This is a genomic window from Chryseobacterium caseinilyticum (assembly GCF_014837145.1).
In the GTDB taxonomy this organism is placed as follows: Bacteria; Bacteroidota; Bacteroidia; order Flavobacteriales; family Weeksellaceae; genus Chryseobacterium; species Chryseobacterium caseinilyticum.
Genome location: NZ_JACYFS010000002.1, coordinates 340,531 through 398,201 on the forward strand (window position 1 = coordinate 340,531; position 57,671 = coordinate 398,201).

Sequence of the window (57,671 nt, forward strand, 5' to 3'; positions counted from 1 at the left end):
AGGTTCGGCAAGGTTTAATGCAATGGGAGGCTCAAACGGTGCTTTGGGTGGTGATGCAAACGCATTGCTTACCAACCCGGCAGGTTTAGGTGTTGCCATTTCCGGAGAAGTGTCGGGAACGCTTTCTGTGATGTCTAATAAAAATACATCAAATTATGCAGGATCATCTTTTGGATATAAAGTGAATAATGCAGATTTGGGAAATGTAGGTGGTGTGATGACTTTCCAGCTGATGACGGAGAGTGCATGGAAGTTTGTTAATATTGGTGTGAATTTTTCAAACCAATCCATTGATAATTACATTGAAACTCCCGGGAACAGTAATATCGTCTTTGATTTTGATGCTAATAACAGTTCTGCCTTGGCAAGACATGCTTATGACAGATATGGAACTTTGTCTAAAACCAGTTTTGGGGTCGGTGCCAATTATAATCATAATCTTTACATTGGTATGGGATTAAATTTTTCCAATGTATCTTTAGATCAATCCGATACCGCAGCGCTTCAGTCTTTACAGAATGGTAGTGTAGATTATTTAAGCAAGCAGAATACACCTTATTTTGAAAGATCTTCAGGCTTTTCAGCGTCAGTGGGTGTAATCGGAAAATTAGGTCGTAACTTTAGATTGGGAGCCGCAATTGAAACACCGACATTCTGGGATATTGACAGAAGCTACAACTTCTACAATGACCCCCAGTTTGGTGATGATTATGCTGTTGAAAACAGAAGGCTTACGTCTCCAATGAAAGCAACACTGAGTGCAGCATTTGTGGCCAACAAAAATTTTTCAATGAACCTTGATTATACATTAGGACTAACCAAGCCAAGTTACAAAGTATACGGTGGAGCTGAACGACAGCTAAATGATTTTTTTGATCAAAATCAGAGGAGTTTGTCTGAAGTGAAGTTGGGAGCTGAATACAGAGTGAAACAATTTAGATTAAGAGGAGGTTATTCTTATACAGCAAGTCCTTTTGATGCACTTACAGTGAGTAGATATGGCGCTAATGGTACCAGTGGAGATCCAGTTGATCAATCCTATAATAATATGATTTTAGGTGATAGAAACGCATTGTCATTTGGTTTAGGATACGATTTCAAATCTTTCTATATCGATGCGACCTTCCAAAATATAAGTTCAACATTTAATAATCCATTATTATTTGGTGTTATAGATCAGACTGAGGGTATTGAAGATGGATACTATTCTCCAAGTCGTTTAATTAGCAGCTCAGAATACGTTGTTTCTGACGTGAAGAACGTAATCAATAATTTTTACGTGACATTCGGCTGGAAGTTTTAAAAACCAATCAGTTGATGATATAAAAAGAGCTCTGCAGTATTATTGCAGAGCTCTTTGTTCTATTAATTTTAATCAAAATATTAATGATGGTGATCATGACTGTGAAATAAATGCATGATCAAAGCTAAAGAAACTCCTACGATCACGAGACCGATTTTAGACCAGTCGATATTGTGGTTTTTGTTGCTTTCAAATATAATGACTGATGAAATATGAAGGAAGATTCCGCCTACTATTGCTAAAAAGTAAGGCTGCCAGTTTGGATTAAAATAATTTCCTAAAAACATTCCGAATGGCGATGCCAAAGCAAATAAAGCCACAATCAGCATCGAGGGGTAAGACATTTTTGAACCTTTTCTGTTGAATAGAAATGCCCCCAGAATAAATGAAATCGGAAGATTGTGAAAAACAATTCCCATCAGATAAGGAGAAAACGGATTCGTTTCATTGGCCAAAGGAATTCCTTCAATAAAAGCGTGGATGAAAAGTCCGACCATCAAAGCCATCGGAAGAACCGTGCTGTCGTTGTGATGATGAAAGTGACCGTGCTCAAAACCTTTGGTTAAAGCCTCTAAAATCATTTGTAACAGAACACCGCCGATTACAAAGATCCCGAGATTAATTCCGGATTCATTGTGATGATGATAGACTTCAGGAAAGACTTCATTGAGGCAGATTGTAATCAGAAATCCTGCACTTAAAATAAGCAGATTTTTCGAGAACTTCTCTGTCTGTCCGAAATATTTACCCAGAAACACACCGGCAAGAACACTTAAAATAAGTAAAATGACAATCATATTAAATAAATAGGGGTGATAAACAATATAAAACTATGAGTAGATTTATACTTATTAAAATAAGATGTATTCTAAAAATTATTTTATTTTCAAACAATATTTTCCTGATAATAATTAAAAGTATTCCGGTTATTAACAGCAAACCAGAAATGACAAACGGCAACGGAGGAGTATGACTGTGAAAATATCCTGATTCAATTCCAGCGTATAATGAAAGTAAGGTTGCTATCGTAAATATAACAATGGTTTTCATTCCCGAACTTTTTACTTCTAATTACTTCTTTCGAAATAAATTAATACATCTCGGTGAAACTTCTGCGTCAAAATCATTCAGCTGATAATCGCCCCAGATTTTCACCCGCTCAAAACCATTATCCTCAGCGTATTTTTGTATTGAATCTGGTGTGTGCAGTTTTACTTTTTCGAAAAAATTAAAATCCTGCCCGTCAGCGGTAAATTTAATTTCTTTTACAATATGCTGATTTTCGATTTTCTTGGAAATTTTAAAATCAATTCCACCACGGTTAATTTCAGCTTCAGATACCATTTTATTTCTGACGTAATTTTCATTTAAATAATCTAAAACGAAATATCCGTCAGTTTTCAAAACATCAGAAACAGATTTAAATACTTTTCGGTCATCGTCTTCAGAATCAAAATAGCCAAAACTTGTAAACAGATTGAAAACAGCATCTACGGGCTGATGGTTTACTTTGTCACGCATATCGTGAACAGCGAACTGGAGGTTTTCATTCTCAAACTGCCTGTTGTGTGCAATACTTTTTTTAGAAAGATCAAGACCCAAAACTCTGTAACCCAATTTGTTCAAGAAAACAGAATGTCTTCCCTTTCCGCAGGCGAGATCAATAATTTCTGAATTTTTTGGGAGTTGCAGCTCGGCAGTCAGCTGAGTGATAAAATTTTCTGCTTCAGTATAATCTCTGTTGCTGTAGAGAATATGATAATAAGGTGTGTCAAACCAAGATTCAAACCATTCCATCGTGCAAAAATAAGGATTTTTGTTGGATGCGTGATGTAAGATGCCAGATGTTTATTTAACAGTATTAAAATTATAAATAATCTGTCGGTGATGAAATATGTTCTGAGATTACACATTTTTTATTTTCATCCCGCATCAAACATCCAACACCCAGTAAAAATTACCTATTTTTGCAAAATGAATACAGAAAATTTAAAAATACAGATAAAAACTTTTTTCGGACTTGAGCAGGTGCTTTTTGAGGAGATCAAAAAACTTGGCGGTGCCAATGTTGAGCTTAAAAACCGGGCTGTAAACTGCGAAGGAGATCTTGGATTTTTATATAAAATAAATTATTCTGCCCGTACAGCCCTGAAAATTCTGGTGCCGATTTATGAATTTAAAGCCTTTAATCAACATCAGTTTTATAACAAACTTTCGCAGTTTCCCTGGGAAGATTTCCTGGATGTAGACCAGACTTTTGCGATCGATTCCACTGTGAATTCTGAAACATTCAAACATTCTCAGTTCGTTACTCTGAAGATGAAGGATGCGATTGTAGATTATTTTCAGGAGAAATTTAAGAAAAGACCCAATATCGAAACCAGAAGTCCGGAAATCAAATTTCACCTGCACATCGACAGAGAACTGGTGACGATTTCTTTGGATTCTTCCGGTGATGCTCTGTTTAAAAGAGGTTACAGAAGAGAGCAGGGTGAAGCGCCCATCAATGAAGTTTTGGCAAGTGGAATGTTACAGTTGGCTGGCTGGGACGGAAAAGGAAATTTTCTAGACCCGATGTGTGGTTCGGGAACGATCCTGATTGAGGCTGCAATGATTGCACTTGATCTTCCGGCTCAGATTTTCAGAAAGAGATTTGCTTTCCAGAACTGGAATAATTATGATGCCGATTTGTTCGCAAAAATAAAAGAAGTCAGAATCAACCGTGTGAGAGAATTTACCGGAAAGATTGTTGGCTACGATTTAGACGGAAGAATGCTGAATGCCGCAAGTACAAACATAGAATCTGCCGAAATGGAAGATATCATTGATGTAAGAAGACAGGATTTCTTTGAGTCCAAGAAAGATTTATTCCCATTGCTGATGGTTTTCAATCCGCCTTATGATGAGAGAATTTCGATTAATGATGATGATTTCTATAAAAAAATTGGTGATACATTTAAAAGCAGCTATCCTAATACGCTAGCATGGCTGATCTCTTCAGATTTGGATGCTCCCAAGAAAATCGGATTAAGACCTTCAAGAAAAATCAAATTGTTCAACGGTAAACTGGAAACGAGATTTTTGCAGTACGAAATGTATGAAGGTACGAAGAAGGTGCATAAACTGGAGAATAGAGAAGAATAAATATGTCTTTTGATTTCTTTGATGGTTTAGATTTTCTTGCAGATTTATTGAGTGTAGATTTGTCTTTTAAATCATCTTCAAATACTAAATAGAGTAAATATTCAGAAAAATCAAAATATACTACAGAAATATGAAGTGGAAGCTTTCTTGTGATGGCTTCCGTTTTCTATTTTATTGTTTTTAAAAATCCTATGCCTGAAGAAAATAATTCACAGACGTTGATAATCTGTATTCTCGCTGGCTTTTTGCTTTCTTTTATTGTGTTTTTCTGCCTTTATCATCTTGGGCTTTTTTTATTTTAAGAATTTGTCTAAACTTTTATTATTCAGCATCTCTTTAATTTTACTTACGATCTCAATCGTTTTAATTGTTTATTTTAAACTTCTTCTATCTGACAATTAAAAACACAAATTATTCAAAAATACATTGAGATTTCTTTTCAAATTTTTAATTTTGAAAAATGTTCAGTCAAAAACCTACACTTTCTATTATTGTCGCTATTTTTAACCGAAAAGACGAACTTTTCGAGCTTCTCAATTCTTTAAATGCTCAGACTGATAAAGATTTTGAAGTCATTATCGTAGACGACGGTTCTTTGATTGATCTGAAACCGACAGTTCATCAGTTTGAAGATATTTTAACGGTGAAATATTTCAGAAAGGACAATTCGGGACCTGGGCTGTCGAGAAATTACGGCTCAAAAAGAGCTTCTAACGAATGGTTGGTTTTTGTAGACAGTGATGTGATTGTAGAATCAGATTACATTGAAAGTATTAAAAAGAGTATTGCAGAAATTCCGTGTGATGCTTTTGGTGGGGCAGACAAAGCGCATAAAGGTTTCAACCTTATGCAGAAAGCCATTTCGTATTCTATGACTTCCGTTTTTACGACAGGAGGAATCAGAGGAAATAAAAAAGCGGTTTCAAAGTTTCAACCCAGAAGTTTCAATATGGGTGTGAAGAAAGAAGTTTTCGAAAAGGTGGGCGGTTTTTCTGAAATGAGAATCGGTGAAGATCCGGACTTGTCGATGACGCTATGGGAAAATGGTCTTACCACTGCGTTTTTTGATAATATTGCTGTCTATCATAAAAGGAGAGTTGATTTTGGTAAATTCTCAAAACAGGTGTATCAGTTTGGTTGTGCGAGACCAATTCTTAATCAGAGACATCCAAAATATGTGAAAATATCGTTTGCATTTCCGACGTTGTTCTTTTTGGGATATATTTTAGGCGTTATAGAAAATTTTGTTTTGGGCAGAGGGATTATTCTTGCTTTCTATGGCATCTATACTTTTATGGTTTTAATTCATGCACTGATTGTCACAAAAAATATTGCTATCGCCGGAATGGCGGTTATTTCTACCTACATACAGATGTTCTCGTACGGTTACGGATTTTTAAAATCATGGATTTTACTTAATATTTTAAAGAAGAAACCTGAAGACGCTTTCCCGAAGCATTTCCATAAATAGTATTGATTAATCAGGTATTTAAAGTGAATTGAACTTGAGAATTTAGATTTCAATTTAAGTTTAACTAAAATATTAAATGTTTAAACTAAGTTGATTAAGACTTTTTTATTGAAGAGTCTTTATTTTTAAGCTAAAACTCCGTTTTTAGAAGCGATAGGCTCCGGAAGATCTTCATTTTCTCCGATTATTTGTAAAAGATCAATTTCAATTGTGCGACAAATAGATAACATGGGAATATCAAACATTAAACCTCCAAAAGGATTTTCAGAATAATCGCCTACCAATTCCATAATGATATAGATCCAGCCTACAATTACGCAAAATGGAATGCAAGTCCAGATTCCCCAATCGCCTAATTTGCTGAATTCACTTACCAGACCAAGTGGCAGCATAACGATGAAAATAACGATAAAAATAAATCCTGAATTGGCAAATTGTCTTGGTACCGGAAACTTTTTAATACGCTCTGCCTGACCTTGAAAATCATAAAAATCGTTCTGACAATTTTGTAATTGCATATGTTCGAAATCTGTAATAGCATCTGCATTTCTAAGTGATACAAGATCTTTTGCCTGTTTTGAAATGAGATGGGTTGCAAAGTTTTTATACTGTTCCTGAGTTTCAAATTCTTCATCACTCAGATATTTTTTCTGAAAAATAGGCGTTCTCAGATAATCGGGAAAACCCGCTTTAATCTGTCGGTGTCTTTTGAGATTAATACTCGGAAAGCTTCTTTCACGACTCATGTGCTCCCATTCTGTAGGAATCAACAGTTGATCCTTCAAGGTATAAAGCCATGCAATGTGACGGTATACAAGCTGTTTTTTCACTAATCCGATTTCTTCTGTTTCAGGCTTACGTGTGTGAAATGCGTTTACCATTGACGCAAACGACCGACTGGAATTTACAATCGCTCCCCAGATTTTTCTTGCTTCCCAAAGTCTGTCGTAGGCCTGATTATTTTTAAATCCGACAAAAAAAGCAACTGCAGTACCCACTAAAGTAAGCGGAACGAGAGGAATAGTCATCCATTGCCACTCAAAAAAGGAATAGATTGCTGCTACGAACGTGCTCCATGCAGTAAGCCAAATTAGATGCAGTCCGGCAAGATTTGCGATTTGTTTGTAATTAAAATATTTTGTTGTGATCATTTAAAATTATTCGTAAAACGAAGCTAACAAAAACCGTACAAAAAAACCTCTAAAAATAATTCAGAGGTTTTAATTTTTAATATTTCAACATTTCGTCGATTTTCTTGGTAAGCTTTTCAGCATTTGGAAGCATTTCTTTTTCTAAAATTAAATTAATCGGTACTGCCGGAGTATCGAGTGAACCCATCGTTTCTACAGGAGCGTCAAGATATTTGAAACAGTTCTTAGAAATACGGTGTGAAAAGGCTTCAGCAAATGAATTATTGAGTTGTTCTTCCGTTAAAACTATACATTTTCCATGTGCTTTAACTCTTTCAAAAACCAGTTCTTCATCCAGTGGAATGATGGATCTTAAATCGATTACTTCTACTTTTCCACCGAAGTTTTTCACGGCTTCTTTTGCCCAGTAAACTCCCATTCCGTAAGTAATTACGACAACAGTGTTTCCTTTTTTAATTTCATTTTCGTCAGCTTCGATAACGATTTTTCCTTTTCCGAAAGGTAAAATATAATCTTCAGCCGGCTCGATGGTTTTTGCGTCTTCAGTTCCGGGAACTTTGCTCCAATAAAGACCTTTATGTTCCAACATCACAACCGGATTTGGATCGTAATAAGCTGCTTTCAGTAAACCTTTAAAATCGGCTGCGTTGCTTGGATATGCGATTTTTATTCCTTTAATATTGGCTAAAATACTTTCAACACTTCCGCTGTGGTAAGGTCCGCCACCGCCGTAAGCTCCAATCGGAACTCTGATGATATTGCTGACAGGAAATTTCCCGTTGCTTAAATAATTTGATTTTGAAATCTCGGTAATCAACTGATTGATCCCCGGATAAATATAATCGGCAAACTGAACTTCAACAATTGGCTTTAAACCAACTGCACTCATTCCCGTCGTAGAACCGATGATATATGCTTCCTGAATAGCGGTATTGAAAACCCTTTTGCTTCCGAATTTCTTTCCCAAAGTCACCGTTTCACGGAAAACTCCACCAATTCGTTCCCCAACATCTTGACCATACAATAAAGCTTCCGGATGCTTCCACATAATCTCCTGAATTGCGTGGATTGCGGCGTCTACCATCACAATTTTGTCACCACCTGCAGGTTCACGGGTTCCCACTTCTTCCGTAATCGGAGTCGGTGCAAAAATATGCTGCATTACGGTTTCAGGCTTTGGATCTTCGGCTTTTTGAGCTCTTTCGAAGGCTTCCTCAGCTTCCAGTCTTGCCTTTTTTGTAATCTGCTTTAATAATTCTTCGTCTGTCCCAGATTCCAGCAACTGATTTCTCAGGATTTCTCCCGGATCTTTTGCTCGGTGTTTGGTCAAATCTTCCTCGTCTCTGTAAAATTCTCTTCTAACTCCGGAAGTATGGTGACCAATTAAAACGGTTTTTGCACAAACCACCAACGGTTTTCTCTCAGTTCTTACAAAGTCGACCGCTTTTTTCATCACTTCAAAACTTTGAGTAAAATCGGTTCCGTCAACTCTCATTCTTCCCAAACCTTCAAAACCTGCCACAAAATCGTAGGCATCTACAGTTCTCGCTTCTTCTTTGGTAACAGAAATTCCCCATTCGTTGTCCTGAACCAGGAAAATAATTGGAAGCTGGTGCAAAGCTGCAAACTGAAGTGCTTCACTCACTTCGCCTTCCGTCACAGAATTGTCTCCCAAACTGCAGACAACCACTGGATTGTTTTCAAATTCCTCAAGTTTAAAATCCTCAATATATTTGATTCCCTGCGCAACTCCGGTCGTCGGAATGGTCTGCATTCCGGTTGCTGAACTCTGGTGAATCATCTTCGGCATATTTTCGTTTCTGCTCGAAGGATGGGAATAATACGATCTTCCACCCGAAAAAGGGTCTTCGGCTTTTGCCAACAATTGAAGCATCAACTGATAAGGCTCAAAACCAATTCCCAACAAAATACTTTCGTCTCTATAGTATGGAGAAACCCAGTCTTCTTTTTTCAGCTGATAAGCCGTTGCCAATTGAATGGCTTCGTGACCTCTCGAAGTACTGTGTACGTATTTGCAAACATTTCTGTTTTCCTCATAGATGTCTGCCATTGCTTTGGCAAGCATCATGTGGTTGTAAGCTTTAAGTAAAATATCCTGTGAAACTTTTTCGTGAAGTGTATTTTCCATAGAAGACAAAGATAAACATATTTTGGATTTTTGAAAATTATTGCCTAACAATTGATAGGTTGGTTGTGTTAGAGCCTGTTTAAATTTGTTTTTTAATCATTTTTAAACAGGCTTTTATACTTTAAAAAGTGTTATTAATAGTTTGAATAAAAAATTGACAAAGTTCAAAAAATACAGTCAAATTTATCTATCTGTGATTTTGGCAGCGAATCGGGGATGTAAACCCTGCCAGCGTTCAAAAGCTGGCAGGGTTGGCTATCCAAAAAATAGATTCTTATATTTTCTAAATGTTTTCGAAGCAAATAAATTTAAACGATAATTTTTTTAGTATTTAAAATAAACAATTCTTAAGCTCTCAATGTTAGTAAATCACCGAAGATTCCCAAAACCGAAATTGTGAAAAAAACCAAAATTTACACTAACTTTACATTCTTTTTTAAATAAAAGTCAGACAGGATTTATGTATTTAGTTTTTGACACCGAAACCACAGGTTTACCAAAAAATTTCAACGCACCGCTTTCAGATTCAGACAACTGGCCAAGAATGGTTCAAATTGCATGGCAGTTGCATGATGATAACGGGCAGCTAATTGAAAACCAGGATTATATAATTAAACCGGAAGGTTACGATATACCATTTAATGCCGCAAGAATTCACGGAATTACAACGAAGATTGCCAATGAAGAAGGTCGTGATCTGCAGGAAATATTAGAGGAATTTTCTAAAGTTTTAGAAAGAGTACGGGTTGTATCCGGACACAATGTGGAATTTGATTACAACATTGTAGGCGCAGAATTTTTCAGAAAGAATATTCAGGATAATCTTCAGGAAAAACCAAAAGCAGATACCATGATTCTGGGAACAGATTATTGTCAGCTTGGCGGTGGCAAAGGTGGAAGGTATAAGTCTCCGAAACTGGAAGAGTTATATGAAAAGTTGTACGGTCATAAATTTGATGAAGCCCACAACGCTGCAGCCGACGTAAATGCTACAGCTCAGGTTTTCTTCGAAATGATGCGTATCGGAATTATCCCCGCTGAGGTTTTAAAAACTTCGGAAGATCAGTTAGCGTATTTTAAGACTTTGCATCCAAATCCGATCAAACCTTTTGGAATCATTATCAGAAGGCAGGTTGCAGATTTCAACAACAAGAAAAAGCAGTCTGATGTCGGAAGTATTGATGACATTGAATTAGGAAGGTATTTTAATTTCGATAACAAAAGTGTTTTCTCAACTTTGACGGCGACTTCCAGCATTAATGATTTAATTAAAAAAGCAACAGACGAAAATTTTCCTGCGGTCGGTATGGTCGATTTAGGAAATATGATGGGCGCTTTTAAATTTGTTTCAGCTGTTGAGTCTGCCAATTCAGACCGATCAAAAAAACATAAAGAATTTTTAGCCAAAAAGCAGGAAGCTGAAGAAAACGGAACAGAGTTTAATGAAACGGAACCGGGTTCAGAACCTTTAATTCCAGTTGTAGGTTGTGAATTTTATATTTCAGACCGCTACGAGCAAAAACAGTTTACCAAAGACGATCCGGACAGAAGAACGCAGGTGGTTTTGCTTGCGAAAGATTTTAACGGATATAAAAATTTAGCCAAACTTTCAAGTATTGGTTTCCTGAAAGGATTTTATTTTGGAGTTCCAAGAATCAGCCGTGAAGTGATTGCTGAATATAAAGAAGGGTTAATCGCTTTAACGTCAGGAATTAACGGAGATATTCCCGATGCAATTTTAAACACGGGTGAACAGAAAGGTGAGGAGCTTTTCAAGTGGTGGAAAGAAACTTTCGAAGATGACTTTTATGTTCAGATTCAGAATCATAAACTGCCTGAAGAAGAGCATTTGAATGATGTTTTACTGCATTTCGCAGATAAATATGACGTTAAGATCCTGGCACAAAATCAAACCTACTACACCAATAAAGACGACTCCAATATTCAGGATATTGTAAGCTGTATTAAAGACGGTGAAAAACTTACAACGCCTGTTGGGAAAGGTTTTGGGAAACGGAGAGGACTGGCTGCGGGAGAATATTATATTAAAAATGCCCACGAAATCAAGGAAGCTTTTCTGAACTATCCTGATGCGTTTGATGCGTACGAGGAATTTACAGGAAAATTCAGTCCTTATACCTTGAAAAGAGATGTGCTCTTGCCAAAATTTGATATTCCGGAGCAGTTTATTCATGCCGAAGATGAAATCGATGGCGGAAAACGCGGTGAAATGGCTTATCTTACTCACTTAACATATGAAGGAGCCAAAAAAAGATATGTAGAAACGGGAATTACTCCTGAAATCAAAGAACGCCTAGACTTCGAACTAGAAGTCGTTGCCAACACCGGTTATCCCGGTTACTTTTTGATTGTGCAGGATTTCTGCAACGAAGCCCGAAAAATGGGTGTTTGGGTTGGTCCAGGTCGTGGTTCTGCTGCGGGTTCTGCGGTTGCTTATTGTACAGGAATCACTAATGTAGATCCAATTAAATATGATCTTCTTTTCGAGCGTTTTCTAAATCCTGAGAGGGTTTCTATGCCCGATATTGATATCGATTTTGATGATGAAGGCCGTGATAAAATTATCAAATGGGTAGTCGAAAAATACGGTAAAAATCAGGTGGCGCAGATCATCACATATTCCGTTTTGGGTGGGAAATCGGCGATTAAAGACGCAGGAAGGGTTTTAGATTTACCGATTCCGGATACGAATAATATTGCAAAATTAATTCCTCCAAGTCCGGGGATGAATATTGCTAAAGCTCTATCGAAATATGATAAACTGAAGCCTGAAGATCAGCAGCTTGTTGATGAGATGAAATATGTTCTCAACACGCCTGATGATGCCCGCCACGATGTTTTGGCGAGTGCTAAAAAGATGGAAGGCTGTATCAGGAATACCGGAATTCACGCTTGTGGTGTAATTATTACGCCTGAAGATGTGAGTAATATTATTCCGGTGACGATTGCCGCAAAAGATGCCGATATTTTGGTGTCGCAATTTGATAACTCAGTGGCAGAAAGTGCAGGTCTTCTGAAAATGGACTTTTTAGGTCTGAGAACTTTAACAATTATAAAAGATGCTTTAAAAATAGTTAAAGCGAGACATGGGGTTGATATTGATCCGGATTTAATTCCTTTGGATGATGTTAAAACGTATCAGTTATTTAAAGAAGGTAGAACGGTTGGGATTTTCCAATATGAAAGTCCGGGAATGCAGAAATATATGCGTGAACTGAAGCCTACAGTTTTTGCCGATTTGATTGCCATGAACGCCCTGTACAGACCGGGACCGATTAAATATATTCCAAACTTTATCAACAGAAAACACGGAATCGAAGAAATTGTTTACGATTTACCAGAAACCGAAGAATATTTAAAGGAAACCTACGGAATTACCGTTTATCAGGAGCAGGTAATGCTTTTATCTCAAAAATTAGCCAATTTCACAAAAGGTGAAGCCGATACTTTGAGAAAAGCGATGGGTAAGAAGCAGATTGAAGTTCTGAATAAAATGTACCCGAAATTCATCGAAGGCGGACGGAAAAACAATCTTGATGAAGGTCCGCTGGAAAAAATCTGGAACGACTGGAAGGCATTTGCTGAATATGCTTTCAACAAATCTCACTCCACCTGTTATGCATTTATTGCGTATCAGACAGCGTATTTGAAAGCGAATTATCCCGCCGAATATATGGCAAGTGTGATGAGCAATAACATTAACAATACAGAATCTATCACAATGTTCATGGAAGACTGTAAAAGTATGGGTGTTGATGTTTTGGGGCCTGATGTAAATGAATCTCACTATAAATTTTCAGTAAACGAAAAAGGTCAGATCCGTTTCGGTCTTGGAGCTATTAAAGGAATAGGCGAGGGGCCAAGTGAAGGAATTACGAAGGAAAGAGCCAACGGAAGATTTAAAAATATTTACGATTTCTTCGAAAGAATTCTGCCTTCTCAAATGAATAAAAGGGTTGCAGAAAGTTTAGTTGTGGCAGGAGCTTTTGATGAACTGGATTCTTTCCACAGAGGTCAGTATTTTGACATTGATATGGCCGGAAGAACGAATCTTGAAAGGTTAATAAGATATGGACAAAGCTTTCAGGAAAGCAAAAACGAGATGGAAAACTCCCTGTTTGCAGATTTTGCTGAGGAAGTTCAGATCGAGCAGCCTAAGTTGGCGCCATGCGTGGAATGGCCGAATATGCATAAATTAAATAAGGAAAAAGAAACAATTGGATTTTATCTTTCTGCGCATCCGCTGGATGAGTTTAAATTTCAGTATCAGTTTATGCAGGGAAGTTTATCTAAAAAAGCTGTCCTGGAAAAAGACGAAGAAGCAAAAGTAGTTACTGATGAAGTTCCTATCCTCGAAAAAGATTCCGTGGATGAGGTGGCAGATTTAATTGAAATTGTATCTGACGATATTGTAGCCGGTGAAGAGGAAGAAATCATTGAGGAAGTAACCAAAAAAGCAGAGCCAAAAGGAGTTTTTGGATTTTTAAATCTGGATGAGGTGGATGCTTACAAAGAGATCGCTTTTGCCAATAAACAGGAAGAACTGTTTGAAGAAAAGAAAAAAGACTGGAAAACCATTCAGAAAGAACGGGAAAACGGTGGTGGCGGAAAAGAGTATACTGTTGCCGGTCTGATAACGGAGTATGTTGTAAAAGATGGTTTCCGAAGTGGTGAAAAAGTAGCCTTCCTTACTTTGGAAGATTATTCAGGATCTTACTCGTTCCGATTAGGCGACCGGGATTATATGAAACTGAAAGAGAAGCTTGAGGTACAGCGTTTTGTGATTTTAAAAATAAAATTTGCCCAGGTAAAAGACGGAAGAGTATTTGTAAATGTGAATGATGTAATTGAACTGCAGGAAGCATTTGAAAAGTTTGCCAAGAGCATTTCTCTGGTCATGGATGTGATGGATTTCCGGCCTGAGGATTTAAGTTTTTTCAGAAATATTCTTGAACGTAACCCAGGAAGTCAAAAATTAAAGTTTTATATTAAGGATGTGGATGATGATCTTCAGGTACAGCATATTGAAGTACAGTCGGCAAGACATCAGGTCAATTTAAACGGTGATTTAATAAAAAATATTCAACTTATGAATAAATATGAGTTTTATCTCAATTAATCAGGAGAAAATAATGATAATGGAGTGGCTTTCTGGCCACTTTTTTTTGCTCCTTAATTTTAATAGTTAGAAGAAATTTAATAATTTTTTAATGTAAGTTAAATTTATTTTTTTCAGGTAGAAAGTGTTTCGTAGCGTTTTAAACCCTGAAAATAATTAAATGTTTGTTTAATCATATTGAATCTTTTTAAGTGTTTTAAGGAAATTTATAATATATTTTTCCTTTGTATGTAAATCGTATGTTAATATTTATTAATTTAACCGACTAATTAAAATTTTGTTAAGTATGAAAAAAAACTACATTGGTTTGCTTCGTCGCAAAGAAACGAACTGCAATCCTAAGAAAAATGGATGGTTATTAGGGGTTTTTGCAGCTGCTACAGTACTCTTAGGGGGTAATAGTTTTGCGCAGACAAATATTGCAAACTATACTTTTGCTAAAGGTACAGGGGCTATCTATACGCCGATTACCGGGGGTACTAAACTGCTGCCTTCTGGAACGAACACAGCATATGACAGTGATATGTCTGCAGCAATAACATTACCAACTCCATTTCCTTTTGGCGGAGCTAATGTTACTACTGTGTATATAAGCAGTAATGGATTTATAACTTTTGGATCTGCTCTTCAGACTTATGATTATACTCCTCTTTCAACTTCTGGTGGAACGGGTGTAATTGCAGCTTTTGCTCAAGATGGGGCATCATCTACTGCTGCCGGAGCAAATTCCGAGGTTAGATATCAGGATCTTGGAACTGAATTTGTAATTCAATACACCGATCATGCAAATTATTATAATAGATCTACTGAAAAATTAAATTTTCAAATTCGTCTGGTTTATGCTACTGGCGAGATAAAGATTGTATATGGAAATTGCACTAATCCTGGTACTGATACGACAAATGGAATAACAGCTCAAGTTGGTATTAGAGGAAATAGCACTACCTATTCAACGAATGTAAGTCCACTAATGATTGGTAATGTACCAGCTGGTACAACTTGTGATTGGTCTAAAGCTGTTACAGGGAATGCTAATTCTAGTTCAATGCTTTTCTCTTCAACAAACTCAAATGTTAAAATTCCAAACGGGCTACAATATACTTGGGTACCTGGAACTCAGTTGCCGGTAAGGACTTTTGCAGCAACTACTGCTGTAACGAATGCTGGCGCAACTATAAATTGGACAGCTCCTGCCGGTGCAACAGCTTATAACGTTCAGTACAGAGCTTTGGGTAGTTGCGATTGGACTAGTTTTAGTGGAAATCCTCTTTCTACAGCTACTGCAACACTTGTTGGGTTAGCTCAAAATACAACTTATCAAGTACAAGTACAAGCGCTAAATGGTACTGCTCAAGCTGTATATTCTCATATTCCTAATCTAGCAGGTAGTGGTAACGGTTATGTTGCTGCAGGATCTTTTACAACTGTGGCTAATTGTGCCAGTACCGTGACAGGATTGGCATCATCTGCATTAACACCAGATACGGCTACCATCAGCTGGACCGCTTCTACCACTGTTCCGGGTAATGGTTACGAATATTATTACAGTACTTCCTCAACTGCTCCTATTTCATCAACAGTTCCTTCCGGTTCTGTCGGAGCTGGTATCACAACGACAAACTTATCGGGATTAACACCTTCCACACAATATTATTATTGGGTTAGAGGCAATTGTAACAGTACTGATAAAGGAGTTTGGTCTAGTTCTGCAAACTTCACAACATTAAGTCTTTGTGCTGCGGTAACTGCTCCGGTAGCTAATGCAACGGGAATCAGTACTACTCCGACGATTACATGGACGGCAGTGAATGGTGCTGCAGGTTACAAATTGAAAGTTGGTACAACTTCTGGCGGAAATAATATTGTAGATACAGATATTTCTGGAGGTAGCTCTGTAAGTTATCCTATCACTACAGCATTAAGTAATTCCACAACTTATTACTATTCTGTGACAGCTTACACAGCTACAACAGCTGCTCCGGCAACGCCGTGTGCTGTAAGAAACTTCACTACAGCATGTGTTGCCTCAAATGTTCCGTATACAGAAAATTTTGATACTACAGTCGTAGGATCACTCTCAAATACAAATGCACCAACCTGTTGGAAATATTTAGAACCAACTGGCTGGGCTGGATATGGATATGTTTCCACTACAGCTTTCACATCTGCACCGAATGGTTATTACATCTATTCTGACGCCGCTTCAACAGGTGGAGGGATGTTAGTGTCTCCACAGACAGCCAATCTGACCAATGGTAATAACAGAGTAAGATTTATGGCAAACGCTGGCGGATCAGGTTACACAATGGAAGTTGGAACTTTATCAGATCCAAATGATGCAGGTACTTTTGTTGCTATTGGAACTGCGATAAACTTAACGACAACAATGACGCAGTATACTGTGAATATTCCTTCAGGAACTAATCAATACCTGGCATTAAGACATGCTGGTGGAGGCACTTACAGATCGGTTCGTTTCGATGATATCAGTATGGAATTAATTCCAGCTTGTGCAGAACCAACTTCAGTCGCTGTTTCGGGGATTACCTCCAATGGAGCTACATTAGCCTGGATGGCTCCTTCTACAGTGCCTTCTAACGGATATCAGATTTATAGCAGTACTTCTAATACTCCTCCAACTGCAACAACAACGCCTACGTTAAGTGTAACAACGGCTACTACGCCTCTGTCTTCACTTACTCCGGCAACTGTTTATTATGTTTGGGTAAGATCAAATTGTGGCTCATCGCAGTCTGCCTGGACACCAATGGTGACATTTACAACTTTAGCAACACCTCCGGCAAATGACGCGTGCTCTGATGCGGTAATGTTGACGCCTGGTGGAACATTTGCTCAGAATTCAATTACTGGTACTACTGTAGGTGCAACTAATACACCTGCGTTAACAGCAACTTGTCTTTCTACACCAACAAATGTCGGAGGGAATGTGTGGTATAAAGTAACAGTACCTGCTTCTGGAAATTTAACTATTGAAACTGATGCAACAAGTCCTGCATCACCATTAGTAGATACTGTTTTATCCGTATATTCAGATTGTACTTCTACAACATCTATTGCTTGTGATGATGATGCAGGAAATGGCAATTTCTCAAAACTGTCATTAACGGGTCAGACTCCGGGAGCTACACTGTATGTAAGTATTTGGAAATACAGTACTGCAACGGATGGTGCTTTCTTGGTTTCTGCTTATGATTCTTCTTTAACGTTAGCTACAAGCGAAGTTGCTAAGTCTGAAGACAAGATTTCTGTATATCCTAATCCTTTTGCAGATGTATTGAATATCTCAGATATTAAAAATGTAAAATCAATTATGATTTCAGATATATCTGGTAAAATTGTCAAAACAATTACAAAACCGGAATCTACACTTCGTTTAGCTGACCTTAATGCTGGAATGTATTTGGTAATCCTAAATATGAATGATGGTTCTAAACAAACTGTCAAAGCTATTAAAAAATAGACCTTAATAATCTATTTATATTTAGCAGCAACTGATTTTTCAGTTGCTGCTTTTTTTTAATAAAAATTAAAAAATATTCAACAATATGGTTTAGTTTTTGATAATTTTATTAAGCAAATGCTTGAAATTTTTAGAAATAAAAAAAATCTACCCCTTTGCTAATTTATTGTAAACATTAGTTTTTCTGCTCAGATCACACTGGGTGGAGGTAGTACAAATGTGGCTGTAGCTCCGATAAGTATTTACTGTGGTTATTCTTATGTGCAGCAGATTATCACCAAACAGGAAATTAATGCCAATGCCGCGGGGAATATAATCGGTTTGGAATTTTATCGGATGAAGATGAAGATGAAGATGAAGATGAAGATGAAGATGAAGATGAAGATGAAGACGCATTCACAATCAATATCCTTAATGGCAATTTAGCAACTTCAGAAGTTGAATCTTCGGTTAACCAAATTATAGCGTATCCAAATCCATTTTCAGATGTTTTAACAATTTCTGACGTGAAAAATGTAAAATCATTGATGATTACTGATATGTCTGCGAAACTTTTAAGAACAATTGTAAAACCAGAATCTACACTTTATTTAATGACTTAAATGCAGGAATGTATCTGGTGATTTTAAGTATGAATGATGGGTCTAAGAAAACTATACAGGAGATTAAGCGATAATTAGCTTTTTTATAAATATTATTTTAAGCCGACAGTTTTATTGCTTGTGGCTTTTTAATTTTTGTTAATATAATTGTTTATGTATTTTAATTATTTATAAATTTGCATATATTTATTAATAATTACTATGAATAAACAATTATTATTGTATTTACTGTTTTTTAGTTGTGGGTTTTGTGCTCAAACCTACTGTATTCCACAGTTTTCTAATGGTTGTGATGATGGTGATCAGATTGATAGCTTTTCTATTCCTTCAGCTTCATTTAATCATGTCAATACGGGTTGTTCTGTAAATGCTTATGGTGATTTTACTACGCAAATCATTAATCTAAATGCGGGAGTAAGTTACAATTTCAGTATGACACATGGTTTCAGTGAGCAAAATGTGAAAATCTGGATTGATTTCAATAATGATGGAGTTTTCACAGATACAGCTCCAGAGTTAGTTGCATCCGGTATAAGTACTACAGTTAACAATCAGGATATTACAGATGGAATACTGAATATTCCGGCGACCGTGGCAGCTGGAACATATAGAATGAGAATTGCAGACCAATATGATTTAATGCCAACTCCGTGTAATATGGGTGATTTTGGTGAAGTTCACGATTATACTGTTGTGATAGCCGCTGCACCTACGTGTTTAGCTCCTTCAAGTCTCAATCTTTCAAATATCACAGCCTCTTCTGCGGTTGTGTCCTGGGTTGCTTCCCTAAGTTCGCCTTCATCAGGCTACGAATACTACCTCTCCACAAATCCTGTAACGCCGGCGCCTTCTGCTTTGGCAACCGGTAGTACAAATTCTCTGAATGCGTCATTGGCATTAGCTCCGTCAACAACATATTACATTTGGGTAAGATCAGTTTGTAATGCTGCGGGCAAAAGCGCATGGTCTGCATCGGCATCTTTTACAAGTTTGTGTGCCGCGATTACTCCATTCTACAGTAATTCCTTTACAGTATTTCCTGGCGATTGCTGGCAGCAGGCCTCGGGAGGAAATTTGGCTTCAGGCTCTACAGGGAACAATATTTACTGGCTGGAAGATGGTTTCTTAAATGTAAATTACACAGGTGCTGCAAGAATAAATTTATTTGATCAAAACAGAGCAGGATGGCTGAAATCTCGGGCTTTCAATTTGTCAGGAGGTAATTATAGGGTGAAATTCAATTACGGTCTTACGTCTTTTAATCAGCCAACAGCTTCTGCAATGGGATCAGACGATATTATTCAGTTTGCAATATCCAATGATGGCGGAGTTACCTGGACTGCTCTGCAAACCTGGACTGCTGCGAATGCACCATCAAATACGTCAAATCAGTTTTCATTAAATCTTACCTCGTATAATTCTGCAAATACAGTTTTTGCATTTTATGGCTCAGACGGAACGGTTGTAGATCCTGAAGACTACGATTTTTTTATTGATGACTTTACTGTTGAATCGATAGGGAGTTTGGCAACCGCTCAGAATTTTAAGGAAAATGATAAAACTGTTGTTTATCCCAATCCTTTCCTAAATGTTTTAAATATTAAAAATTCAGATGAAGTTGAATCTGCTGTAATTACAGATTTTAATGGAAGAATGATCAAAAGATTTGAAAAGTTCAGTTCAGAATTAAATGCAAGCGAGCTTTCATCAGGCATCTATCTTTTAAATTTAAAACTGAAAAACGGGTCTCAGCAAACATATAAAATAATCAGAAAATAATTTTTTTTAAAGCAAAAAAAAACAGGTGACTTCAAAAAAGCCACCTGTTTTTATATCTGATATTATTAAATTTTATTTATTCCGGTTTTACAGGCTGCAGTTCTCCGGTATTCATACTGTCAAATACAGTTGGGAAAAACAGAACGAAGATAAAATAGATTACGATCATTAAAGCGACAAGTGCTACAAGACTAATAACAAGTGCGTTAGGTTTGTTTTTTTGTTTTGGTTCCATGATTTTGTGAATTAATTTGTTAAATAGTTTACTTAATAATTAATTCTATGCTAATTTCTTGCCACATTGCTTGCAGTATCGGGCATCATCATCAATATCTTCGTTTCCGCAACGTTCGCAGATGAGTTCGAGATTTTGTCTTTTATTCCGCATTTCAGCCGTAACGATTCCTGTCGGCACAGCGATAATGGAATAACCTGCAAGCATCAGAATGACTGCAAAAAATTTACCCATCGGAGTAATTGGGGAAACGTCACCGTATCCAACTGTTGTTACGGTCACAACCGCCCAGTAGATCGACTGAGGAATGGTTTCAAAACCTGGTCTTCCACCTTCCACCATAAACATCATCGAACCTACGATGACTGAAAAAATAATCAGGAACAGAAGGAATATGTAGATTTTTCGCGAACTGTTTCTTAGAGCTCTCACAATCACAGAGCCGTCATTCATAAAATCTAAGAGATTAAAAACCCTGAAAACACGAAGCATTCTCAACATTCTGAAAATCAGGAAGTATTTTGTGATTGGAAAAAAGAAGCTTAAAAAGAAAGGTACCAAAGACAGAAAATCAATGATTCCGAAGAAACTGAAAATATAGCATTTTTTATTTTTTATCACTGCAATACGAAGAATGTATTCAATTGTAAAAAAAATCGAGATAATCCACTCAGCGATGATGAATGTGGTGTGGAATTTTTTGTCGAGCTTCGGAACACTTTCCATCATAATGATAAAAGTGCTCGCAAGAATCAGAGCAAGGAGAATGATGTCAAAAAGTTTCCCGAGCCTTGTATCAGCACGGTTAATGATCCGAAACAAAAACCTCTTCCAAAGTGAATCTCCGGGAACGAGATTGTGCTCTTTTTCCATTTTCATGTTTTTTACAAAGTTATAAATATTCGTTATTTTCGTAGTCAAACTTACAGAATAAAATGACAATAAAAGATGTAATCTCGAAAATTGAAAGAAGAATACAGATTGCGCAGGCTGAGGATTTCGACAACGTCGGTCTGCTGTGCGGAGTTCCTGAGCGTAATGTGAGCGGAATCCTAGTCTGCCACGATGCGCTGGAAAACGTGATTGATGAAGCGATTCTGAAGAACTGTAATTTAGTGGTCTGTTTTCATCCCATTATTTTTTCAGGTTTAAAATCACTGACGGGAAAAAATTATGTTGAAAGAGCAGTTTTAAAAGCCATTGAAAATAAAATTGCTATTTACGCTGTTCATACAGCCTGGGATAACGATTTTTTCGGCGTCAATGCAGGAATCTGCAATCATTTAGGTTTAAAGAATTTAAAAATTCTTCAGCCTAAAAAAAATAATCTTCAACAGCTGAACGTTTATGTTCCACAAGTTCATTCTGAAAACGTAAAAGAAGCTCTGTTTGATGCCGGTGCCGGTAATATTGGTTTTTATGACGAGTGCAGTTTTACAACAAAAGGTTCGGGAACGTTCAGACCGATTGAAGGTTCAAAGCCTTACTCTGGTAAACAAAATGTCCGCGAAGATGCCGATGAGGTCATGCTGTCTGTGATTTTTGAAAGTTTTAAGCAGAATCGAATCATTACAGCAATGAAAAATGCCCATCCTTACGAGGAAGTTGCCCATCAGATCATCAGTTTGGACAATGAAAATCAATATGCAGGATTGGGGATGTATGGCGAGTTTGAAACTGAAATGGATGAAGCAGACTTTTTGAAATTTGTAAAAGATAAATTTAGTTTAAACATTATCAGGCACTCAGATTATACCGGAAAAAAAATAAAAAGAGTAGGGGTTTTGGGCGGTTCAGGAGCCGGTGGTATTAAGCCGGCGTTATCAAAAAAATGTGATGCCTACCTTACAGGGGATTTGAAATATCATGATTATTTTTCTGCAGAATCAAAGATGCTGCTCTGCGACATTGGCCATTATGAATCTGAGCAATTCGTGAGTCAACAATTATTTGAAATTTTATCACAAAATTTTAGTACATTTGCAGTCTTGAAATCTAGCGAAAAAACAAACCCCGTAAATTATTTCATTTAGATATGGCAAAAACAATAGATATTTCAGTTGAAGAAAAATTGAGAGCTTTATACGATCTACAGATCATTGATTCAAGATTGGATGAAATCCGGAATACAAGAGGAGAATTGCCAATCGAAGTGGAAGATCTTGACATCGAAATTGAAGGCCTTGAGAAAAGAGCTGAAAAATTTCATGCTGAAATTAAAGAGCAGAACGATCAGATCAACACTAAAAATGAAGTGATCAATCATGCAAAATCTTTAATTGAAAAATACAAATCTCAACAGGATAACGTAAGAAACAATAAAGAATTTGAAGCTTTAGGAAAGGAAATTGAATATCAGGATCTTGAAATTCAGCTTTCTGAAAAAAGAATCAAAGAATTCGGAGCTAAAATAGCACACAAAAACGAAACTCTGGATGAGTTGAATGCGAAGATTGAAGATCTTAAAAATCACCTTAAATTCAAAAAAGAAGAGCTTGAGGATTTGGTTTCTGAAACTCAGAAAGAAGAAGATTACCTTCTTGAGCAGTCTAAAGAATATGCATCTAAAATCGATGACAGATTATTGGCTTCTTACCACAGAATCAGAAACAATTCATTAAACGGTCTTGCTGTAGTAGGCCTGGAAAGAGGTGCTCCGAAAGGATCATTCTTCACTATTCCGCCACAGAAACAGATGGAAATCGCTCAGAGAAAGAAAATCATCATCGATGAGCATTCAGGAAAAATTCTTGTTGACGACGAGTTGGTAAACGAAGAAATCGAGAGAATGAAATCTGTGATTAAGTTTTAATTCAGATTTTTATAAAATAGAAAACGGCTTCAATTTTGGAGCCGTTTTTTGTTGATTTATATGACTTAGAGAAATTCCTCTCGCTTAGAACGGTGGCGAAAAAAAAATGATTTTTTGACGGGGTAGTTAGGTTGCTATTCAAGATATATCCTCGGAGATTCATCTTTAAATCTAAAAAAAACCGCCTCAAAAGAAGCGGTTTATATTTTTAATCATGATGCTCATACATTTTATTATACAGGTCAATAAATTTCTCTTTAATGGCCTTTCTTTTCAGTTTTAAAGTTGGGGTTAAAAGTCCGGCTTCAATGCTCCAGATTTCCGGTGTCAGCTCAATCTTCTTGATTTGTTCCCAGCTTCCCAGATGCTCATTGATGTCATCCATTTCCTTTTTAATTCTTTCTTTAAGCTCTTTGCTGGCGGCAATTTCTTTTGGCGTAGTTCCGAGGTTGATATTGTTTCTCATCGCCCAGCTTTTGGCAAACTCAAAATCAGGCTGTACCAAAGCAGTCGGCATTTTTTCACCATCGCCAACAACCATAATCTGTTCGATAAATTTGGATGCTTTCGCTAAATTTTCAATCGTCTGCGGAGCAATGTATTTTCCTCCGGAAGTTTTAAACATTTCCTTTTTACGGTCTGTGATCTGCAGAAATCCTTCACCATCAATGTGACCGATGTCTCCTGTTTTGAAAAATCCGTCCTCTGTGAAAGTTTCTTTGGTCTGCTCTTCATTTTTAAAATAACCTTTAAAAACCGATGGTCCTTTCACTGTAATTTCACCGTCTTCCTGAATTTTCACCTTCAAATTATCTAAAGGATGACCCACCGTTCCCACCTTCATTTTACCAAAAGAATTTACAGAAATCACAGGAGAAGTTTCCGTTAAGCCATAACCTTCGAGAATAGGAATTCCAGCATTTTGGAACATTAAATTTAATCTCGTTGACAAAGCCGCCGAACCGGAAACCAGTGTGATGATTTCACCTCCCAAACCTTCTCTCCATTTTTTAAATACCAGTTTATCAGCTATGATTTCCTTTAAACCGGATGGTTTTGAAACCGTTTTCTTTTTCTGAATTAAATCCAGTGCCCAGAAGAATATTTTCTGCTTGAAACCCCCTGCGGAAGATCCGGTAGCATAGATTTTATCATAAACCTTTTCTACAAGTCTCGGTACAACGCTCATGTAATGGGGTTTTACTTCTTTTACATTTTCGCCCATCTTTTCGATGCTTTCAGCAAAGTGAATTGAAAAACCGCTGTACTGGAAAAGATAAAACAGCATTCTCTCAAAAATATGACAGATCGGAAGGAAACTTAAAACTCTGGTATCTTTATAGTCTAAACTTTTCTTTCTCGGAATTCTCGGGATAGACCCCAAGACATTGGACACAATATTTTCGTGCGAAAGAATTACACCTTTAGGTTTTCCTGTGGTTCCCGAGGTATAAATAATCGTCGCCACATCATCCGGATTAATCGCCTTTGCGAGATCTTCCACTTCCATCTGTGTAGAATCGTCCTCGCCAAGGTCTAAAATCTCTCTCCAGTTGGCAGCACCGGAAATCGCATCGAAAGTAAAAACGCCCTGCAAACTTGGGATGTTGTGTTTCACCTTCATCACTTTATCAAGCAAAGCTTTGTCTGAAAGGAAGCAGTATTTAATCTCTGCATTGGTGAAAATAAATTCGTAATCTTCGGGAGAAATACTCGGATAAACGGGCACGGAAATCACACCGATTTGTGACAGTCCAAGATCCATAATTGCCCATTCTGTACGGGAATTGGTGGTAATCAAAGCGATCTTGTCGCCGGGTTTTATACCCAATTTCAATAGTCCGCGTGATATTTTATTGGCTTCGTTGATGAATTCCTGGGTAGAAGTTTTCTTCCATTCGCCGTTATATTTTGTCACAAACATGTCTGCTTTAGGATAATTTTCCAAAGCATGCTGAGGTATATCGAATAATCTTTTGATTGTCATGATCCGTAAGTTTGATTTTAATATTTTTAAATATAAGGATTTTTTTTAAATGGAATCATTTGTTCTTTAAAAATGAAATTTTAATAAAGTTTGACGGATCTTATTGCCTTTTTCAGAAGAGGTTTGATTATAATTTAAAATTTTACTGATGAATATAATTTACGTCAGGCTAAAGTTTTCATATTTGACCAAAAAGTGTAAATTAGCGACCATATAATTCAAATTTTTTATGGACTTTAATTTATCAGAAGAACAGCTGATGATTCAGCAGGCAGCGAGAGATTTTGCACAGAACGAACTATTACCGGGCGTAATTGAAAGAGACCGTGACCAGAAGTTTCCTGCCGAACAGGTTAAGAAAATGGGGGAAATGGGGCTTCTTGGGATGATGGTAGACCCACAGTACGGTGGAGCAGGGATGGATAGCGTGTCTTACGTTTTGGCAATGGAAGAAATTGCTAAGGTAGATGCTTCTGCAGCCGTGGTAATGTCTGTAAACAACTCTTTGGTGTGTGCAGGTCTTGAAAAATTTGCTTCTGAAGAACAAAAAGTAAAATATCTTACTCCTCTGGCAAGCGGGGAAGTGATCGGAGCATTTGCTCTTTCTGAGCCGGAAGCCGGTTCTGATGCCACTTCACAGCAAACTACTGCCGTAGACAAAGGAGATCACTATTTATTAAACGGTATCAAAAACTGGATTACCAACGGTGGTACTGCAACCTATTATATCGTAATCGCACAGACCGATCCTGAGAAAAAACACAAAGGTATCAATGCGTTTATTGTGGAAAAAGGCTGGGAAGGTTTCGAAGTTGGTCTTAAAGAAGATAAACTGGGAATCAGAGGAAGCGACACGCATTCTTTACTTTTCAACAATGTAAAAGTACCAAAAGAAAACAGAATCGGCGAAGACGGCTTCGGATTCAACTTTGCGATGGCTGTTTTGAATGGCGGTAGAATTGGTATCGCATCTCAGGCATTAGGAATTGCTTCAGGAGCTTATGAACTTGCTCTGAAATATGCCAAAACAAGAAAAGCTTTCAAAACAGAAATCATCAATCATCAGGCAATTGCTTTCAAATTAGCGGATATGGCAACGCAGATAACTGCAGCAAGAATGCTTTGTTACAAGGCTGCTGTAGAGAAAGATGCAGGAAAAGACATTTCAGAAAGTGGAGCGATGGCGAAACTGTATTCTTCTCAGGTTGCGATGGATACGACGATTGAAGCTGTTCAGATTCACGGCGGATATGGTTATGTGAAAGAATATCACGTAGAAAGAATGATGCGTGATGCAAAAATCACTCAGATCTACGAAGGAACATCAGAAATTCAGAAGATTGTAATTTCGAGAAGTATCTCAAAATAATCTTTTCTTCAATAAAAATAGCAAGGGCTTTCAGAATTCTGAAAGCCCTTGCTGTAACTAAACACAAACTTTTATATAAAATTATGGTCAATTGCTTAACCGTAATGCGATGCAAAAGTACAAATCAAATTTCAATTATTCTCATTGAAACATTAAAATTTAATTAAAAATTATTCTGCTGTATTGCCGATACTTTTGTTTCTGTTCTTTTTATAAAAGTAATAACCGATTCCTGCGATCAGAAAAAGAGGCCAGAATGGAACAAAGAATAATAAAATTCCTGTAAGAACTTCCCAACCTGAGCCAATGCCCGAAGAGAATTTTCCTCCGAAACTGTCAGGTTTTGAAGCTGCAGCAGCGGCATTTTTTTCGTTACCATAAAGAGTAATTTCAATGTCGCATTTTGTTTTGGGGTAAAATTCGTCTCCCGAACTTGCGATAGTCTTGTCAATCACATTTCCTGTGTGTGCACTTACATCTTCTATAAAATATTCAAATTTATCTAAGGGAACCTGGATTTTCAGGTAAGCAGTTTTTGTATCGTCACTGTTCATGCTTACGTTTTCACTTTTTAGGCTTCCATCGTATTTTCTAAGCTGATCTTCGATGTAATTTTTTGCGCCATACGTATCATCAACTCCAATTTCAAGATTGGCGGTTTTCTTTAAAGCGTATTTGGTTTCATATTTGGGTTTTTCAGAACTGTTATTTTTGTAAATAATCTTTGTTTCCTTTATAACTTTCGGCGCCGGAACATTCACAACAATTTTCTCCTCTTTTTTCTTTGCAGAATCTTTATCAACAACAGTTTTAGATTCAAATTTCACATTCGAAATTTTTTCACCTAAAGAATCTACAGAAGAAGCTGTTTTTTCAAACTTATCTTTTAAATCCTGTGAAGTTTTATCAAAGTCTTTGATTTTTACCTGAGCAGAATCTAAAGCGGCTGCCGTTTCATTTTGAATTTTTTCAGCTTTGTCGGAGATTTCTGTAAAACTGCTGTCAGCAGATTTTATGGTTTCACTTAGGGATTCTGTAGTTCCGTCTCCCTTTTTACACATAATAAATGTACTTGATAATGCAAGTAGCAGAATAGCTTTTTTCATAACCGTTAATTTTGTTGATGTAAAGCTATCTAACAATTGAAAAAATTAATTGTAAATGAATCTGAAAACTTTTGTAATATTTTAAATAATTGGTAATCAAGATTTTGAGTTTTATTTACAATAAATTTACAAATTTTAGGTTTCAAAATTATCACAAATTGAAACATTATTTTTAGGTTCTTAAGTCATCATATGAGCAATTCAACAGCATTGCTGAGATCTATTATTTCCAATTTATAATTATTTATATAAAAAACGTAATCCGCAGTGACGCAGTAAGGCGAATTTATATTACGCGAGATTTCTAAATTTTGATTTGTATGCAAATTATGAAAGTATATTTTTTTTGATCCAATGATTATTATTAGATTATTAATTAGTTTGAAATCCTTGATATAAAAACCTTCAGAAAATTCAATCAAAAAATTTGCCTCATTTTGAAAGAAATTTTTATTCAGTTCTCTTATAGTAAACAGAAGCTCAGTTCTCTTATCATTACGATATCGCCAATATATAACATTTTTATCATCACTGCTAAATTCAAAGTTCTTACCATCATCAATTTTAGATGAAAATAATAATCGTGGTTTTTCTTTATCATCACTGCTAAAGTTAAAGTTATTACCATATTCATCAATTGTAGCTGAAAATAATAATCGTGGTTTTTCAAAATTATCAATATCGAAAATTGCATAATATCCTCGCAGTATATTTTCATCTACAAAGAAATAACAGATACCGAGCTTCAGATAGTCTGACGAAAAAAATGTAGAGTAGGGATCTCCCATATTTCGGTTATAAAGAAAATTTTCTTTGGCAAAGAAATCGTCAAAAAAATTAATTAAATTGATTTCTTTAAACTTCTTGAAATCAAAGAATATTAGATTTTTATCTTGTGAGTCGTCATAACGCTGATCTAGATTGTCTATCAATTTCTCTGTTATTCTGCCATTAAAATCTATTTTGATATGGTAATGTATTCTTAAATTATTTGGTTGGTCGGTAAAAACTTTTAGATAAAAAAATTGATCGGATACGATTTTAAATTTTAAAACATAATATAAATCTTGCTCCTCCGTAACGGTACTGGATTGAATTTGCCAAAAATAATCATCATAATAAAATAATGACATTGGCTTGATGAAAATATCTTCTTTTAGATAAATTGTTTCTGTTTTATCTGTTTCAGCGTCAGAAATTTCGAAAAAAAGTTTATAATTATCATCTATTTTTGCTGCTGAAAATCTTTTTGAATTTTGAAAAAAGTCTAAGGCAATTATTTTTTCTATTTCGTTCGGGACACCTTTCAGACTTTGATTGTTTATTTTGAGGTATTTATTTTTGATTGATGCATCATATTGTTTGTCCTGATATTTTAAAATTTTGTCAATAATAACGTAGGTAATTATTATTAAAACTAATAAAGTGTAAATCATATTTTGAATTTAAATGAAATGGACAGATAAAAAAAACAGACTAATAAATTTAAAAAAAATCCGCAGAAAAACTTCCACGGACTATATTTATAAATTTAAGCGATTAAATTAAGCATTCTGAAACTCACTGATAAAATGCAGTTTCACATTCGGGAATTTCTCCTGCGTCATGTGAATGGTGAAAGAAGAATCAGCTAAGAAAACCAACTGATTGTATTTGTCTCTTGCCAGAAACCGCTGCTTCAGTCTTGCAAATTCCTTAAATTCTTCAGACTTTTCATCTGCTTCTACCCAACATGCTTTGTGCATGGAAAGTGGTTCGTAGGTACATTTTGCACCGTACTCATGCTCCAGACGGTACTGAATCACTTCATACTGAAGCGCACCCACGGTTCCGATGATTTTTCTGTTGTTCATTTCAAGCGTAAACAGCTGTGCAACACCCTCATCCATCAGCTGATCAATACCTTTTGCCAATTGTTTGGCTTTCAGCGGATCATTGTTATTGATATATCTGAAATGTTCCGGAGAGAAACTCGGAATTCCTTTGAAACTCAGTTTTTCGCCGCCCGTGAGAGTATCGCCAATTCTGAAACTTCCTGTATCGTGAAGTCCGACAATATCTCCCGGGAAACTTTCGTCAACCACTTCTTTTTTATCAGCAAAAAATGCGTTCGGAGATGAGAATTTCATCTTTTTACCTTCTCGTACCAACAGGTAATTTTCATTTCTTTTAAATGTTCCCGAAACAATTTTCACAAAAGCCAGACGGTCTCTGTGCTTCGGATCCATATTCGCGTGAATCTTGAAAACAAACCCTGTGAAAGTGCTTTCTTCAGGTTTTACTAAACGGGTATCGCTTTCTTTCGGTTGTGGCATCGGTGCGATGTCGATAAATGCGTTCAGCAATTCACGGACACCAAAATTATTCAAGGCTGATCCAAAGAAAACCGGCTGCAAATCTCCTTTCATATAATCTTCACGGCTGAATTCAGGATATACAGATTGTATTAAATCCAATTCTTCACGTAGATTTTTTGCTGCTTTTTCACCAATTACTTCGTCGATTGAAGGATCATTAATGTCATCAAACTTAATCGCTTCCCCTACTTTCTGTTTTTTCTCTTCCAAAAATAACTGAATATTGTCTTCCCAGATATTGTAAATTCCCTGAAAATCAGCGCCCATACCGATCGGTAAAGAAAGCGGACAAACCGTTAATCCCAGTTTCTGTTCAACTTCATCAAGCAGATCGAAAGCATCTTTTCCTTCACGGTCAAGTTTATTGATGAAAACCAACATCGGAATGTTTCTCATTCGGCAGACTTTCACCAACTTTTCTGTCTGTTCCTCAACTCCTTTTGCAACGTCGATTACAACGATTACGGAATCTACGGCAGTCAGAGTCCGGTAAGTATCTTCAGCAAAATCTTTGTGACCCGGAGTATCCAGAATGTTGATTTTGTGATCTCTGTATTCAAAAGCCAACACGGACGTCGCTACGGAGATTCCTCTCTGACGCTCAATTTCCATGAAATCGGACGTTGCTCCTTTTTTTATTTTATTGGATTTTACTGCACCGGCTTCCTGAATTGCCCCTCCAAAAAGCAGCAGCTTTTCCGTTAGAGTGGTCTTTCCGGCATCGGGGTGAGAGATAATTCCGAAGGTTTTTCTTTTTTCTATTTCTTTGATTAAGTCTGACATATCGTAGTTTGAATTTGCAAAAATCGGGAATTTAATCGGATTTTGAAAATTGGATTTTTGATTCAGTTTGAACCACAAAAGTCACAAAAGATTTAAATAGCTGATCACTTTGAAAATACAAGTTCGAAAAAGGTTTGGGAATAAATCTTTGAAAGTTTTAATGTAAATGCATTTGACACATATGTCCAATAGAGTTGCCATTATTACTTATAAAAGAACACATAAGATTAAAAATCAAAGATTTTTGTACGGGAGTGGAAAATCATGTATAATGTTACAAATGCTTTCCTTTTTTATGAACCACGAAGTGGTTTAATGTGAGTAGCCGTGGGTGAAACCCATGGGAAAAATGTACAGTTATCATCAGAACCACGAAGTGGTTCAATATGAATATCCGTGGGAACCCATGTTAAACAATATATCGCCGATAATGAGAACCACGAGGTGCTTCAATGTCAGTAGTCGTGTGTGAAACCCATGGACAAAGATCACACCAGTAAATCAGAACCGCGAAGTGGTTCAATATTATCGAACCTTATTATGTTATTTTTTTGAGATTAAAAAATATAACAATATGAAAATGGATACCGAATAAAGCCATTTTCACTTTTAGATCAGATCATTTTACGATGAATCATATTACAACTATTCATTTTCAATGCTTGTTGATATATTTATCCCTGAAAACATCGATGAACATTCACTTAATCTGTCATTCATATTTTTCTAAACTATTGAGGGTCTTGTAAAGTGCTGAAATGCAGTAAATTGTACTTGATTGCCTCAACTAAGTGGTTGGACGCCTCAACTAAACGGTTGAACGGTTCAACTAAGTGCTTGATTGGTTCAACCAAATGCTTGAACGCCTCGACAGAATGACTGGATGCTATACAAAACGGTTGATTACTGATTCAAAATGATTGAAAGCCCTATCGTAACGGTTGATTTCTTTAGCAGTGTGCTTGCTTGTATTTGTTATAGAATTTTGCTTTTTTACTGGATGCCGATTTGTTTAATTTTGATGTTTTTGGATAGATTTTTTAAAGTGATTCGGGAAAACTGCACCGTCTAAAATCGGAGATTTTTCGCCACACATATAGTAGGGGATTTAATGCGCCTTCGTGTAATTTAAATTTTAAACCTCACTCAGCTTCTTCAAATTTGATTTTTTCTTAAGGAAATATGCCAATCCAAACCCAATCAAAACCATGGCGGCACTGAAAGGGAAAATAAACTGCATTCCGAAAAAATCTGCAACACTACCGATTATAGGGCCAGCAACGCCAAGAGAAATATCGATAAAAAGTCCGTAACCTGCCAATGCAGAACCTTGATTTGACGGTGCAACACTCTTGATAGCCATCACTCCTAAAGCCGGAAAAATTAATGAAAATCCTAATCCCGTAACACCGGCACCAATCAAAGCCATTTGTGCATTCGTTGCAAAAGCGATGATGAGAAGTCCGATGGTTTCTACAAAAAGGCAGGCGATGGCAACTTTTATTCCGCCATAATCATTGATGACATTGCTGAAAACCAATCTTCCGGCAACGAACAGTCCTCCGAAAATACTCAGACAAAGCGCACCGTTGTTCCAGTGAAAATGATTGTAATATAAGGTGATGAATGTAGAAATACTTGCAAAACCGATTCCGCCTAAAGCCAGACATACGCCAAATGGAGCTACTTTCCCTAAAACTTTCCAGAAAGACTGGGTTTCTTTTTGGTTATCGTTGGTTTTGTTTTCCTTCGTTTTAGCAAAGAAATATCCTATTATTCCTAATAGAATAGACAGAATTCCGATTCCGTAAAGACTGAATTTCTGTTCAATAACAATTCCCAATGATGCACCAATCGCCAACGCTCCGTAGCATGCAACACCGTTGTAGGAAATGATTTTTGCGGTATGTTTTTCTCCCAAAGCCATAATTGCCCAGTTGATCGGACTTGCACCTACCAATCCTTCGGCACAGCCTGTCAGCAGACGTGTGATGATGAGAAAACCCAGACTTAAAATGGGAGATAATTTAAAATAGTAAGCGATAATCAGAAAAATACCTGTTGCAGAAAAACCAATCATGCTCAGTAATACCGCTGGTTTCGGACCTTTCCCATCAATCATTTTACCTGAATAGGCTCTCAGGAAAAACGTGGAAATATATTGTAAACTGATAACCATTCCTGCTACCAAAAGACTAAATCCTAAACTTTTACTGATGAATATTGGAAGAACTGAAAGTGATAAGCCGATGATAAAATATCCTACAAAAGTAAAAGAAACATAACTTATCAGTTGTAGATTGAGATTTTTAGGCTGAATTAATGAGGAGTCCATGTGAATAGAAAAATTAAGCTGCAAAGATAGTTTCATTAAATTTCATAAGGAAGCAATTACAATAGATAAAAGGAATTGTAAATATAATTTGATATGAAGTTTGAGATCTAATCCTTCGGCAGGCTCAGAATGACATTTGAGATTTGAAACCATTTTTTTCATTAATTCAATTATCTTTGTTCCTCAAAAATTATAATTAAATGGAAAACTCAAAACACCCGAATTATATTTTCGACTGGCTGGGAGGTCTCATACTTTTTCTAGGATATATCATTGGAAGTATGTTTGTAGGATTTGTGGGAATTGCGGGGAAATTTGTTTTCAGATTAGATTTTATGCAGAAACCATGGTTTTTAATGATTTCAAATGCAATTGTCTTTTGCCTGATGATTGCTGCATTCGATTTTTTAATGGTGCGTCAGAAAACGGGAAAGAAATTGAATTTTAATTTTTCACCAACCAACTTTTACACTTACCTGTTAATCTTCCCAATGATGCTGGGAATGATGTTTATTGGTGAATTTGTCACTTCTCAGATTCCTACGACCGGACCTTTTTTCGGAGATTTTTATAAGTTTTTTGAAAGAATAATGGAAGGATTCATCAATGATCCCATTATAATGGTCATCATGGCGGTCATCATGGCGCCGATTTTTGAAGAAATTATTTTCAGAGGAATTATTCAGAAAGGTTTAATTAATAATGGAGTAGAACCATGGAAGGCCATTTTGCTGGCGAGTGTTTTATTTGGACTGATTCATGGAAATCCGTGGCAGTTTGTGGGTGCAACTTTACTGGGTTGCGTTTTGGGTTTGGTTTATTACAAAACGAAATCCCTTCTTTTGCCTATGCTTTTGCATGGTTTTAACAATCTCTGTTCGGCCGTTTTGATTTTTTACACTCAAAAAGAAAGTTTCGCAGAAGCCTTTGAAATGCAGGGATGGATGATTCTCTTGATTGGAATTATGCTGTTTTCAGTATTTTTCTATCTTTTTGCATTTAAAAATAAAATTCGTTATACAGAATCTTAGATAACCGTGACGGATGAGCCGCAGAGTTTAGTTTTAAGTTTTTGCGCTTATTTTAAGGCACATTATTAGAAAATCAAAGATTTTTATTTTTGGGAACTTTTAGATTTTCCTCCTTTTAATTTTACAAAAATCTTTGATTATTCCTCTTATGTGAACTAAAATATTCACAATCATGATCAAAATTCTTCTGTCAAAACCAAACTATAATCATTAAAATCCGATAAAAATTCGGGTTAATAAAAATAAAAATGGAAATATTAGTAGCCACCCACAATCTTCATAAAAAAGAAGAAATACAACAGATTTTAGGAAATGATTTTACCGTAAAAAGTCTTGCAGATTATGATCTTCACAACGAAATTGTAGAAGACGGAGATTCTTTCAATGCAAATGCCTTGATCAAAGCCAAATATTGTTTCGAAAAAACCGGAATTCCAAGTCTGGGAGACGACAGCGGTTTGGTTGTGGAATCTTTAGACGGAAGACCCGGAATTTTTTCTGCACGCTATGCCGGAGACCATGATTTTGCGAAAAATATTGCAAAAGTTTTAAGCGAAATGGAAAATATTGAAAACAGAAAAGCCTATTTCATCACAGTTTTATGTTATTATGATGAAAATGGTGCCCAATATTTTGATGGCAGAGTTCATGGAAATTTACTGACAGAAAATAAAGGTCACAAAGGTTTTGGCTACGATCCGATTTTTGTTCCTGAAGGTCATGAAATTACCTTTGCTGAGATGAATCCGGAAGATAAAAACAAAATCAGCCACAGAAAACAGGCATTGGATCTGTTTCTGGATTTTTTACAGGCATAGGTTGAGGTTGAGGTTGAGGTTTGCGGGTGAGCAATTTTCATCTTAACCTAAGCCTTAGCCTCAACCTTTTATTGTACATTTGCTATAATAAACTATTGATTTGAGTACTTATTTAACGATATTAGGTTTTAATTCTGCAATACCAACGGTGAATACTTCTCCCACGGCACAACTTCTGGAAATGGAAGAACGCTGTTTCCTCATAGACTGTGGCGAAGGAACGCAGGTGCAGCTGAGAAAAGCAAAGGCGAGATTTTCAAAAATCAATCATATTTTTATATCCCATCTTCATGGTGATCACTGTTTTGGTCTGCCGGGACTGATTGCGTCTTTCAGGCTCTTGGGAAGGGAAGTTCCTCTGCATGTTTACGGTCCGAAAGGAATTAAAAAAATGCTGGATACCATCTTCACAATTACCGAAACGCATAGAGGTTTTGAGGTGATTTATCATGAACTGGATAAAGATTATTCAGAAAAAATCTACGAAGACAACAGGGTAGAAGTGTACACCATTCCGCTTGACCACAGGATTTACTGCAATGGTTATCTGTTTAAAGAAAAACCGAAAGAACGTCATATTAATATAGAAGAAGTTTCAAAATATCCTGAAATTGAAACCTGCGACTATCATAATCTGAAAGCAGGAAAAGATTTTGTTTTGAGTGACGGATATGTTTTGAAAAATGAAGTTCTAACCACAACACCTGCGCCATCCGTTTCATATGCATTTTGCAGCGACACAAGATATTTAGAATCTGTAATTCCGATTATAAAAAATGTGACGGTTCTGTACCACGAGGCAACTTTTCTGCATGATTTAAAGGAAATGGCAGATTACACCGGTCACACGACAGCCTTGGAAGCAGCGACAATTGCCAAAAAAGCAGAAGTTGGTAAATTAATTTTAGGGCATTTCTCCAACCGTTACGGAGATTTGACGGTTTTCACAGATGAAGCGAGAACGGTTTTTCCAAACTCTTATCTTCCAAAAGCTTTGGAGTGTGTAAAAATTTGAGAAAAATTTAAATAGTAAGATATCCTGTAGTTATGTTTTAAGATTAAAAAAATCTATTGGACAGTTTGCCTAATGAATATTTAAAATATTAACTTAATCAAAACTTATTAACTTCAAAATCTTAAGGGTTTAAATTAAAAAATGGTATTTAAATAATGAAGTTGAATTTTTCAGAATTAAAAGATTTTCTTGACGAAAAAGCAGATGTTTACAATAATCCGGAATTCATTAATGATGATCCGGTTCAGATTCCGCACCGTTTTTCTTTGAAACAGGATATCGAGATCGCTGGATTTTTGGCTGCTACAATTTCATGGGGAAACAGAAAGTCTATTATTAAATCCGCTGAGAAAATGCTTGACATTATGGGGAATTCTCCCTATGATTTTGTAATGAATTACTCTCAGAAAGATTTAGATTTTATTAAAGACAAAAGTATCCACAGAACTTTCAACGGAGAAGATTTTGCTTATTTTATTACGCAGTTTCATAAAATTTATACTGAAAATGAAAGTCTTGAAGAATTGTTTTTAATTAATGAAGAGGAAAATAATTTTCAACATTCAATAGAGCGGTTCAGACAGAAATTTTTAGGAATTGAAAAACACAGAACGCATAAACATGTGAGTTCGCCTTACAAAAACTCATCTGCAAAAAGAATTATCATGTTTTTAAGATGGATGACCAGAAAAGACAACCGCGGCGTAGATTTTGGAATCTGGGAAAATATTGATCAGAAATTTTTATCCATTCCTCTGGATGTGCACACCGGAAATATTTCAAGAAAATTAGGTTTGATTTCCCGGACACAGAATGACTGGAAAACTGTGGAAGAATTAGATGTAATCATCCGGAAATTTGATGAAAAAGATCCTGCGAAGTACGATTTTGCATTGTTTGGATTAGGAGTAACGAAGGAATTATTTTAAACAGAAAAATAATGAAAACATCACACGAAAATATAGAATTGCTAGAGAAACTGGCAGACGGTATCACTTCATGGATTGGCTCTATACCGTCTCTCATTATTCATACATTACTTTTCCTTACCTCATTTTTACTACCCGTTTTCGATGTAGTAGATTTTGATAAAATGCTTTTGGTACTCACGACGGTTTTGTCTTTGGAAGCGATTTATTTATCCATCCTTATTCAGATGTCGGTAAATAAAAGCAATGAAAAAATTGAAGACATTCAGGAAGATATCGAAGACATTCAGGAAGATATTGAAGAGATCAGCGAAGATATAGAGGAGATTAGTGAGGATTTGGAGGAAATCAGCGAAGATATTGAAGATATCCAGGAAGATATCGAGGAAATCAATGAAGATGAAGACGAAGAAGACCACAATGAAAGAGCCAAAAAAGCTATTCTAAAAAGCAATGTCAATTCAAATAAGAACGAAATTAAATTTTTAAAAGACAAAATAGCTGAACTTCAAAATAAAATTGATGAGCTGAAAAAAGATTAGAAATTAAAAATAAAATAAGCTAAAAGAGACTGATCGAGGGATTGGTCTTTTGTTTTTTGACATTAAAATTCAATTAAGATTTGATTAGAAAATAAAATAATTGTTTTATTATTGATAATTATATGTCATTCAATATGTTTTAAATCAATAAAATTTGGTATTTTTGGACAAACAATCTGAAAATGTTAAATTATAGATCAAAAAACTATCTTTTATTTTTACTCTTTATTCTTTTTTCTTTACAGCTTCATGCACAAAAAGCAAGGAAAGTTTTGCCGGAAAAAAAGAGTGCAGAAAGTATGAAAGCAGGCGCATTTATAGATGTAAATGTTGCTTCTTACACCCCAAGTGGTTACAACATTGATCAGTTGGTTAGAAATGTATTGATTTCCGGAGGCTCTTCATGTGCGCCACCCAATGTAAGTAATGTCACGGTTTCACCAAACCAGCCTCATACAGATACGGAAAGAGCGTGGGGATATTTTCATAAAGGTACTACCAACTTCCCTTTTCAGGATGGAATTGTACTCGTTACAGGAAAAGCAAGACGAGCGGGTAACGTTCTCGAAGGCAGTTTGGGTGACCCTGTTCCCGGAACTACAGGGAGTGACCCTGATTTAGTTGCTGCAATTAATCCGGCAGCTGGTTTGCAGGATGCTGTGTTTATAGAATTTGATTTCGTTCCGAATAATTCGCAGATTAATTTTAATTATTTATTTGCTTCAGAAGAATATACATCAACTTATCCTTGTGGAGTTTTCTCTGATGGTTTTGCTCTATTATTAAAACCAAATACACCAGGGTCTACCTATACCAATATGGCTATATTGCCAGGTGGTAATGGGCCTGTAAGTGTTACAAATATAGTACCCGGGGGAGTCGGTTTTGCTTGCGGACCAATCAATGCGGCCTATTTTGGCGGTCTGAATACTTTGAATATTGAAACTAATTTTAATGGCCGTACCATTCCGTTAACTGCAACTGCAACGGTTACGCCTGGTCAGTCTTATCATTTTAAAATGGTATTGGCAGATGCTTCAGATCCTGGTTTTGACTCTGCAGTATTCATCCAGGGAGGATCATTTGATCTTGGAATGACCATCGTAGACCCAAGTGGAAATCCTGTTCCGGACAGCATTAATGTCTGTGATAATACGCCTACAATACTGAAAGCTCAGATAACAGCACTTCCCGGTACTACATACCAATGGTTTAAGGATGGTGTAGCTATTCCTGGTGCTACGTCAATGACTTATACAGCTATCACTCCGGGTGTGTACAAGGTTCAGGTAACAGTTCCGGGAGCAACTTGTCCGGTAGAAGCGCAGGTGACTATTGTAGGTGGTACAAGCCCAGTAGTGCAAAACGCAACCTTAAAGCTTTGTTCTACGCCAAGTAATTTTACATTTAATTTAGATACTGCAAAGCCTTTAATCAGCACAACAACTGGAGCCGTATTTAAATTTTATCTCGTACAGGCTGATGCAGTTGCAGGAAATGCAAGTAACATAACTGCAACAACTGCATTTAACGGAACAGATGGTCAGATTATTTATGTAAATGTTTCAAACGGGGCTTTTTGTTCCAAAGTTGCAACACTTACACTTAGAAAAGAAGAAACTCCTGTGGCAACAGTTACAGCTCCAAAAATCAAAATATGTAATGGTGAGTCTGTAGTTCTTACTGCTGCGGGCGGGGTAACCTATCAGTGGGGAGATACTTCTGTATCAGGTGCAATCCGTACGGTGAGTCCAACTGCGACTACCACATATACTGTTTACGCTATCGGAGCTCAGGGTTGTAAATCTTTAACTCCTGCCAGCATTACAATAGAAGTTGTTCCTGCAATTACTTCAAAACTGACTGGCGGATGGATTTGTAATGGTGACAACATCACGCTTGATGCGGTTGCAGGTCCTAATTATACTTACCAATGGAGCAACGGTGCTACTACGCAAACAATTACTGTGGGTGTAGGCGGTATCTATGGAGTAACAATCTCCAACGGGGTTTGTTCTAAACTTTATACAACTGAAGTGAAAATTGCAGTTCCTCCAACCATCACTAATATTGATTATAATAATGATAATATAACAATTTCCGTAAACAATCCTAGTAATGGTGCATTAGAATATTCTTTGGATAACGGCTTGACTTGGCAAAATTCAAATACCTTCACCAATGTTCCTAAAAATACGCTGGTTTTCATTAAGGTTAGAGTTAAAACTACAAGTTGTGTTGGCTCTCTGGAATATTATACTTTCAATATGCAGAATGTAATCACTCCAAACGGTGATAATGTAAATGATATGATTGATTTCAGAGGTGTGGCTGGTAATAAAAACTTTACTGCTCAGGTCTCAGACAGATATGGAAAAGTGGTTTACAAATACGAAAATATAAGACCTTACTGGGATGGTTATTTCCAGGGTAAGAAATTGTCTACTGCGTCTTACTGGTATCAGATTACTTTTGAAGACCCTGCAAGCAAGCAGACAACAGTAAAAACAGGATGGATTTTATTGAAAAACTTTGAATAAAATTTAATTTAAATAAGAATAAAGCCGGCAAAAATGTCGGCTTTTTTGCTTTTCTAAAAGTAAAAGTTTCGTAATCAGTATTTTGTAAAATTAAACTTATCGCAATATTCGTTAAATGACTGAAAAAAAAATGCTATTTTTGTTGAAAATAATATAAAAATGATCATTAGAAGTACAAGAAATCTATTTTTGGCTCTATTAATTATACTCACCTCAAATATTTTGTTTTCACAGAACAGAACGAAGTCTGTATTACAGAAAGCTTCTTCTCAAACGATGAAAGCAGGAGCATTTATTGATGTTAATACAGCGAATTATCCGCAGTCCTCATTCAGTATCACCCAATTAGTAACCAATGTTTTAATTGCAGGTAATACAACATGTACGACTCCGAATGTAAGTAATGTAGTCGTATCACCAAATTTATCTACAAGTGATCCTAACAGAAGTTGGGGCTATTTTAATAAAGGCACAACCAATTTCCCCTTCAATAACGGTATTGTTTTATCGACAGGCTATGCTGGAAGAGCGGGAAACACTTTTCAGTCCGGTCAGTTGAGTAATTCTCTTCCGACACAGGATGATGCTGATTTGGCAGCGGCTTTAAACTTGCCTCCAGGCGCTTTGAAAGATGCCTCTTTTATTGAGTTTGATTTTGTACCTACTGCCAATACAGTCTCTTTCAGATATTTATTTGCATCTGAAGAATATGAGGGGAATTTTCCATGTACTATCACGGATGGTTTTGCGCTTTTGTTAAGACCTGTTTCGGGAGGCGCTTATACTAATCTTGCCGTTTTGCCGGGTGGTGCTGGAGCTGTAAGTGTTACTAATATTATTCCCGCATCATATGCTTGCGGTCCAAAAAATGCTCAGTATTTTGGAGGTCAGAATACAGCCAATATAGAAACAAATTTCAGTGGAAGAACGGTACCTTTAACGGCAACTGCCACCGTGGTGCCTGGTCAGGCGTATCACTTTAAAATGGTTTTGGCTGATTATCAGGATTCGGCTTATGATTCGGCAGTGTTCTTAGAAGCAGGATCTTTTGATATCGGAGTTCAGATTCTCGGTCCAAACGGAGTGCAATTGCCTGCGTCAATCAATGTTTGTGATAACGCACCGCAAACCTTTACAGCTTCTGTTCAGAATGCTAATGCAACATACCAATGGTTTTTTAACAACACTATAATTCCTGGAGCTACTAATGCTGCTTATACAGCAACACAGCCAGGCGTTTATAAAGTGGAGGTAACATTTCCGGGAAGTTCCTGTCCTGGTACAGCAACTGTTACTATAGTTGGTGGAACTACTCCCACTACGCAAAATGCTACACTTACTGCTTGTTATGCTCAGGGAAATGCAATATTTAATTTAAATAATGCCAACACTGCGATAAGTACAACGCCGGGTGCGACCTTTACATACTATGTGAATCAAAGTGATGCCATTGCAGGAAATGCAAATTCAATTCAGACTCCCACTGCATATCCAAGTGCAGGAAATCAGACCGTGTATGTTTTGGTAAGAAATGGTTTCTGTTCAAAAGTTGCTCAATTACTGTTGGTAAAAGCTCCTGAAATTACAGCCAACATCGCTCAGCCTTCAGTTTTAACCTGTACTAATTCTCAGATTACATTAAACGGATCTGCATCGGTATATCCTGCGGGTTCCACATTTACCTGGACAACTACAGGCGGTAACATCGTTTCAGGAGGAAATACTTTGAATGCAGTTATTAATGCAGCAGGAACTTATACTCTTACAATTTCAAACACCTATCAGCCTGGCAATCTTACATGTACATCAGTTTCAAGTGTAACTGTGAATGGAGACAGTGCGCCACCTTCGCCTACTTTAACGGCTTCTAAAATTCAGATTTGCTCAGGTGAATCTGTAATTCTCACTGCTGGAGGAGGTGTAACTTATAATTGGGCAACGTTACCAGGAAATGGAAATACGCAGACAGTGAGTCCTACCACCACTACAACATATTCTGTAACGGCGGTGGGAGCAAATGGCTGTCCGTCTGCAAATCCTGCAACAGTTACAATTGAAGTTTCGCAGCCAATAACGGTTCAGAATGCATCTTTACTAAAATGTTATTCTCCGAACGGAATTGTTTATAATTTAACTGAAGCTCAGTCACAAATTACTTCGGCAGGAAGTGCAACTTTTGCTTATTATCTTCTTCAGGCAGATGCAAATCAGGGTAATAATAATACAATTAATCCACCTACCGCTTTTACAAGCACAGGAAATCAGACTATTTATGTTTTGGTTAAAAACGGAGCCTGTTCGTACGTAGTTACACTTCAGTTACAGACAACTGCTGTTACGACACTGAATATTGCTGCACCTGCAACAATCACCTGTACAACACCTCAGATTACATTAAATGCTTCCAGTTCAACAGTTCCAGCAGGTTCTACTGTTTCTTGGACAACTACGGGTGGAGGAAATATAGTTTCTGGTGGTAATACTTTAAATCCTGTTGTAAATGCAGGAGGAACCTATACTTTAACGGTATCAAATACAACGCAGCCTGGAAATCTTACGTGTACATTTACTTCAAGTGTAACTGTGGTTCAGGATACTGCTGCTCCTACAACTTTAATCTCGGCAAACGTTCCGCAGATCTGTCCGGGAGAATCTGTTACTCTTACAGCGTCAGGTGGTGCTACTTATATCTGGACAGGATTGCCAGGAAATGGAAATACACAGGTTGTTTCACCAAATGTGACAACTCCTTATACTGTGACAGCTGTAGGTGCCAACGGATGTATTTCTGCTCAACCTGCGACAATTACAATAACTGTGGGACCACCAACACCATTTTTAGTTGCATCAAAAACTAAAATCTGCGCAGGTGAATCTGTTACGCTTACCGCTTCGGGAGGTGTTACCTATAATTGGGGAACTTTACCGGGTAATGGAAGTACGCAGGTCGTTAGCCCAGCCACTACAACTACTTATCAGGTGATTGCTTTGGGAGGAAACGGTTGTACTACCAATATTCCTGCAACCATCACAATTGAAGTTGTTCCAGCGATTGTTTCCACTCTTAAAGATGTGTATGTTTGCGCAGGTGATACCGGGATTTTAGATGCAGGCGCAGGACCGAACTATACTTACATCTGGAGTAACGGCGCTACATCGCAGACGATTTCTACGAATGTTCCCGGAACTTACTCCGTAACAATAAGTAATGGAACCTGTTCAAGAGTTTATACAGCACAACTTCTCAATCCACAATTACCACAATTTAGCAACATCAGTTTTGCTGATCATATTCTGACTGTCACTGCAACGAATCCTAACAACAGTGTTCTGGAATATTCGATCGATAACGGTGTTACATGGCAGACCTCAAATATTTTCTACAATGTTGAAAATAATATGAGTTACAATATCAGAATCAGAAATAAAGATGCTGACTGTAGTAATTTTATAGAGTTTTATACTTTTGTGGTCATCAATGCTATTACACCAAACCGCGACGGTATTAATGAAGGGGTAGACTTTAGTGGTATCAGTAAATACAACAATTTTGCAGCTTCAATATTCGATCGTTACGGTGCTGAAATTTATAAAGCCTCAAAATCTGGTCTTACTTGGGATGGTACTTTGAGAGGAATGAATATTCCGACAGGAACCTATTGGTATAAAGTGCAATGGGAAAACCCTGCAAGCAGGAAAATGGAAATGAGAAACGGATGGATCTTAGTGAAGAACAGAAACTAAATAATTAATAACCTTTCAACTGAAAGGTTATTTTTTTTGATAAAATAGTTAAATATTAATGTGTTTTAGATAAAAAAAAATTAAATTTGTTGAAATGAAAAAATATATGAAGCAATCTTTACTACTATTATTTTTTGGTTTGATGGCTGTGAATTTGACTGCACAGAAATTTTCACCCAGAAAACCTCAGAAAGAACAATCCTCTCAAGCTTCCAAGAAAGCAGGTGCTTTTATAGATGTGAATGTTCCTACGTATCCAGAGTCAGCTTATACTCCTTTACAACTAGTCCGGGATGTACTTGTTTCTTCCGGGCCTGGGTCTTGTTTTGTTCCGAATATTTCAAATGTAACAGTTACTCCTGCTACGACGGCTACTCAGGCAGACAGAGCCTGGGGATATTTTCACAAAGGAACGACCAATTTTCCTTTTAAAGATGGGATCGTCCTGTCTACCGGATTTGCAAGAAGAGCAGGGAATAGTTTGGAAGGAAACTTAAGTGACAACAATCAGGGGGGGAGTGATCCTGACTTGGCAACTGCGCTTGGTGTAGCAGGTATTCTTACCAATGCTGCAATTTTAGAATTCGATTTTGTACCGACAACTTCTCAGATTAAATTTAATTATTTACTTGCCTCGGAAGAATATACAGGAAGTTTTCCTTGTAGCTATGCGGATGCTTTTGCATTATTGTTGAGGCCTGTAGGAAGTACTGCACCTTATCAGAATATGGCAGTTTTGCCTGGTGGAGCAGGTCCCGTAAGTGTTACCAATATTCGTCCTAATATTCCGGGATCGTGCGGGGCGGTTAATCCAACATATTTTGCGGGATATAATACGGCAAATATTGAAACTAACTTTTATGGAAGAACAATTCCTTTGGAGGCAACAGCTACTGTAACTGCAGGAATTCCTTATCATTTTAAAATGGTTATTGCGGATTTTGGTCCTTTCGGTGCAGACAGCTCTTATGATTCTGCAGTATTTTTAGAAGGTGGATCGTTCAGTATCGGAGTAGAACTTCAAGACCCGAGCGGTGCAGTAATTCCTTCAGATATTAATGTTTGCGACTTGGTTCCAACTGTGATTAATGCATCTGTAAACAGTCCAAATATGACTTATCAGTGGTTCTACAATGGTACTGCAATACCAGGGGCAACTTCTACATCAATTACGGCTATTAACCCGGGAACTTATACTATTGAAGTATCTCTACCTGGAAATCCATGTCCGGGAACTGCAACGGTTACAATCCACGGAGGTTCTACACCGTTGGCGCAGGATGCAACTTTGCTTTTGTGTACAACACCGGATATTACAACGTTTGACTTAACTAATTCTAAAGCATTGATCAGTCCTACCACCGGAGCTAATTTCAGATGGTATGTAAATCAGGCAGATGCATTGGCTTTTAATAATAATTTCATTCAGACTCCATTAAATTATAATGGAGCCAATGGTCAGATTCTCTATGCTGTGGTTTACGGAGCAGAGTATTGCAGAAAAATGGTAGAACTTACTTTAGCAAAAGAAACCAGACCTGTAGCTCAGGTAACTACTCCGAAAATCAGAGTTTGTGCAGGTGAAACTGTTACGCTTACCGCGTCGGGTGGTACAGCTTACAACTGGGTAAACTTTCCTGGAAATGGCAACACCCAATCAGCAACCATATTCCAGACTACCACTTTTGAAGTGTATGCATTGGGAGCTTTGGGATGTCAGTCTTCACTTCCTGCAAAAGTTACTGTAGAAGTGGTTCCTCAGCCTACAACACCTCTTCTTGATGTCGAAATGTGTATTGGAGATACAATTGAGCTGGATGCTGGCGCAGGGACAGGTTACAGCTATTTATGGAATACTGGTGCTACAACTCAGAAAATTACTGTTAATCAATTGGGAATTTATACAGTGAAAATTGATAATGGAATCTGTTCAAAAACTTTTGAAGTAAAGGTTCTTGCAGCAGCAACACCATTCTTCACACAGTTAAGCTATGAAAACAATACAATTACTGCTATAGCAAACATTCCAAACATAAACAATACCCCACGAGTTGCAGAATATTCTCTGGATGGAATTGTATGGCAGGATTCAAACGTATTTCCTAATCTGTTAGACAATACAACTTATACACTTTATGTAAGAACGAAAGGAACAACATGTGTTGGAACTGTAGAATTCTTTACGCTTCACATCAGCAATGTGATTACACCAAATCAGGATGGAGTAAATGATGTGATTGACCTTTCTTCTTTAGGTAACTTCAAAAACTTCAAAGGTTCTATCTATGACAGATACGGAAGTGAAATGTTTAGATTCACCAAAGAAAACCCGATCTGGAACGGAACTATAGGAGGAAAAAGATTGCCTACCGGAACATATTGGTATAAATTCAATTTTGAATACAATAAAACCAAAACTCAGATGAATACCTCAGGTTGGATCATGCTGAAAAACAGAGAGTAAGTCTTTCTTAAATCATACAAAAAATGCCTTCAGATTTTTCTGAAGGCATTTTTATTTTAGCAAAGAATTTATTGATTATCTTTCCAGAGTTTAGTAAACGAAATAAAGTCGGCAACGCTCAACTCTTCTGCTCTTTTATCCAAAAACTCATGCGTTTTCAAGGCTTCCGGAATCTCAAGAACTTTCAGAGCATTAGACAGTTTTTTTCTCCTCTGATTAAATCCTGCTTTTACGATTTTTTTAAAAAGTACTTCATTTCCTGCCAAACCTTCCTTAGGATTTCTGGTTAGTTTTATGACTCCGGATTTTACTTTTGGCGGAGGATTAAAAACATTCTCATGTACCGTAAACAGATAGCTTACGTCATAATATGCCTGAATTAAAACAGACAGAATTCCGTAGTCTTTGGTACGCGGAACAGCAGCAGTTCTTTCCGCAACTTCTTTCTGAAACATTCCTACCATTTCGGGAATAATTTCATAGTAGTCGATTATTTTAAAAAGAATCTGAGAAGAAATATTGTACGGGAAATTTCCGATGATTGCAATTTGTTCGTTGTTCAGAAAAGCAAAATCCTGTTTCAGAAAGTCACCGACAAAAGTTTCTTCATTCGTTTTATCATAGTTTTTCTTCAGGTATTCAATAGATTCCTGATCGATCTCTGCAAGGTAGATGTTTTGATCTTTTTCAAAAAGATATTTGGTGAGGACACCCATTCCCGGGCCCACTTCCATAATATTGTTATAATTATCGAAACTCAGTCCGTCAACTATTTTTTTTGCGATATTTTCGTCGGTCAAAAAATGTTGGCCGAGATGTTTTTTTGCTCTTACACTCAAAGTATTTATGATTTTGTTAACAGTGAAAATATGTTTTTCGGGTCAAATTTCGGTAGAATTTTTCTATTTTAGCCAAAAATTTTATTATTAATGGCAAGGACGGCAGACGATTTTAATAAAAACAGGCTTAGATCGAGTAATATTACCGTGGTCGTAAGTATTGCATTAGTTCTTTTTTTGTTGGGCTTAATGGGATTAATTGTAATCAATGCAAAGAAGTATTCAGACTATTTAAAAGAGCAGTTAGTAGTAAATGCTTTTTTTGATCAGAACTACGATCCAAAAGATTCATTGAAAATTGCAAAGAACGAACAGGAAGCTTTAAAAAAGATTGAAACTATAGCTGCTGTGAAAAAGGCGGTCTATATTTCCCGTGACAGAGCGGTGGAAGAGGCACGAAAAAGCATGGGCGTTAATACCAGCGGTATATTTGAAGAGAATATTTTTCCGGCATCTGTAGAGGTGACTATAAAGCCTGAGTTTACAGATTCTTTAAAAATAAATGAGGTTTTGAAACAATTAAGAACTGTGCCTGGAATTGTAGATGTTAATAATGATACAGATGCTCAGAAGGTATATACCGGTTTGAATAAAGTTTTAAAATGGATTCTAGGCTTTTCTCTGATATTTCTGATTTTAGCAATTGTATTGATCAACAACTCCATCAGGCTTAAGATTTTCTCAAGAAGATTTATTATCAAAACCATGCAGCTTGTAGGTGCGAAAAGGAGATTTATCTTGATACCTTTTATAAAAGAATCCATTATTCTGGGCTTGATCGGTGCGGCAATAGGTCTTTTGGCAGTATCAGGAATATGGTATTTTTTCACAAGAATGATCGAAATGCCATTTGTACAGGACACAACTGAGTATTTTTGGCTTGCACTGGGTGTTTTATTTGTTGGAATATTTATTTCCATCATCAGTACGGTCATTGCAACATGGAGATTCTTAAAATCAAACGTAGACGACTTATATTATTCATAAATAATGAGCAAAAAAACAACAAAGTTTTCAGCTTCCGATTTTGGAAAAGAAAACAAGACAGCCGAGGAAAACACCTTTTATTTCGGTAAAGAAAATTACAAATGGATGCTCATCGGGCTTGCTTTCATCGTCGTTGGATTTCTCCTGATGATGGGGGCAGACGCCAACACAGTAGATGGTAAATTTGATCCGAATGCATGGAATGACGAAATATTTTCCATCCGAAGAATCAGAATCGCACCACTGTTTATTGTGATAGGTTTTGCAATAGAAGTCTATGCAATCCTCAAAAGAAAAAATTAGACAATCAATAAACGTATAAAGAGTCAGGTAAATTGGCTCAAATAAACTGAAAGTCGGTTGCTTAGCAATTGACTTTTTGTATAATATTAAAGTGCGGACAAAAACCACAGAATTACTCATTACCAATTACCCATTACTCAAAAAAACATGGATTTATTTAAAGCAATCATCATTGCCATCATCGAAGGACTTACAGAATATCTACCCATATCTTCCACCGCACACATGGGATTTACTGCCAGTTTGATGGGTATGGAAGAATCAGAATTTTTAAAAATGTTTCAGGTTTCTATTCAGTTTGGAGCTATTTTATCGGTAGTCGTGGCCTATTGGAGAAAGTTTTTTGATCTTAAAAATCTTCAGTTGTATTACAAACTTGCATTTGCAGTAATTCCCGCTTTGGTCTTAGGATATATTTTTGATGATATAATAGAGTCGGTGCTGGGAAATCAGATTGCCATCTCAGCCGTATTGGTTTTAGGCGGTATTGTTTTGCTTTTTGCAGACCAGTGGTTTAAAAACCCCGTCATTCACGACGAAAAAGAAATTTCAATCAAAAAAGCAGTCACCATCGGTTTTTGGCAGTGTCTTGCGATGATGCCCGGGACGAGCCGAAGTGCCGCTTCCATCATCGGAGGGATGACGCAGGGTTTATCGCGAAAAGCGGCAGCAGAATTTTCATTCTTTCTGGCAGTGCCGACTATGTTGGCGGTAACTGTATATTCAGTTTTTGTAAAAACATGGGGTAAAGGAACACCAACAGCTGCGAAAGGTTATGAAATGATTTTAGAATCTCAGGATCACATTACCATTTTCATCATCGGAAATATCGTGGCATTCATCACTGCATTGATCGCCATCAAAGCATTTATCGGAGTTTTAAACAAGTACGGATTCAAACCTTGGGGTTGGTACCGTATTTTTGTTGGAGTTGCGTTGCTGATTTATTTTTACTGGTTCAAATAATATTTTTCAATTACTTATTATTCATTACCCATTACTCTTAATAATTTGGGCAGCTATTCCGCCTTCCACTCCCGCTTTTTTGCTCGTCGTACCTCCTCACAAAAAGAGCTCCGTTCAAGTCGGGCTGCGCGGGATTCACCGTTAAAAATATTGTAGTAATTTTGTATTTTATTACATGACCTAAATTAATTGCCCATTATTCATCACTCATTACTCATAAAAAATGACCGCCGAACAACTACAATCCGGACACGTATTTCTACTTGACAAACCTTTGGACTGGACTTCCTTTCAGGCCGTCAATAAAATGAAATACAAACTCAAACGCGAATTTGATCTTCCAAAAAAATTCAAAATCGGTCATGCCGGAACTTTAGATCCAAGAGCAACAGGACTGTTGATTGTCTGTACAGGAAAATTCACCAAAAAAATCCCTGAAATTCAGGATGCACCAAAAGAATACTGGACAGAAATTAAAATCGGTGTCCAGACCGAATCATACGACACCGAAAAACCGGAAATTCTTCATCAGGATTTTTCTGACGTTACCGAAGAACAGGTAAATAAAGCATTAGAAAAATTTTTAGGAGAAATTGATCAGAAACCACCTGTTTTTTCGGCAATTAAAATCGATGGAGCAAGAGCTTACAATCTCGCAAGAGCCGGAACGGAAGTAGAGATGAAATCCAGAAAAACAACAATTCATTACATTAAAGATGTCGAAATTAATTTTCCGCTTATCAGTTTTATTGTAGGATGCTCAAAAGGAACTTATATCAGAAGTTTAGCCCACGATATCGGTCAGGAATTAGGAGTGGGAGCGTATCTAACGCAGCTGAGAAGAACTAAAATCGGCGATTATAAAGTAGAAGATGCAACCACAGAATTTTTGAATAACGAATACAGATTTGAGGCGAATGAATAAATATTTATGCTCAATTTTCTGTGTTATTATATCGCTGAAAACATTTTCTCAGGAAAAATCAAATAAGTTGGGATTGTTCGGAGTTGTGGAAGCAAATGTCGGTTTTGATGTCGCTGCAATGATTAAAGAAAATCAGGCAACAAATGAGTATGAAAGGCAACACCTGGATCCTGGAAAGTTTAATTATGGTTTTGTAGCACAGGTGGGATATCAGCCACTGAATTGGTTTGCATTAGGAACAGGTGTGAGATATAGCTACGTTGATCCTAATTTTCATGTTATTTACTGGACGGTTCAACCGTTTTTTATTGTCAGTAATCCAAAAGATGAAGAATTTACCTTTATTTCCGCACATTTTGGTACTCAAATTAACAAAACAGCCTCTGAAAATGCTAAACTATATGGATTATCTGTCGGATTCTTCGAACCAATCAATAAAAATCTTGGAAACAAATTTCAGATCAATCTGGAAGTGCAGAATTTTGATGGAAACAGTACATTTTTTGTAGGTTTTGCCTATGGAATTGCAATCTTCTCAAATAAAAACCTTTAAAGCAATGGAAAAAACACGCATCAATAAGTACCTTTCAGAAGTTGGCTATTGCTCAAGAAGAGCTGCAGACAAACTTTTGGAAGAAGGAAGAATAAAAATCAACGGTCAGATTCCGGAGCTGGGAACCAAAGTTTCAGATGAAGATCTTATTGAAGTTGATGGAAAAACCATCCGTGAAACAGAAGAGAAACCTGTTTATCTCGCATTCAACAAACCACGCGGAATTGTATGTACCACAGATTCTAAGCGTGAAAAAAACAATATTATTGATTTTATAAATTATCCGAAAAGAATTTTCCCGATTGGGAGATTAGATAAAGCCAGTGAAGGTCTTATTTTTCTCACCAGTGACGGTGACATCGTCAACAAAATTCTCCGATCAAAAAACAATCACGAAAAAGAATATATTGTGAGAGTTGATAAACCCATTAATCCAAGGTTCTTAGATAAAATGAGAAATGGGGTTCCGATTTTAGATACGGTAACGAAGAAATGTGAGGTGGAGAAAATCGACGAGATGCATTTCAGAATTATTCTTACACAAGGCTTAAACAGACAGATCAGAAGAATGTGTGAATACCTTGGATATGAAGTGAAAAAACTGAAACGCATTAGAATTATGAATATTTCCCTTGATATTCCGGTAGGTAAGTGGAGAGATTTTACTGATAAAGAATTGCTGCAGCTCAATGAATTAATCAGAGAATCCGCTAAAACACACGAGTGAAAATTTTGCACATTTTATCACTTTTCAATTAAATTAAGTACCATATTTTCATAGTTTTTCATAGAAATTTTCTATAAAATACATCTTGTTATGTATTAAGTGAGTATATTTGTACACACAACAAATCAAACACACTTAAAAAAATACCAAGATGAAAAAAATGCTCTACTTTGTAGTGCTGGGTTGTTTTGTTGTGCCCAGTCAGAAGCTATTCTCTCAGGTGGGAATAGGAACAACGTCGGTAGAAGATAATCTTTTGCTGAAAGTACATTCACCAAACAAAGGTGTTTTGCTCCCAAATCTGAATATTCCAAATCTTTCACTCGCGTCACCAGTCATCAGTCCTGCTTTAGGTCTTTTAGCTTATAACAAAGCTACCGGAAAACAGGGTTTCAATTTCTGGGATGGTGCAAAGTGGAATGAGCTTGTAGATTCCCGTAATGTATATTCTGTGCTGGGAATCACAGTTTCCTACAGTACCTCCAATTCGGCTCCCTTAACTGTCAACACACCAATGGGCCCTGTCAATTATAGTCAGGATTCTTTGCCCGGAACAATATGGTCTGAGGTGCAGGGTTTATCTAAAGATATTACAGTTACACAGGCCAACAACAGTGTCGTGGTCATCACTGAAGGTATGGTGCAGGCCAACAATAATGTCACCAGCTCATCCAATACTTTTACTTACGCCGTCGGAATTTTCGTAGACGGAAAGCTTGCCGGAGTGAGAAATTATTCTACAAGATATTCTACTGTAAATCAGTATGATTATTTTTCTATCAATTCAGTTTTAAAGAATTTAAGTGTGGGAAATCATACTGTTAAAACGTATGTGACCATAAGGGTAAATGATTTTTCGTCTGCATCACAATGGAAATTTGGCGGTCCCGTAGGAGTGACATCTCTAAATGATGACATGACCAGAATCAATATGTACATTAAACTCACTGAAAAATCATAAATCACAAAAGATGAAAACACATTTTATAAGATTCCTGTTGATTATTCTGGGAATTAATCACTACGCACAAACCGGTTCTGTAGGAATTGGTACAGAATCACCAAATGCGTCTGCTATTCTGGATTTGGTTGCTTCCAACAAAGGTATCATGCTTCCACAGATTGCATTAAATCAAAATAATGTTTCAGATGCCAGCTTTATGGCAACTGCTCCCACCACTTCACTATTGGTGTATAATACGAATGCGCTATTTCCAGGCGGAAAAGGACTGTATTACTGGGACGGAAGCAAATGGATATTCTTTTTTAATTCTGCAAACATCAATCTTCTGCTTGGAATTACAAAATATTATTCAAAAATCTATCCTGGTGGAGCGTCTATATCGACGTATCCCGGAGAATCACCGTACTCTAACAACACTGCGCTGGTTTCGCCTTGGGTAAAAGTTCCTGAAACCAATGATTTTGATATTCTAATTGACCGTCCTGAGAACAGTACTGTGATTACTTTTACCGGAATGGTACAGGTAGATACACAATCAGCGGGTGCAAATGTAAATTACGGTCTGGGCATTTTTGTGGATAATAAACTTGTTACTTCAAAAGCAGTTTCGCTTAATGGTGATTTAAAATGTCCTTTTCAGGAATTTACAATCACAGGAGTACTTGATGATCTGACTGTAGGAATTCATAAAATTACCCTTGGTGTCGCCAACCGTACAGGAAATGTAGGAACGCAGTCTACAAATTATGGCAAAAAAGCCGACGGATGCGAAAATCTAACGAATGGTGAAGCACAGATTAGTGCTATAGTTGTAATTAACCAACCTCTACCTTATTAAAAACGTCATGAAAAAACTTATATCTACCATAATAATGTCAGCAATGCCTGTAATGTTTTTTTCTCAGGTTGTAATGACAGATAAATCTGTTCCAGTTGTTGATAACAGTGCTATTCTGAAGTTGGATTCTGATACAAAGGGTGTTCTTTATCCAAGGATTCCACTGAGTTCAAACCTTGATGTAACAACGGTTCCCTCACCTCAAAATGGAACAGTTGTATTCAATACCAATTCAACGGCTAGTTTACCGCAGACAACCGCTTATTTTGATGCCGGAAAGTGGAATGCTCTTCTCACAAAAGATCAGATAAGTTCTAAACTTGATCTGGTAAATTTAAGTTCAATCTCATCTCCGGGAAATATTGCTATAACAGGTTATTCACCAGGGAATTTTAATATTGGTGAAACTGTTTCATCAAGCTGGATTCCGCTGCTGATTGAAGATAGTAAGACATTTACAAGAAGTACCAATTCATTTGCATTTACAGTGGAAGGGATGGCTCAGTTAGACAAAGCTGCGAACAGTTATTTCGAATATGCAATTGGAATTTTTGTAGATGACAAACTGGCAGTTGTAAGAAAATACCATAAACATAACGAGAATTTTACCTGCTCTTGGCATAAATTTGTTCTCAATGGTGTAGTCAATAATTTGCCTATCGGAAACCATACAATCAGTGTGAGAGCAAGAAATATAGCTTCATCTTCTTCATCTCCTTCCCAAAAAATTATATATGGTGGGGTAGCGCAGAACTCCAGTTCAGGAAACCCGCCATGTGATAATATGAGTAATTTTATGTCTAAAATCTCCCTTAGTACCACAATTGTGGAATCTATAAATTAATCTTTTTTTTTTTTTTTCACTATTACTTCGAATGGAACTGCCTTTTGGTAGTTTCATTTTTATTTTTGATGTTTAAAATATTTTGAAATTAAATCCTGTTGATTTAAATTTAAATCCAGCTTTCTAAAACAAAATGAGTCTCTATACATTAAATTTAAAATATTTCAGAAGTAATTGTCGGTTAACTGATAGTCAGGAATTACGCAAATCAAAAATCATTAGACATAAAACATAATTTTCAAAAACTTTCATATTTGTCATGATGGAACTGAAATGAAATTAAATTTTAGAACATCACCAAGGTGAATTTAAAAATGTTTAGCAGGATTAATGAAGTGATTGATTTTTTTTGTATTTTTGCAGTCACTTTTTGTGGACAGGTCTGAAAAGGTAAATTATTATAAACTAATTACTTCCGTATTTTTTAAAACCACATTTATTCAGACCATTAAAAAAGAAGGAATACAAATTTTATTAGAAAATGTCAAAAGAGACAAATTCAGCAGAGGTTATTCTTAACCAAAACGTAGCACCGGAACAATTTGACTGGGATTCTTTTGAATCTGGTCTTGATGCAGATGCGAGAAAAGAAAAAAGCGATCTTGAAGAAATCTACAACGGATCTCTTAGCAGCTTAAACGACAACGATGTAATCGTAGGTAAAGTTGTAAGATTGACAGACAAAGAAGCTATCGTAGACATCGATTTCAAATCTGAAGGTGTTATTTCTCTTAACGAATTCCGTTACAACCCAGGCCTAAGTGTAGGTGACGAGGTTGAAGTAATGGTAGACAGAAGAGAAGACAAAACAGGTCAGTTACAGTTATCTCACAAAAAAGCAAGAACGCTTAAAGCTTGGGATAGAGTAAATGAGCTTCACGAAACCGGAGAAATCGTAAACGGTTTTGTAAAATCAAGAACTAAAGGAGGTATGATCGTTGACGTACACGGTATCGAAGCATTCTTACCAGGTTCTCAAATCGACGTTAAGCCAATTAAAGATTACGATCAGTTCGTAGGTAAAACTATGGAGTTCAAAGTTGTGAAAATCAACCCTGAGTTCAAAAACGTAGTAGTATCTCACAAAGCATTGATCGAAGCAGATATCGAAGGTCAGAAAAAAGAAATCATCGCGCAGCTTGAAAAAGGTCAGGTTCTTGAAGGTACTGTTAAGAATATTACTTCTTACGGTGTATTCGTAGATCTTGGTGGTGTAGACGGATTGATCCACATTACAGACCTTTCTTGGTCTAGAGTGAACCATCCATCTGAAATCTTAGAAGACGGACAGACTGTGAAAGTGGTTATCCTTGATTTTGATGATGAGAAAACTAGAATCCAATTAGGTATGAAGCAATTAGAGGCTCATCCTTGGGATGCTCTTTCTGCTGATATGAAAGTTGGTGATAAAGTAAAAGGAAAAGTAGTTGTTCTTGCTGACTATGGTGCATTCGTTGAAATCGCTCCAGGTGTAGAAGGATTAATTCACGTTTCTGAAATGTCTTGGTCTACTCACTTGAGAAGCGCAGGAGATTTCGTAAAAGTAGGTGACGAAGTGGAAGCTGAGGTACTTACTTTAGACAGAGAAGACAGAAAAATCTCTTTAGGTATGAAACAGTTATCTAAAGATCCTTGGGAGAATATCGAAGCTAAATATCCTGTAGGTTCTGAGCACGTTGGAACTGTAAGAAACTTTACAAACTTCGGTGTATTCGTAGAACTTGAAGAAGGTATCGACGGATTAATTTATATCTCAGACCTTTCTTGGACTAAGAAAATCAAGCATCCATCAGAATTCTGTGCAGTAGGTGATAAATTGAATGTTGTGGTTCTTGAATTAGACATCCAGGCTAGAAGATTATCTCTAGGTCACAAGCAACTGACAGAAAACCCATGGGATAAATTTGAAACTAAATATGCTGAAGGAACTGTACACACAGGATCTGCTGTAGAAGTTCATGATAAAGGTGCTTCTGTACAATTCGAAGATGCTGAAGTAGAAGCATTCTGCCCATCAAGATTATTAGAGAAGGAAGACGGATCTAAAATCAAGAAAGGTGAAACTGCTGAGTTCAAAGTAATCGAATTCAACAAAGAATTCAAGAGAGTAGTTGTTTCTCACACAGGAATCTTCAGAGACGAAGAGAAAAAGAATGCAAGAGAAGCATCAAACAACAGATCAAACAACAATAATAACATGTCTTCTTCAAACATTGAAGAAAGATCTACTTTAGGTGATATTGATGTATTGGCTGAATTGAAAAAGAAAATGGAAGGAGGTAAATAATCTCTGATCTCATTCTTATAAATTTACCACCCATTTTTTGGGTGGTTTTTTTGTGCAGAATTTTTAAATTAATATAAACTTAACCATTTATACACGAATTAATTACTTAATAATAAGTGTTGAAAAAAAAGTATTAAATATTAATTAATAATAACAATAAATTGATTATTATTTGTAAATTTGGCGCTTTAAGAATCAATATGAAAAAGCTAACTCTACCTCTTTTATTTGCTGTTGCATTATCATTAAGTTCAGTATCTACAGTATACGGACAGGATCATAAACAGCTTGTAAGTAATTATATTTCACAGAATAAAATTCGTGATTACAAAAAAGCTGATCTTACGAACTTCGTAATTGATGTTAACGAGCATTCTGAGAGTATGAATGCTGATGTTGTTAAAATACAGCAAACATATCAAGGCATTCCTGTGTATGGAGCTACGGGTTCAGTTTTGATAAAGAACAATCGTGTTATTTTGTATAATGATAATTTTGAAAAAGATTATCATAATGTTACTTCAAATACGCCCTCCATCACTAAAGAATCGGCGTTAGGCTTTGCTGCACAAGGTATTGCATTCGAAGATTTAAGTAAAGTACAAATTCTTGATTTCAGACATAAGGATATTGATAAAGAATTTGCAAAGTATCAATTGGTGTATGCTAAGAACAATCAGGATTTAGTGTTATGCTATGAGTTTACATTTCCAGAACGTAAAACTCCAAATTACTGGAATATTTTAGTGAATGCAAACACAGGTGAAATTGTGGTAAAAAACAACTTAAATGTTAGTTGTGATTTTGTAGATCATCCATATGGGCATTCTCATGAGGACCACGCTAATATCTTGCCATTAACCAAAGATTTTTATCCGGAGTCAAATCCTTCTTCAAGTATTTTATTAGCACCAGATCCTGCTTCGTACAATGTATTTCCATTTCCTGTGGAAGCTCCTACTTATGGTTCAAGATCAATTGTCACGAATCCTTGGAATTTAGCAGCATCTCCTGAAGGATGGCACTCTGACGGAACAACACATTATACTTCAACACAGGGTAATAATGTTAACGCTTATCAAGATCTTTATGATTTTGATTTTTTCTCAGGTGTTGCTGCAGAAGGAGGTGCCAGTAGAAATTTTAATTTT

The 57,671-nt window shown here is 36.6% G+C and carries 41 protein-coding genes (2 of these 41 only partly in view); 29 read left to right on the plus strand and 12 right to left on the minus strand.

Annotated features, from left to right (window positions below; translation table 11 throughout):
- Nucleotides 1-1,303, plus strand: the 3' portion of a protein-coding gene (locus IC610_RS09655; protein ID WP_228462896.1) for an OmpP1/FadL family transporter. 89 nt of this gene lie to the left of the window's left edge; the window shows 1,303 of its 1,392 coding nt (coding positions 90-1,392); its start codon lies beyond the left edge, outside the window; its stop codon occupies nt 1,301-1,303.
- Between the two features lie 80 nt (nt 1,304-1,383).
- Here the strand turns inward: IC610_RS09655 and IC610_RS09660 are convergent, their stop codons facing one another.
- On the minus strand, nt 1,384-2,100 hold the full coding sequence (locus tag IC610_RS09660) for a ZIP family metal transporter (RefSeq protein ID WP_191736667.1): 717 nt from the start codon (nt 2,098-2,100) through the stop codon (nt 1,384-1,386).
- Between the two features lie 274 nt (nt 2,101-2,374).
- Nucleotides 2,375-3,100: an SAM-dependent methyltransferase gene (locus tag IC610_RS09665; RefSeq protein WP_191736668.1), complete on the minus strand. Its 726-nt coding sequence runs from the start codon at nt 3,098-3,100 to the stop codon at nt 2,375-2,377.
- Nucleotides 3,101-3,277: 177 nt separating this feature from the next.
- Here IC610_RS09665 and IC610_RS09670 point away from each other — a divergent pair, with 177 nt between their 5' ends.
- Nucleotides 3,278-4,447: a THUMP domain-containing class I SAM-dependent RNA methyltransferase gene (locus IC610_RS09670; RefSeq protein ID WP_191736669.1), complete on the plus strand. Its 1,170-nt coding sequence runs from the start codon at nt 3,278-3,280 to the stop codon at nt 4,445-4,447.
- A gap of 460 nt (nt 4,448-4,907) precedes the next feature.
- A complete protein-coding gene (locus IC610_RS09675; protein ID WP_191736670.1) occupies nt 4,908-5,918 on the plus strand; it encodes a glycosyltransferase in 1,011 nt (336 codons plus the stop codon).
- Nucleotides 5,919-6,043: 125 nt separating this feature from the next.
- Here IC610_RS09675 and IC610_RS09680 read toward each other — a convergent pair whose 3' ends face one another.
- Together IC610_RS09680 and IC610_RS09685 are read right to left on the minus strand one after the other, a co-directional pair.
- A complete protein-coding gene (locus tag IC610_RS09680; RefSeq protein ID WP_191736671.1) occupies nt 6,044-7,069 on the minus strand; it encodes a bestrophin family protein in 1,026 nt (341 codons plus the stop codon).
- A 76-nt stretch (nt 7,070-7,145) separates the two neighbouring features.
- Nucleotides 7,146-9,218 carry an alpha-ketoacid dehydrogenase subunit alpha/beta gene (locus IC610_RS09685; RefSeq protein ID WP_191736672.1) on the minus strand — a complete coding sequence of 691 codons (2,073 nt, stop codon included), beginning with the start codon at nt 9,216-9,218 and terminating at the stop codon, nt 7,146-7,148.
- A gap of 460 nt (nt 9,219-9,678) precedes the next feature.
- Between IC610_RS09685 and dnaE the strand changes: the two genes are divergently transcribed.
- From dnaE to IC610_RS09705, 4 genes are all read left to right on the plus strand, one after another.
- Nucleotides 9,679-14,358 (plus strand): DNA polymerase III subunit alpha, encoded by a 4,680-nt coding sequence (dnaE, locus tag IC610_RS09690; protein WP_191736673.1) that lies wholly within the window; start codon nt 9,679-9,681, stop codon nt 14,356-14,358.
- Nucleotides 14,359-14,644: 286 nt separating this feature from the next.
- Nucleotides 14,645-17,839, plus strand: coding sequence for a fibronectin type III domain-containing protein (locus IC610_RS09695; RefSeq protein ID WP_191736674.1), 3,195 nt, complete (start codon nt 14,645-14,647; stop codon nt 17,837-17,839).
- Between the two features lie 219 nt (nt 17,840-18,058).
- Nucleotides 18,059-18,265, plus strand: a complete 207-nt coding sequence (locus tag IC610_RS09700; protein ID WP_191736675.1) for a hypothetical protein — start codon at nt 18,059-18,061, stop codon at nt 18,263-18,265.
- Nucleotides 18,266-18,642: 377 nt separating this feature from the next.
- Nucleotides 18,643-20,220 (plus strand): GEVED domain-containing protein, encoded by a 1,578-nt coding sequence (locus IC610_RS09705; RefSeq protein ID WP_191736676.1) that lies wholly within the window; start codon nt 18,643-18,645, stop codon nt 20,218-20,220.
- A 76-nt stretch (nt 20,221-20,296) separates the two neighbouring features.
- Here the strand turns inward: IC610_RS09705 and IC610_RS09710 are convergent, their stop codons facing one another.
- Both IC610_RS09710 and IC610_RS09715 read right to left on the minus strand, forming a co-directional pair.
- Nucleotides 20,297-20,455 carry a hypothetical protein gene (locus IC610_RS09710; protein WP_157844513.1) on the minus strand — a complete coding sequence of 53 codons (159 nt, stop codon included), beginning with the start codon at nt 20,453-20,455 and terminating at the stop codon, nt 20,297-20,299.
- 45 nt (nt 20,456-20,500) lie between these two features.
- Complete coding sequence (locus IC610_RS09715) at nt 20,501-21,328, minus strand: ion transporter (RefSeq protein ID WP_191736677.1); 828 nt, start codon at nt 21,326-21,328, stop codon at nt 20,501-20,503.
- Between the two features lie 62 nt (nt 21,329-21,390).
- Here IC610_RS09715 and IC610_RS09720 point away from each other — a divergent pair, with 62 nt between their 5' ends.
- Complete coding sequence (locus IC610_RS09720; protein WP_191736678.1) at nt 21,391-22,488, plus strand: Nif3-like dinuclear metal center hexameric protein; 1,098 nt, start codon at nt 21,391-21,393, stop codon at nt 22,486-22,488.
- A gap of 2 nt (nt 22,489-22,490) precedes the next feature.
- Nucleotides 22,491-23,267 carry a zinc ribbon domain-containing protein gene (locus IC610_RS09725; protein ID WP_056077136.1) on the plus strand — a complete coding sequence of 259 codons (777 nt, stop codon included), beginning with the start codon at nt 22,491-22,493 and terminating at the stop codon, nt 23,265-23,267.
- A gap of 208 nt (nt 23,268-23,475) precedes the next feature.
- Here the strand turns inward: IC610_RS09725 and IC610_RS09730 are convergent, their stop codons facing one another.
- Nucleotides 23,476-25,254, minus strand: a complete 1,779-nt coding sequence (locus tag IC610_RS09730; RefSeq protein WP_056077139.1) for an AMP-dependent synthetase/ligase — start codon at nt 25,252-25,254, stop codon at nt 23,476-23,478.
- A 229-nt stretch (nt 25,255-25,483) separates the two neighbouring features.
- Here IC610_RS09730 and IC610_RS09735 point away from each other — a divergent pair, with 229 nt between their 5' ends.
- Nucleotides 25,484-26,623 (plus strand): acyl-CoA dehydrogenase, encoded by a 1,140-nt coding sequence (locus tag IC610_RS09735; protein WP_056077141.1) that lies wholly within the window; start codon nt 25,484-25,486, stop codon nt 26,621-26,623.
- 170 nt (nt 26,624-26,793) lie between these two features.
- Here IC610_RS09735 and IC610_RS09740 read toward each other — a convergent pair whose 3' ends face one another.
- From IC610_RS09740 to IC610_RS09755, 4 genes are all read right to left on the minus strand, one after another.
- Nucleotides 26,794-27,729, minus strand: coding sequence for a DUF4349 domain-containing protein (locus tag IC610_RS09740; RefSeq protein ID WP_191736679.1), 936 nt, complete (start codon nt 27,727-27,729; stop codon nt 26,794-26,796).
- 188 nt (nt 27,730-27,917) lie between these two features.
- Nucleotides 27,918-29,165 carry a hypothetical protein gene (locus IC610_RS09745; RefSeq protein WP_191736680.1) on the minus strand — a complete coding sequence of 416 codons (1,248 nt, stop codon included), beginning with the start codon at nt 29,163-29,165 and terminating at the stop codon, nt 27,918-27,920.
- A 108-nt stretch (nt 29,166-29,273) separates the two neighbouring features.
- Complete coding sequence (locus IC610_RS09750; RefSeq protein WP_056082199.1) at nt 29,274-30,869, minus strand: peptide chain release factor 3; 1,596 nt, start codon at nt 30,867-30,869, stop codon at nt 29,274-29,276.
- A 1,135-nt stretch (nt 30,870-32,004) separates the two neighbouring features.
- Nucleotides 32,005-33,240, minus strand: a complete 1,236-nt coding sequence (locus IC610_RS09755; RefSeq protein WP_191736681.1) for an MFS transporter — start codon at nt 33,238-33,240, stop codon at nt 32,005-32,007.
- A 164-nt stretch (nt 33,241-33,404) separates the two neighbouring features.
- Between IC610_RS09755 and IC610_RS09760 the strand changes: the two genes are divergently transcribed.
- From IC610_RS09760 to IC610_RS09795, 8 genes are all read left to right on the plus strand, one after another.
- Nucleotides 33,405-34,235, plus strand: coding sequence for a CPBP family intramembrane glutamic endopeptidase (locus IC610_RS09760; protein WP_191736682.1), 831 nt, complete (start codon nt 33,405-33,407; stop codon nt 34,233-34,235).
- A gap of 242 nt (nt 34,236-34,477) precedes the next feature.
- A complete protein-coding gene (gene rdgB, locus IC610_RS09765) occupies nt 34,478-35,053 on the plus strand; it encodes an RdgB/HAM1 family non-canonical purine NTP pyrophosphatase (protein WP_191736829.1) in 576 nt (191 codons plus the stop codon).
- A gap of 100 nt (nt 35,054-35,153) precedes the next feature.
- Nucleotides 35,154-36,068, plus strand: coding sequence for a ribonuclease Z (locus IC610_RS09770; protein ID WP_191736683.1), 915 nt, complete (start codon nt 35,154-35,156; stop codon nt 36,066-36,068).
- 161 nt (nt 36,069-36,229) lie between these two features.
- Nucleotides 36,230-36,997, plus strand: a complete 768-nt coding sequence (locus IC610_RS09775; RefSeq protein WP_191736830.1) for a TIGR02757 family protein — start codon at nt 36,230-36,232, stop codon at nt 36,995-36,997.
- A gap of 11 nt (nt 36,998-37,008) precedes the next feature.
- A complete protein-coding gene (locus IC610_RS09780) occupies nt 37,009-37,539 on the plus strand; it encodes a DUF1003 domain-containing protein (protein WP_191736684.1) in 531 nt (176 codons plus the stop codon).
- A gap of 182 nt (nt 37,540-37,721) precedes the next feature.
- Nucleotides 37,722-40,079 carry a choice-of-anchor L domain-containing protein gene (locus tag IC610_RS09785; protein WP_191736685.1) on the plus strand — a complete coding sequence of 786 codons (2,358 nt, stop codon included), beginning with the start codon at nt 37,722-37,724 and terminating at the stop codon, nt 40,077-40,079.
- A 159-nt stretch (nt 40,080-40,238) separates the two neighbouring features.
- Nucleotides 40,239-43,823, plus strand: coding sequence for a choice-of-anchor L domain-containing protein (locus IC610_RS09790; RefSeq protein WP_191736686.1), 3,585 nt, complete (start codon nt 40,239-40,241; stop codon nt 43,821-43,823).
- A gap of 94 nt (nt 43,824-43,917) precedes the next feature.
- On the plus strand, nt 43,918-46,287 hold the full coding sequence (locus tag IC610_RS09795; RefSeq protein WP_191736687.1) for a choice-of-anchor L domain-containing protein: 2,370 nt from the start codon (nt 43,918-43,920) through the stop codon (nt 46,285-46,287).
- Nucleotides 46,288-46,355: 68 nt separating this feature from the next.
- Here the strand turns inward: IC610_RS09795 and rsmA are convergent, their stop codons facing one another.
- Nucleotides 46,356-47,126 carry a 16S rRNA (adenine(1518)-N(6)/adenine(1519)-N(6))-dimethyltransferase RsmA gene (gene rsmA / locus IC610_RS09800; RefSeq protein ID WP_191736688.1) on the minus strand — a complete coding sequence of 257 codons (771 nt, stop codon included), beginning with the start codon at nt 47,124-47,126 and terminating at the stop codon, nt 46,356-46,358.
- A gap of 90 nt (nt 47,127-47,216) precedes the next feature.
- Between rsmA and IC610_RS09805 the strand changes: the two genes are divergently transcribed.
- The 11 genes from IC610_RS09805 to IC610_RS09855 all read left to right on the plus strand — a co-directional run.
- Nucleotides 47,217-48,113 carry a cell division protein FtsX gene (locus tag IC610_RS09805; RefSeq protein ID WP_191736689.1) on the plus strand — a complete coding sequence of 299 codons (897 nt, stop codon included), beginning with the start codon at nt 47,217-47,219 and terminating at the stop codon, nt 48,111-48,113.
- Nucleotides 48,114-48,116: 3 nt separating this feature from the next.
- Nucleotides 48,117-48,416, plus strand: a complete 300-nt coding sequence (locus IC610_RS09810; RefSeq protein ID WP_191736690.1) for a DUF3098 domain-containing protein — start codon at nt 48,117-48,119, stop codon at nt 48,414-48,416.
- A 147-nt stretch (nt 48,417-48,563) separates the two neighbouring features.
- A complete protein-coding gene (locus IC610_RS09815; protein ID WP_191736691.1) occupies nt 48,564-49,382 on the plus strand; it encodes an undecaprenyl-diphosphate phosphatase in 819 nt (272 codons plus the stop codon).
- 223 nt (nt 49,383-49,605) lie between these two features.
- Nucleotides 49,606-50,307, plus strand: a complete 702-nt coding sequence (gene truB, locus IC610_RS09820; protein ID WP_191736692.1) for a tRNA pseudouridine(55) synthase TruB — start codon at nt 49,606-49,608, stop codon at nt 50,305-50,307.
- Nucleotides 50,300-50,860 (plus strand): hypothetical protein, encoded by a 561-nt coding sequence (locus IC610_RS09825; protein WP_191736693.1) that lies wholly within the window; start codon nt 50,300-50,302, stop codon nt 50,858-50,860. The genes truB and IC610_RS09825 overlap by 8 nt, the downstream gene beginning before the upstream one ends.
- 4 nt (nt 50,861-50,864) lie before the next feature.
- Nucleotides 50,865-51,587 carry a 23S rRNA pseudouridine(2604) synthase RluF gene (gene rluF / locus IC610_RS09830; RefSeq protein WP_191736694.1) on the plus strand — a complete coding sequence of 241 codons (723 nt, stop codon included), beginning with the start codon at nt 50,865-50,867 and terminating at the stop codon, nt 51,585-51,587.
- 151 nt (nt 51,588-51,738) lie between these two features.
- Nucleotides 51,739-52,548 carry a hypothetical protein gene (locus IC610_RS09835; RefSeq protein ID WP_191736695.1) on the plus strand — a complete coding sequence of 270 codons (810 nt, stop codon included), beginning with the start codon at nt 51,739-51,741 and terminating at the stop codon, nt 52,546-52,548.
- A gap of 10 nt (nt 52,549-52,558) precedes the next feature.
- Nucleotides 52,559-53,389 (plus strand): hypothetical protein, encoded by an 831-nt coding sequence (locus IC610_RS09840; RefSeq protein ID WP_191736696.1) that lies wholly within the window; start codon nt 52,559-52,561, stop codon nt 53,387-53,389.
- Nucleotides 53,390-53,396: 7 nt separating this feature from the next.
- Nucleotides 53,397-54,233, plus strand: coding sequence for a hypothetical protein (locus IC610_RS09845; RefSeq protein WP_191736697.1), 837 nt, complete (start codon nt 53,397-53,399; stop codon nt 54,231-54,233).
- A gap of 481 nt (nt 54,234-54,714) precedes the next feature.
- Nucleotides 54,715-56,520, plus strand: a complete 1,806-nt coding sequence (rpsA, locus tag IC610_RS09850; protein WP_056077192.1) for a 30S ribosomal protein S1 — start codon at nt 54,715-54,717, stop codon at nt 56,518-56,520.
- A 200-nt stretch (nt 56,521-56,720) separates the two neighbouring features.
- Nucleotides 56,721-57,671 carry the 5' portion of a T9SS-dependent M36 family metallopeptidase gene (locus IC610_RS09855; RefSeq protein WP_194698909.1) on the plus strand. The gene runs 1,677 nt beyond the window's last position, so only the first 951 of its 2,628 coding nucleotides appear in the window; the start codon lies at nt 56,721-56,723; the stop codon falls past the right edge of the window.

Excerpts from the sequence above, each read along its gene's own strand:
- IC610_RS09810 (WP_191736690.1), top strand. The coding sequence starts at position 48,117 with ATGAGCAAAAAAACAACAAAGTTTTCAGCTTCCGATTTTGGAAAAGAA.
- IC610_RS09670 (WP_191736669.1), top strand. The coding sequence starts at position 3,278 with ATGAATACAGAAAATTTAAAAATACAGATAAAAACTTTTTTCGGACTT.
- IC610_RS09710 (WP_157844513.1), bottom strand. The coding sequence starts at position 20,455 with ATGGAACCAAAACAAAAAAACAAACCTAACGCACTTGTTATTAGTCTT.
- IC610_RS09660 (WP_191736667.1), bottom strand. The coding sequence starts at position 2,100 with ATGATTGTCATTTTACTTATTTTAAGTGTTCTTGCCGGTGTGTTTCTG.
- IC610_RS09750 (WP_056082199.1), bottom strand. The coding sequence starts at position 30,869 with ATGTCAGACTTAATCAAAGAAATAGAAAAAAGAAAAACCTTCGGAATT.
- IC610_RS09795 (WP_191736687.1), top strand. The coding sequence starts at position 43,918 with ATGAAAAAATATATGAAGCAATCTTTACTACTATTATTTTTTGGTTTG.
- IC610_RS09665 (WP_191736668.1), bottom strand. The coding sequence starts at position 3,100 with ATGGAATGGTTTGAATCTTGGTTTGACACACCTTATTATCATATTCTC.
- IC610_RS09835 (WP_191736695.1), top strand. The coding sequence starts at position 51,739 with ATGAAAAAAATGCTCTACTTTGTAGTGCTGGGTTGTTTTGTTGTGCCC.
- rpsA (WP_056077192.1), top strand. The coding sequence starts at position 54,715 with ATGTCAAAAGAGACAAATTCAGCAGAGGTTATTCTTAACCAAAACGTA.
- IC610_RS09705 (WP_191736676.1), top strand. The coding sequence starts at position 18,643 with ATGAATAAACAATTATTATTGTATTTACTGTTTTTTAGTTGTGGGTTT.
- IC610_RS09760 (WP_191736682.1), top strand. The coding sequence starts at position 33,405 with ATGGAAAACTCAAAACACCCGAATTATATTTTCGACTGGCTGGGAGGT.
- IC610_RS09715 (WP_191736677.1), bottom strand. The coding sequence starts at position 21,328 with ATGGAAAAAGAGCACAATCTCGTTCCCGGAGATTCACTTTGGAAGAGG.
- IC610_RS09845 (WP_191736697.1), top strand. The coding sequence starts at position 53,397 with ATGAAAAAACTTATATCTACCATAATAATGTCAGCAATGCCTGTAATG.
- IC610_RS09785 (WP_191736685.1), top strand. The coding sequence starts at position 37,722 with ATGTTAAATTATAGATCAAAAAACTATCTTTTATTTTTACTCTTTATT.
- IC610_RS09805 (WP_191736689.1), top strand. The coding sequence starts at position 47,217 with ATGGCAAGGACGGCAGACGATTTTAATAAAAACAGGCTTAGATCGAGT.
- IC610_RS09720 (WP_191736678.1), top strand. The coding sequence starts at position 21,391 with ATGACAATAAAAGATGTAATCTCGAAAATTGAAAGAAGAATACAGATT.
- IC610_RS09680 (WP_191736671.1), bottom strand. The coding sequence starts at position 7,069 with ATGATCACAACAAAATATTTTAATTACAAACAAATCGCAAATCTTGCC.
- dnaE (WP_191736673.1), top strand. The coding sequence starts at position 9,679 with ATGTATTTAGTTTTTGACACCGAAACCACAGGTTTACCAAAAAATTTC.
- rluF (WP_191736694.1), top strand. The coding sequence starts at position 50,865 with ATGGAAAAAACACGCATCAATAAGTACCTTTCAGAAGTTGGCTATTGC.
- IC610_RS09740 (WP_191736679.1), bottom strand. The coding sequence starts at position 27,729 with ATGAAAAAAGCTATTCTGCTACTTGCATTATCAAGTACATTTATTATG.
- IC610_RS09675 (WP_191736670.1), top strand. The coding sequence starts at position 4,908 with ATGTTCAGTCAAAAACCTACACTTTCTATTATTGTCGCTATTTTTAAC.
- IC610_RS09730 (WP_056077139.1), bottom strand. The coding sequence starts at position 25,254 with ATGACAATCAAAAGATTATTCGATATACCTCAGCATGCTTTGGAAAAT.
- IC610_RS09755 (WP_191736681.1), bottom strand. The coding sequence starts at position 33,240 with ATGAAACTATCTTTGCAGCTTAATTTTTCTATTCACATGGACTCCTCA.
- IC610_RS09840 (WP_191736696.1), top strand. The coding sequence starts at position 52,559 with ATGAAAACACATTTTATAAGATTCCTGTTGATTATTCTGGGAATTAAT.
- IC610_RS09695 (WP_191736674.1), top strand. The coding sequence starts at position 14,645 with ATGAAAAAAAACTACATTGGTTTGCTTCGTCGCAAAGAAACGAACTGC.
- IC610_RS09745 (WP_191736680.1), bottom strand. The coding sequence starts at position 29,165 with ATGATTTACACTTTATTAGTTTTAATAATAATTACCTACGTTATTATT.
- IC610_RS09790 (WP_191736686.1), top strand. The coding sequence starts at position 40,239 with ATGATCATTAGAAGTACAAGAAATCTATTTTTGGCTCTATTAATTATA.
- IC610_RS09825 (WP_191736693.1), top strand. The coding sequence starts at position 50,300 with ATGAATAAATATTTATGCTCAATTTTCTGTGTTATTATATCGCTGAAA.
- truB (WP_191736692.1), top strand. The coding sequence starts at position 49,606 with ATGACCGCCGAACAACTACAATCCGGACACGTATTTCTACTTGACAAA.
- IC610_RS09780 (WP_191736684.1), top strand. The coding sequence starts at position 37,009 with ATGAAAACATCACACGAAAATATAGAATTGCTAGAGAAACTGGCAGAC.
- IC610_RS09685 (WP_191736672.1), bottom strand. The coding sequence starts at position 9,218 with ATGGAAAATACACTTCACGAAAAAGTTTCACAGGATATTTTACTTAAA.
- IC610_RS09815 (WP_191736691.1), top strand. The coding sequence starts at position 48,564 with ATGGATTTATTTAAAGCAATCATCATTGCCATCATCGAAGGACTTACA.
- IC610_RS09725 (WP_056077136.1), top strand. The coding sequence starts at position 22,491 with ATGGCAAAAACAATAGATATTTCAGTTGAAGAAAAATTGAGAGCTTTA.
- IC610_RS09735 (WP_056077141.1), top strand. The coding sequence starts at position 25,484 with ATGGACTTTAATTTATCAGAAGAACAGCTGATGATTCAGCAGGCAGCG.